This window comes from Streptomyces sp. NPDC058157 (genome assembly GCF_042884105.1).
Classification (GTDB): Bacteria; Actinomycetota; Actinomycetes; order Streptomycetales; family Streptomycetaceae; genus Streptomyces.
Genome location: NZ_JBHVUQ010000001.1, coordinates 57672 through 114888 on the forward strand (window position 1 = coordinate 57672; position 57217 = coordinate 114888).

46 protein-coding genes and 5 pseudogenes (2 of these 51 only partly in view) are annotated in these 57217 nt (G+C 73.8%); 17 read left to right on the forward strand and 34 right to left on the reverse strand.

The genetic code is table 11. The features are described 5' to 3' along the window. The 10 genes from ACFVXK_RS00245 to ACFVXK_RS00290 form a co-directional block, all read right to left on the reverse strand. Positions 1-1766 carry the 5' portion of an amino acid adenylation domain-containing protein gene (locus ACFVXK_RS00245; RefSeq protein WP_389608856.1) on the reverse strand. Its footprint begins 1489 nt before the window's first position, so only the first 1766 of its 3255 coding nucleotides appear in the window; its start codon is at positions 1764-1766; its stop codon lies off the left edge, out of view. Between the two features lie 19 nt (positions 1767-1785). Then, positions 1786-5001, reverse strand: a complete 3216-nt coding sequence (locus ACFVXK_RS00250; RefSeq protein WP_389608858.1) for an amino acid adenylation domain-containing protein — start codon at positions 4999-5001, stop codon at positions 1786-1788. Next, positions 4998-6809, reverse strand: coding sequence for a condensation domain-containing protein (locus ACFVXK_RS00255; protein WP_389608859.1), 1812 nt, complete (start codon positions 6807-6809; stop codon positions 4998-5000). Before ACFVXK_RS00255 ends, ACFVXK_RS00250 begins: the two co-directional genes overlap by 4 nt. Then, positions 6802-7026, reverse strand: a complete 225-nt coding sequence (locus ACFVXK_RS00260) for an MbtH family protein (RefSeq protein ID WP_389608861.1) — start codon at positions 7024-7026, stop codon at positions 6802-6804. Before ACFVXK_RS00260 ends, ACFVXK_RS00255 begins: the two co-directional genes overlap by 8 nt. A 74-nt stretch (positions 7027-7100) precedes the next feature. Continuing rightward, the gene (locus ACFVXK_RS00265; protein WP_389608863.1) at positions 7101-9368 is read right to left on the reverse strand and encodes a pyridoxal-phosphate dependent enzyme; all 2268 of its coding nucleotides are present in this window, start codon (positions 9366-9368) and stop codon (positions 7101-7103) included. A gap of 2 nt (positions 9369-9370) precedes the next feature. Beyond that, the gene (locus ACFVXK_RS00270) at positions 9371-10360 is read right to left on the reverse strand and encodes a kinase (RefSeq protein ID WP_389608865.1); all 990 of its coding nucleotides are present in this window, start codon (positions 10358-10360) and stop codon (positions 9371-9373) included. After that, complete coding sequence (locus ACFVXK_RS00275) at positions 10326-11894, reverse strand: argininosuccinate lyase (RefSeq protein WP_389608866.1); 1569 nt, start codon at positions 11892-11894, stop codon at positions 10326-10328. The genes ACFVXK_RS00270 and ACFVXK_RS00275 overlap by 35 nt, the downstream gene beginning before the upstream one ends. A 113-nt stretch (positions 11895-12007) precedes the next feature. Then, positions 12008-19312: an amino acid adenylation domain-containing protein gene (locus ACFVXK_RS00280; protein WP_389608868.1), complete on the reverse strand. Its 7305-nt coding sequence runs from the start codon at positions 19310-19312 to the stop codon at positions 12008-12010. 246 nt (positions 19313-19558) lie between these two features. Continuing rightward, the gene (locus ACFVXK_RS00285) at positions 19559-20323 is read right to left on the reverse strand and encodes a maleylpyruvate isomerase family mycothiol-dependent enzyme (RefSeq protein ID WP_389608870.1); all 765 of its coding nucleotides are present in this window, start codon (positions 20321-20323) and stop codon (positions 19559-19561) included. Between the two features lie 310 nt (positions 20324-20633). After that, a complete protein-coding gene (locus tag ACFVXK_RS00290; RefSeq protein WP_389608872.1) occupies positions 20634-21200 on the reverse strand; it encodes a hypothetical protein in 567 nt (188 codons plus the stop codon). 426 nt (positions 21201-21626) lie between these two features. Between ACFVXK_RS00290 and ACFVXK_RS00295 the strand changes: the two genes are divergently transcribed. From ACFVXK_RS00295 to ACFVXK_RS00305, 3 genes are read left to right on the forward strand one after another with little or no spacing between them, the layout of a single operon-like run. Beyond that, positions 21627-22370 carry a methyltransferase gene (locus ACFVXK_RS00295; RefSeq protein WP_389608874.1) on the forward strand — a complete coding sequence of 248 codons (744 nt, stop codon included), beginning with the start codon at positions 21627-21629 and terminating at the stop codon, positions 22368-22370. After that, complete coding sequence (locus ACFVXK_RS00300) at positions 22367-23341, forward strand: prenyltransferase (protein ID WP_389608876.1); 975 nt, start codon at positions 22367-22369, stop codon at positions 23339-23341. The genes ACFVXK_RS00295 and ACFVXK_RS00300 overlap by 4 nt, the downstream gene beginning before the upstream one ends. Next, positions 23338-24684 (forward strand): FAD-dependent oxidoreductase, encoded by a 1347-nt coding sequence (locus tag ACFVXK_RS00305; protein ID WP_389608878.1) that lies wholly within the window; start codon positions 23338-23340, stop codon positions 24682-24684. The genes ACFVXK_RS00300 and ACFVXK_RS00305 overlap by 4 nt, the downstream gene beginning before the upstream one ends. A gap of 37 nt (positions 24685-24721) precedes the next feature. Here the strand turns inward: ACFVXK_RS00305 and ACFVXK_RS00310 are convergent, their stop codons facing one another. Further along, the gene (locus ACFVXK_RS00310) at positions 24722-25717 is read right to left on the reverse strand and encodes an alpha/beta hydrolase family protein (RefSeq protein ID WP_389608880.1); all 996 of its coding nucleotides are present in this window, start codon (positions 25715-25717) and stop codon (positions 24722-24724) included. Positions 25718-25882: 165 nt separating this feature from the next. On the opposite strand from ACFVXK_RS00310, the gene ACFVXK_RS00315 reads away from it, so the two are divergent. Together ACFVXK_RS00315 and ACFVXK_RS00320 are read left to right on the forward strand one after the other, a co-directional pair. After that, positions 25883-26470: a TetR/AcrR family transcriptional regulator gene (locus ACFVXK_RS00315; RefSeq protein WP_389608882.1), complete on the forward strand. Its 588-nt coding sequence runs from the start codon at positions 25883-25885 to the stop codon at positions 26468-26470. A 46-nt stretch (positions 26471-26516) separates the two neighbouring features. Continuing rightward, the gene (locus tag ACFVXK_RS00320) at positions 26517-27590 is read left to right on the forward strand and encodes a hypothetical protein (RefSeq protein ID WP_389608884.1); all 1074 of its coding nucleotides are present in this window, start codon (positions 26517-26519) and stop codon (positions 27588-27590) included. An 80-nt stretch (positions 27591-27670) separates the two neighbouring features. Here ACFVXK_RS00320 and ACFVXK_RS00325 read toward each other — a convergent pair whose 3' ends face one another. Continuing rightward, the gene (locus ACFVXK_RS00325; RefSeq protein WP_389608886.1) at positions 27671-28168 is read right to left on the reverse strand and encodes a hypothetical protein; all 498 of its coding nucleotides are present in this window, start codon (positions 28166-28168) and stop codon (positions 27671-27673) included. Here ACFVXK_RS00325 and ACFVXK_RS00330 point away from each other — a divergent pair. Both ACFVXK_RS00330 and ACFVXK_RS00335 read left to right on the forward strand, forming a co-directional pair. Beyond that, positions 28167-28511 carry a hypothetical protein gene (locus tag ACFVXK_RS00330; protein ID WP_389608888.1) on the forward strand — a complete coding sequence of 115 codons (345 nt, stop codon included), beginning with the start codon at positions 28167-28169 and terminating at the stop codon, positions 28509-28511. The genes ACFVXK_RS00325 and ACFVXK_RS00330 overlap by 2 nt on opposite strands. Positions 28512-28710: 199 nt before the next feature. Next, positions 28711-29568, forward strand: coding sequence for a HEAT repeat domain-containing protein (locus ACFVXK_RS00335; protein ID WP_389608890.1), 858 nt, complete (start codon positions 28711-28713; stop codon positions 29566-29568). A 48-nt stretch (positions 29569-29616) separates the two neighbouring features. Here the strand turns inward: ACFVXK_RS00335 and ACFVXK_RS00340 are convergent. The 4 genes and pseudogenes from ACFVXK_RS00340 to ACFVXK_RS00355 all read right to left on the reverse strand — a co-directional run bounded on the left by ACFVXK_RS00340 (position 29617) and on the right by ACFVXK_RS00355 (position 33272). Then, a pseudogene (locus tag ACFVXK_RS00340) lies at positions 29617-30206 on the reverse strand (hypothetical protein). Next, positions 30203-31072 carry a hypothetical protein gene (locus tag ACFVXK_RS00345; protein WP_389608892.1) on the reverse strand — a complete coding sequence of 290 codons (870 nt, stop codon included), beginning with the start codon at positions 31070-31072 and terminating at the stop codon, positions 30203-30205. The pseudogene ACFVXK_RS00340 and the gene ACFVXK_RS00345 overlap by 4 nt, the downstream one beginning before the upstream one ends. Next, positions 31069-32889: a GMC family oxidoreductase gene (locus ACFVXK_RS00350; RefSeq protein ID WP_389608894.1), complete on the reverse strand. Its 1821-nt coding sequence runs from the start codon at positions 32887-32889 to the stop codon at positions 31069-31071. The genes ACFVXK_RS00345 and ACFVXK_RS00350 overlap by 4 nt, the downstream gene beginning before the upstream one ends. Further along, positions 32886-33272, reverse strand: a complete 387-nt coding sequence (locus ACFVXK_RS00355) for a hypothetical protein (RefSeq protein WP_389608896.1) — start codon at positions 33270-33272, stop codon at positions 32886-32888. The genes ACFVXK_RS00350 and ACFVXK_RS00355 overlap by 4 nt, the downstream gene beginning before the upstream one ends. A 99-nt stretch (positions 33273-33371) precedes the next feature. Between ACFVXK_RS00355 and ACFVXK_RS00360 the strand changes: the two genes are divergently transcribed. Together ACFVXK_RS00360 and ACFVXK_RS00365 are read left to right on the forward strand one after the other, a co-directional pair. Then, positions 33372-33545 carry an alcohol dehydrogenase catalytic domain-containing protein gene (locus ACFVXK_RS00360; protein WP_389608898.1) on the forward strand — a complete coding sequence of 58 codons (174 nt, stop codon included), beginning with the start codon at positions 33372-33374 and terminating at the stop codon, positions 33543-33545. A gap of 11 nt (positions 33546-33556) precedes the next feature. Further along, positions 33557-33907, forward strand: coding sequence for a zinc-binding dehydrogenase (locus ACFVXK_RS00365; RefSeq protein ID WP_389608900.1), 351 nt, complete (start codon positions 33557-33559; stop codon positions 33905-33907). A gap of 99 nt (positions 33908-34006) precedes the next feature. Here ACFVXK_RS00365 and ACFVXK_RS00370 read toward each other — a convergent pair. After that, positions 34007-34240 (reverse strand): annotated as a pseudogene (locus tag ACFVXK_RS00370) (transposase family protein); the annotation flags it as partial. An 81-nt stretch (positions 34241-34321) separates the two neighbouring features. Between ACFVXK_RS00370 and ACFVXK_RS00375 the strand changes: the two are divergent. Continuing rightward, positions 34322-34702 carry a DUF6221 family protein gene (locus ACFVXK_RS00375; protein WP_389608902.1) on the forward strand — a complete coding sequence of 127 codons (381 nt, stop codon included), beginning with the start codon at positions 34322-34324 and terminating at the stop codon, positions 34700-34702. Between the two features lie 273 nt (positions 34703-34975). Here ACFVXK_RS00375 and ACFVXK_RS00380 read toward each other — a convergent pair whose 3' ends face one another. The 5 genes and pseudogenes from ACFVXK_RS00380 to ACFVXK_RS00400 form a co-directional block, all read right to left on the reverse strand. Further along, positions 34976-35488, reverse strand: a complete 513-nt coding sequence (locus tag ACFVXK_RS00380) for an NUDIX hydrolase (protein WP_389608904.1) — start codon at positions 35486-35488, stop codon at positions 34976-34978. 116 nt (positions 35489-35604) lie between these two features. Beyond that, positions 35605-36054, reverse strand: a complete 450-nt coding sequence (locus ACFVXK_RS00385) for a spore-associated protein (protein WP_389608906.1) — start codon at positions 36052-36054, stop codon at positions 35605-35607. Beyond that, complete coding sequence (locus tag ACFVXK_RS00390; protein ID WP_389608908.1) at positions 36051-37688, reverse strand: GMC family oxidoreductase; 1638 nt, start codon at positions 37686-37688, stop codon at positions 36051-36053. The genes ACFVXK_RS00385 and ACFVXK_RS00390 overlap by 4 nt, the downstream gene beginning before the upstream one ends. Continuing rightward, positions 37664-38119, reverse strand: a complete 456-nt coding sequence (locus ACFVXK_RS00395) for a DUF5959 family protein (protein ID WP_389608910.1) — start codon at positions 38117-38119, stop codon at positions 37664-37666. The genes ACFVXK_RS00390 and ACFVXK_RS00395 overlap by 25 nt, the downstream gene beginning before the upstream one ends. A gap of 44 nt (positions 38120-38163) precedes the next feature. Continuing rightward, positions 38164-38779: pseudogene (locus ACFVXK_RS00400) on the reverse strand (C39 family peptidase). Between the two features lie 196 nt (positions 38780-38975). Between ACFVXK_RS00400 and ACFVXK_RS00405 the strand changes: the two are divergent. Then, the gene (locus ACFVXK_RS00405) at positions 38976-39797 is read left to right on the forward strand and encodes a MerR family transcriptional regulator (protein ID WP_389608912.1); all 822 of its coding nucleotides are present in this window, start codon (positions 38976-38978) and stop codon (positions 39795-39797) included. 91 nt (positions 39798-39888) lie between these two features. Here the strand turns inward: ACFVXK_RS00405 and ACFVXK_RS00410 are convergent, their stop codons facing one another. Then, on the reverse strand, positions 39889-41730 hold the full coding sequence (locus ACFVXK_RS00410) for a nucleobase:cation symporter-2 family protein (protein ID WP_389608914.1): 1842 nt from the start codon (positions 41728-41730) through the stop codon (positions 39889-39891). A gap of 467 nt (positions 41731-42197) precedes the next feature. Here ACFVXK_RS00410 and ACFVXK_RS00415 point away from each other — a divergent pair, with 467 nt between their 5' ends. The 3 genes from ACFVXK_RS00415 to ACFVXK_RS00425 all read left to right on the forward strand — a co-directional run bounded on the left by ACFVXK_RS00415 (position 42198) and on the right by ACFVXK_RS00425 (position 46606). Further along, positions 42198-42920 (forward strand): helix-turn-helix domain-containing protein, encoded by a 723-nt coding sequence (locus tag ACFVXK_RS00415; RefSeq protein WP_389608916.1) that lies wholly within the window; start codon positions 42198-42200, stop codon positions 42918-42920. Positions 42921-43285: 365 nt separating this feature from the next. After that, the gene (locus ACFVXK_RS00420) at positions 43286-44740 is read left to right on the forward strand and encodes a nucleobase:cation symporter-2 family protein (RefSeq protein WP_389608918.1); all 1455 of its coding nucleotides are present in this window, start codon (positions 43286-43288) and stop codon (positions 44738-44740) included. Between the two features lie 210 nt (positions 44741-44950). Then, positions 44951-46606: an allantoin permease gene (locus ACFVXK_RS00425; RefSeq protein WP_389608920.1), complete on the forward strand. Its 1656-nt coding sequence runs from the start codon at positions 44951-44953 to the stop codon at positions 46604-46606. 13 nt (positions 46607-46619) lie between these two features. Here the strand turns inward: ACFVXK_RS00425 and ACFVXK_RS00430 are convergent, their stop codons facing one another. The 6 genes from ACFVXK_RS00430 to ACFVXK_RS00455 form a co-directional block, all read right to left on the reverse strand. Continuing rightward, complete coding sequence (locus tag ACFVXK_RS00430) at positions 46620-46982, reverse strand: hypothetical protein (protein WP_389608922.1); 363 nt, start codon at positions 46980-46982, stop codon at positions 46620-46622. A 79-nt stretch (positions 46983-47061) separates the two neighbouring features. Further along, positions 47062-49056, reverse strand: a complete 1995-nt coding sequence (locus ACFVXK_RS00435; RefSeq protein WP_389608924.1) for an ATP-binding protein — start codon at positions 49054-49056, stop codon at positions 47062-47064. Positions 49057-49144: 88 nt separating this feature from the next. Beyond that, positions 49145-49408, reverse strand: a complete 264-nt coding sequence (locus tag ACFVXK_RS00440) for a hypothetical protein (protein ID WP_389608926.1) — start codon at positions 49406-49408, stop codon at positions 49145-49147. 84 nt (positions 49409-49492) lie between these two features. Continuing rightward, on the reverse strand, positions 49493-49984 hold the full coding sequence (locus ACFVXK_RS00445) for a hypothetical protein (protein WP_389608928.1): 492 nt from the start codon (positions 49982-49984) through the stop codon (positions 49493-49495). 182 nt (positions 49985-50166) lie between these two features. Beyond that, entirely contained in the window at positions 50167-50460 is a 294-nt protein-coding gene (locus tag ACFVXK_RS00450) for a DUF1330 domain-containing protein (RefSeq protein WP_389608930.1), read from the reverse strand. 38 nt (positions 50461-50498) lie between these two features. Further along, positions 50499-51062, reverse strand: a complete 564-nt coding sequence (locus ACFVXK_RS00455; RefSeq protein WP_389608931.1) for a carboxymuconolactone decarboxylase family protein — start codon at positions 51060-51062, stop codon at positions 50499-50501. Between the two features lie 39 nt (positions 51063-51101). On the opposite strand from ACFVXK_RS00455, the gene ACFVXK_RS00460 reads away from it, so the two are divergent. Continuing rightward, the gene (locus ACFVXK_RS00460) at positions 51102-51440 is read left to right on the forward strand and encodes a winged helix-turn-helix transcriptional regulator (RefSeq protein ID WP_389608932.1); all 339 of its coding nucleotides are present in this window, start codon (positions 51102-51104) and stop codon (positions 51438-51440) included. A gap of 179 nt (positions 51441-51619) precedes the next feature. On the opposite strand, the pseudogene ACFVXK_RS00465 reads toward ACFVXK_RS00460, so the two are convergent. The 4 genes and pseudogenes from ACFVXK_RS00465 to ACFVXK_RS00480 form a co-directional block, all read right to left on the reverse strand. Further along, a pseudogene (locus tag ACFVXK_RS00465) lies at positions 51620-52000 on the reverse strand (BTAD domain-containing putative transcriptional regulator); the annotation flags it as partial. Positions 52001-52267: 267 nt separating this feature from the next. Beyond that, the gene (locus tag ACFVXK_RS00470; RefSeq protein WP_389608933.1) at positions 52268-52840 is read right to left on the reverse strand and encodes a hypothetical protein; all 573 of its coding nucleotides are present in this window, start codon (positions 52838-52840) and stop codon (positions 52268-52270) included. Positions 52841-53259: 419 nt separating this feature from the next. Then, positions 53260-54507, reverse strand: a complete 1248-nt coding sequence (locus ACFVXK_RS00475; protein ID WP_389608934.1) for a sensor histidine kinase — start codon at positions 54505-54507, stop codon at positions 53260-53262. Next, positions 54504-55178 (reverse strand): barstar family protein, encoded by a 675-nt coding sequence (locus tag ACFVXK_RS00480; protein WP_389608935.1) that lies wholly within the window; start codon positions 55176-55178, stop codon positions 54504-54506. The genes ACFVXK_RS00475 and ACFVXK_RS00480 overlap by 4 nt, the downstream gene beginning before the upstream one ends. 493 nt (positions 55179-55671) lie before the next feature. Between ACFVXK_RS00480 and ACFVXK_RS00485 the strand changes: the two genes are divergently transcribed. Together ACFVXK_RS00485 and ACFVXK_RS00490 are read left to right on the forward strand one after the other, a co-directional pair. After that, on the forward strand, positions 55672-56088 hold the full coding sequence (locus tag ACFVXK_RS00485; protein ID WP_389608936.1) for a hypothetical protein: 417 nt from the start codon (positions 55672-55674) through the stop codon (positions 56086-56088). 92 nt (positions 56089-56180) lie between these two features. Next, positions 56181-56912, forward strand: a pseudogene (locus ACFVXK_RS00490) (alpha/beta fold hydrolase); the annotation flags it as partial. A gap of 126 nt (positions 56913-57038) precedes the next feature. On the opposite strand, the gene ACFVXK_RS00495 reads toward ACFVXK_RS00490, so the two are convergent. Further along, on the reverse strand, positions 57039-57217 hold the 3' portion of the coding sequence (locus ACFVXK_RS00495) for an SDR family oxidoreductase (protein WP_389608937.1). 559 nt of this gene lie beyond the right edge of the window; the window shows 179 of its 738 coding nt (coding positions 560-738); its start codon lies off the right edge, out of view; the stop codon is at positions 57039-57041.

Sequence of the window (57217 nt, forward strand, 5' to 3'; positions counted from 1 at the left end):
GCGCGCGCCCGCTGTTCGGGGGCGGCCAGCAGGCGGGCGATCCCGCCGCTCGCCAGCAGGTCGGCGGTACGGGTGACGGGGCCCTCGGGGTCGAGGGGGACGTAGGCCGCACCGGAGCCGAGGATGCCGAGCATGGCGACGGGGACGCGGGCGGTGGGCTCGCTGAGTACGGCGACCAGGTCGCCGGGGCGCACCCCGTCGGCGAGCAGGGCCAGGGCGAGGGCGTCGGCGCGGGCGACGAGGTCCGCGTAGCTCAGTTCGCGGCCGGTGTCGTCGGTGGTGGCGGTGGCGCCGGGGCGGCGTCCGGCCTGCTGCCGGACGCGCTCGACGACCTCCGCGTACTCCTCGTCGCGGGCCGTGTCGTTCCATTCGACCAGGACGCGGTGGCGTTCGGCGGGCGAGAGCAGGTCCACGGTCCCCACCGCGCAGGAGGGGTCCTCGGCGACGGCTTCCAGGAGCCGGGCGAGGCGTTCGATCAGGGCCTGGGCGGTGTCGCGGTCGAAGACGTCCGGCCGGTAGTCGATCTGCAGCCGCAGCCGGTCGCCGGGGATGGCGGTCAGCTGGAGCGGGTAGTGGGCGGCGTCGTACGGGTCCACTGCGGTGACCTGGAGCCCGCCCGCGCCGAGTGCGGCGAGGCCGGCCGTGTCGACCGGGTAGTTCTGGAAGGCGACGCAGGAGTCGAAGAGTTCCCCGGCTCCGGCGAGGCGCTGGATCTCGACCAGGCCCAGGTGGTGGTGGTCGATCAGGCGCGCCTGCTCGTCCTGGAGCCGCTCGAACAGCGCGACGAGGGATTCGGCCGGGTCGATGCGGACGCGGACCGGCACGGTGTTGATGCACAGGCCCACGATGTCGGCGACGCCGGGCAGTTCGGGGTCGCGGCCGCTGACGATGGCGCCGAAGACCACGTCCTCGGAGCGGATCTGCCGGCCGAGCAGGAGGGCCCACGCTCCCTGGAGCAGGGTTCCGGAGGTGATCCGGTGGCCGCGGGCGAGGGCGCCGAGCCGGTCGGTGAGGGACTCGGGGAGGTACGTCTCCACGCGGTCGGGCAGTACCGAGCCGGGCGGCGGGGACACGGGCGCGCTGCGGGTTCCGCCGGGCAGGCCGTCGAGGGCGCGGGTCCAGGCGTCCTGGGCGGCGGTCGTGTCTCGGCCGTGGAGCCGGTTCAGGAAGGCGGAGTAGGGGGTGACGGGTCCCAGCGGGGCGTCGTCGGCGTGGTGCAGGGCGAGGAGTTCGCGGACGAGGACCGGCCAGGACCAGCCGTCCATCACGATGTGGTGGTAGGTCAGCAGCAGACGGTGGGACAGCGGGCCGGTGCGCACGAGGGTGAAGCGCAGCAGCGGCGGCCGGGCGAGGTCGAAGCGGGTGGCCCGGTCCTCGGCGAGGAGGGCGTCGACGGCGGCGGCGCGTTCGCTCTCGCCGAGCCCGGACAGGTCCCTCTCCTGCCAGGGTGCCCGGACGCCGCGCTGGACGACCTGGGCGGGTTCGCCGGTGGCGCGGCGCAGGAAGCCGGCGCGGAGGTTGGCGTGCCGTTCCAGGACGGTGTCGGCGGCGGCGCGCAGCCGGGCCGCGTCGAGGGGGCCGTCGAGGTCGAGGAGCAGCTGGGCGACGTAGACGTCGCGTTCCTCCTCGTCGAAGAGGGCGTGGAAGAGGATGCCGTCCTGGAGCGGGGACAGGGGCAGGACGTCCTCGACCAGGGAGCGGGCGGCCTGGGCGGTGGCCGGGGCGGCGGGTGCGGCGGCGGCAGGGTCGGTCGGCGGGTGGTTCACGGTGGTGTTCCTTCGGTGGTCAGGCGGTCTGGGTGCGGCGGGCCCGGCGGACGACCGGCGGGTCCCCGGCTCCGGCGCCGGCGGCCTCGGCCGCGGCGGCGGGCAGGGCGGCGGCCAGTTCGGCGACGGTGGGGCCGGTGAAGAACCGGCGGATCGCGACGGCGCCGCCGAACCGGTCGCGGACCTCGGCGAGCAGCCGGGTGGCGAGCAGGGAGTGTCCGCCGAGGTCGAAGAAGTTGTCGTGGACGCCGATGTGCGGTACGCCGAGGAGCTGTTCCCAGAGGGCGCACAGGGCGCGCTCGTCGTCGGTGCGCGGCTCCTGGCGGGCGCCCGCGGTGCCGGCCGTCGCCGGGTCCGGCTCGGGCAGGGCGGCCAGGTCGGTCTTGCCGTTGGCGGTGACGGGGAAGGCGTCGAGCAGGGTGAGGGTGGCGGGCACCATGTAGTCGGGCAGCCGGGCGCGCAGGTGCTCGCGCAGTTCCCGCGGGTCGGGGGCCGGGGTGCCCTCGGCGGGGACGGCGTAGCCCGCGAGCGCGGGACCGGCGGCCGTGTCCACGACGGTGACGGCGGCCTGGCCCACCGCCGGGTGGCCGGCCAGGGCGTGCTCGATCTCGGCGGGTTCGATGCGCAGTCCGCGGATCTTGACCTGCCGGTCGGCGCGGCCGAGGTACTCGACCTGGCCGTCGGTGGACCAGCGGGCCAGGTCGCCGGTGCGGTACATCCGGCTGCCCGGGGGGCCGTACGGGCAGGCGACGAAGCGTTCGGCGGTCAGCCCGGGCCGGCCGAGGTAGCCCTGCGCGAGTCCGGCGCCCGCGATGTAGAGCTCGCCGATGACGCCGGGCGCCACGAGGCCGAGCCGCTCGTCCAGGACGTGCAGCTGCGTGCCGTCGAGCGGGCGGCCGATCGGGACCTGTCCGGTAGGGGCCTCCCGGCCCGGGCCGACGGCGAAGGTCGCCGCGAAGGTGGTGGTCTCGGTGGGTCCGTAGGCGTTGGTGACGGTGGTGCGGGGGCAGGCCTCGCGGACCCGGCGGACCATGGACGGCGAGGCGGCCTCGCCTCCGGTCATCACCTCGTGCAACGCGGCGAGCGCGGGCAGGCAGCGGTCGGCGAGGACGTTGAAGAGGGTGGCGGTGAGGAAGGTCCCGGTGACCTCCTCCTCGGCCATCAGCCGGGCCAGCGCGTCGACGTCGAGTTCGCCGGGCGGCGCGACGACGACCAGGCCGCCGTTCAGGAGCGGCACCCACAGTTCGTAGGTGGAGGCGTCGAAGGCGTGCGGGGAGCGCAGCAGCACCCGCTCGTGCGCGCCGCCGCGCCAGCGCCGGTCGGTGGCGAGGGCGACGACCTCGCGGTGGGAGACGGCCACGCCCTTGGGGGTGCCGGTGGAGCCGGAGGTGTACATCAGGTAGGCGAGCGCGTCGGCGTGCCCGCCCGGTCCCGCGGCCGCGGCCGTACCGGCCTGCGCGGCGGGCCGTCCGTCCGGACGCAGCACATGGCGCACACCCGCCGGTACGGGTTCCCCGTCCGGGACGTCGGTGACGAGGACGGCGGCCCCGGCCGCGGTGAGCACGGCCTCGGTACGGGCGCGCGGGGCCCGTGCGTCCAGCGGCAGGTAGGCGGCGCCGGCCTTGAGGATGCCCAGGCAGGCGGCGACGAGGTCGGCGGAGCGGTCCATCAGTACGGCGACGGACTCGCCCGGCCGGACGCCGAGGGCGCGCAGCCGTCCGGCGATCCGGTCGGCCCGGGCGTCGAGTTCGCCGTACGTGGTATCCCGGCCGGCGCAGCGCACGGCGGGGCGGTCCGGGTGGGCCGCGGCCCGCTCCTCGAAGGCGCCGTGGACGGTTCGGGCGTCGGGGGCGACGGGCGCGCCCTGCCAGTGCTCCAGCAGGTCGGCGCGCTCCCCCGGCAGCAGGACGTCGAGCGCGGAGAGCGGGGCGCCGGGCTCGCGGACGACGGCGCCGATGAGGTGGACGAGACGGTCCAGCAGGCGGCGGGCCGTGGCCTCGTCGAACAGGTCGCTCGCGTACTCCAGTCCGAGGAGCAGGCCTCGGGGTTGCCCGGTGGCCGGGTCGTGGAGCTCCTCCACCTCCAGGGTGAGGTCGAACTTGGCGGTGTCGGTGCGCACCGCCTCCACCTCGGCCCGCAGGCCGGCGAAGGCGGGGGCCTGCGGCTCGCCGCGCTGGGCGGAGACGGCGACCTGGAAGAGCGGGTGGCGGGCGGGCGAGCGGGCCGGGTTGAGGCGTTCGACCAGCGATTCGAAGGGCAGTTCCTGGTGGGCGTACGTCTCCAGGGCGGCGGTGCGCACCCGGCCCAGCAGTTCCGTGAAGGTGGGGTCGCCCGAGGTGTCGGCGCGCACGATCAGCGTGTTGACGAAGAGGCCCACGAGGTCGGTGAGGGCTTCGTCGTCCCGGCCGTCGAGGGGGCAGCCCAGCGGCAGGTCGGTGCCGGCGCCGAGGCGGGTGAGCAGGGCCGCGAAGGCGGCCTGGACGGCCATGAACGGGGTGGCGCGGGCGCCTTGGGCCAGCGCGGCCAGTCCGGCGTGGGCGGTGGCTCCGGTCCGTGCCTCCACCAGTGCGCCCCGGTGGCCGGCCACGGCCGGGCGCGGCCGGTCTGCGGGCAGGGCCAGTTCCTCGGGCAGGCCGTCGAGGACGGCCGCCCAGTGGGTGAGCAGCCGGCCGTGCAGGGAGGCGGGGTCCTGGGCCGGGCCGAGGAGTTCGCGCTGCCACAGCGCGTAGTCCGGGTACTGGACGGGCAGTTCGGGCCACTCGGGCGACCGGTCGGCGCACCGGGCGCCGTAGGCGGTGGCGAGATCGCGGAGGAGGATGTTCACGGAGTGGCCGTCGCCCGCGATGTGGTGCAGGACCAGGAGCAGGTAGTGGTCCTCGGCTCCGTCGGTGAACAGGTGGGCGCGCAGCGGTGGTTCGGCGCGGAGGTCGAAGGGCCGGGACGAGGCTTCCCCGGCCCGCCGGGCGCGTTCGCCGGGCGGGCAGTCGGTGACGGTGAGCACGGGGGCGGCGTCCGCGGGGTCCAGGACCCGCTGGTGGGGGCGGCCCGCCTCGTCGGGGAACACGGTGCGCAGCGCCTCGTGCCGGGCGCTCACGTCCGCGAGGGCGGCGCGCAGGGCCGGGAGGTCGAGGTCGCCGTGCAGCCGCAGTCCGACGGGGATGTGGTAGAGCGCGCCGGCGGCGCCGTCCCGGGCGTGGAACCACAGCCGCTGCTGGGCGTGGGACAGAGGGATCACAGCAGGGCTCCGAGCTGGGATTCGAAGGTGTCGAGGTCGGCCTGGCTGACCTGGGCGAGGGAGACGTCGGAGGGGGTCAGCCGACCGGCGTCGGGGCGGGCGGCGTGGGTGACGACGGCGCGCAGCATGGTGAACCACTCCTGCGCCAGGTCGTGGACCCACGGCCCGGAGAGGGCGTTGCCCGCCCAGGTCCAGGTGGCGCTGAGGGTGAGGCCGTCCGGGCCCTCGTGGGCGGCCGCGTTGACCTCCACCGCGTGGGCCATCGGGAGGCCTTCGTCGGCGTCGTCGAGGGCGAAGTCGTGGCCGGGCGCGGCGTCCCAGGGGGCGTCGCCGCCCATGGGGAACCGGCCGAGGTAGTTGAAGCCGATCTGGGGGATGCCGCGGGCGGCGAGAGCGGGCCCGGTACGGGAGTTGAGGTGGCGCAGCAGCCCGAAGCCGATTCCCTTGTCGGGTACGGCGCGCAGTTCCTCCTTGACCAGGCGCAGGGCGGCGCCGACCGCGGGTCCGCCCGCGCGGGCCTCGTCGAGGTCCGGGCGGCCGAGGGCGAGGCGGACGGGGAACACGGTGGTGAACCAGCCGACGGTGCGGGAGAGGTCGGTGCCGTCGGCGACGTCCTCCCGGCCGTGGCCCTCGACGTCGATGAGGACGGCGCCCTCCTCGTCCGGCCCGTCCGCCCCGTCCGCCCCATCCACCCCGTCGGCGCCGCGCCGGCCGAGTACGGCGAGGGCCAGGGCGGTCAGCAGCACGTCGTTGACGGTGCCGTTGACGAGGCCGGGAGCGGTGGTGAGCAGAGGGCCCGTCACGTCCGGCCCGAGGGTCAGGGTGAGGGTGTTCTCCGGGCTTTCCGGGTCGAGGCCGCCGGCCGGGCGGACCCCGGCCAGGGGCTGGGGGGCCTCGCGCAGGGCGGCGGCCCAGCGGCCGGCCTCGGCGGTCCGGCGGCCGGAGGTGGCCTCCGCGCGCAGCAGGTCGGCCCAGTGCGCGAAGGGGGTCGCCGCCGGCTCCAGGACGGGTTCGCGGCCCTCGTCGAGCGCCGTCCAGCAGGTGCGCAGGTCGTCCTGGAGGATCCGCCAGGAGACTCCGTCGACCACGAGGTGGTGGATGACGAGCGCGAGCCGTCCCTGCCGTCCGGGCCCCCGGTCCAGGAGTACGGCGCGCAGCATGTGGCCGTCGCGCGGCGAGAGCAGGCGCCGCGCGGCCCGCATCCGCTCCCGGGTCAGGGCGGGGAGTTCCGCCTCGCCGGTCCCGCGGGCGTCCACGTGCTCCAGCAGGTCCGCCGCGGCGACGGTGCCCGCGGGTGGGACGACGGGTTCGGCGCCGGTGGCCCCGATCCCGTCGGGCAGCCGCAGGCGGAGCATCTCGTGGGTGTCCAGGAGGGCCTGGACGGTGCTTGCGGCGGCGGTCGGCCCGAAGCCCGGCGGGGTGCGCAGGACGAGCGACTGGTTGTAGGTGTCGACGGGACCGCCGAGTTCGGCGAGCCAGCCCATGATGGGGGTGGGTGCCAGCGGGCCCAGACGGCGCGGGGGCGCGGCCGGTCCGGCGTCCTCGCTCCCCCGGCCCTGGGCGCGGGCGGTGGCGGCGAGCGCGCTCACGCTCTCCGCGCGCAGCACGTCGCGGGTACGGACGAGCAGGCCGGCCGCGCGGGCACGGCTGACGACCTGGATCGCCTGGATGCTGTCGCCGCCCAGCCCGGTGAAGCTGTGGCCCGCGTCGACCTCGGCGCGGCCGAGGACCTCGGCGAAGAGGGTGCGCAGGGTCTGTACGGGATCGGGTCCGGCCGGGTGCGCGGTGCGGTGGACGGGCTCAGCCACGGGGCGCGTTCCCGGCGAGGGCGGCCACCAGGGAGGCGGGGCGCATGTCGGTCCAGACCCGCTCGACGTGGTCCAGGCAGGCCTGGCGGCCGTCGGGGCCGTGTACGACGGTCCAGCCGGCGGGGACGGGGTGGCCGGCGGGCCACAGGGAGTGCTGGAGCTCGTCGTTGCGGACCACGACGTAGGAGGCGTTGTCGTTCTCGAAGGGGTTGCTCATGGCGGTTCGCCTTTCGGGTCGGGTGCGGCCGTACGGGTCGTACGGCGCGTCGTCGGGACGGGTACGCAGGAGGGTCAGGAGCGGGTCGCAGCCTCGATGTCGAGGCGGACCAGGGCGCGCGCCGCGTCGAGGGCGGCGTGCACGCCGGCGGGCTCCGGGTGGCGGGCGATCACGTGCCCGAGCCGGTCGGAGGCGCTGCGGGGCGTGCGTACGGGAGTGCCGGGGGCGGCGCTGACCAGCACCGACTCGACTCCCTCGACGGCCGCCGCGGCCTCGGCGCCGTGGACGGCCGTGAGGGTGCCGTCGGTGTCGGCGAGGAGGAACTGGATCCCGGCGTGGCCGGCGTCCTCGGCCTTCAGGTGCGGGGGCAGGCCGAGGGCGGCGCGCAGCTGCGCGTCGAGGAGGTCGACGCCGGTGGCGAGCCGGATCAGTTCGGGGATCATGCCGCCGGCCGGGCGGGGGTTGATCTCGACGAGGGCGGGCCCCTCGGCCGTCATCTTGACCTCGGTGTGGGTGGCTCCCAGCCGGATCCCGGCCGCGTCCAGGGCCGCCGTCACCGTGTCGGTGATCGACTGCGCGGTCGCGGCGGGCAGCGGGGCGGGGAAGAGGTGGCGGTGCTCGACGAAGTGCGGGCCGGTGGTCACGGACTTGGCGGTGATGCCGACGCACACGCTCTGCCCGTCCCCGCCGAACATCTCGACGCTGTACTCCGGCCCGTCGAGGTACTCCTCGACGAGGACGGTGCGGGCGGTGGGCATGCCCCGCACGTTGGTGTCGATCGCGAGGATCCGCTCGATCTGGGCGCGGACCTCGGCCTCGTCGGCGCAGAGCAGGACGTTGGTGGAGCCCGAGTCGTCGGCCGGCTTGACCACGCAGGGCAGTCCGGTGCGGGCGACGGCGGCCGCGGCTGCGGCCGGCTCGCGGACGAGGGAGTAGCGGGGCTGGCGGACGCCCGCGGCCCGCAGCCGCTCGCGCAGGGCGGACTTGTCGCGGCAGACGGCCACCGCCTCGGGCGCGTTGCCGGGCAGGCCGAGCCACCGGGCGATCCGGGCGGCGGCCGGTACGTAGAAGTCGCTGGTGGTGGTGACCCCGGCGATCTCCTCGCGGCGGAACCGCTCCTGTACGGCGGTGCGCAGGGCGGCGTCGGAGTTGGTGTCGCAGCGCACCACCTCGGCGCCGGTCTCCGCGAGGCCCCGGTAGCGGTCGGGGTCGCCGGTCAGCAGGACGGGTACGGTGCCCAGTTCGCGCGCCCGCTCCAGCGCGAGCATGCCGGTGCCGGTGGTGTTGGACTCCACGAACAGCAGGTGCCGGCGGATCCCGGCGGGCGGGCTGTAGGCGACGGTGGACCAGGTGCGGGCGGTCCCGTCGGGGCCGAGGGCGGCCGGCGCGGTGGCGGTGGGCACCTCGCGCAGCCGGTTGGCCTCCCAGTGCCCGTCGTCGTAGACGGTGTCGGCGTAGCGGTCGCCGCGGTCGGGCAGGATGCCGACGATCCGCGTCCCGGGTTCGGCGCGGTCGGCGAGGCCGGTGAGGACCCGGTAGACGGAGCCCGAGGTGTTGCCTCCGAAGATCTGCTGCTCGCGGGCGAGGTCCCAGGTCGCGGCGAAGGCCTCGTGGTCGTTGAGCCAGTGCACCTCGTCGACGAGGGTGCGGTCGAGGTTCTTGGGCAGCAGGCTGTTGCCCAGCCCGCTCTGCAGCCGCTGCGGTACGTCGGGCTGGCCGAAGAGGGCGCTGCCCACGCAGTCGACGCCGACCACGTGCAGGGCGGGCAGCCGCTCGCGCAGCGCCCGGGCGGTGCCGCACAGGGAGCCGCCGCTGCCGACGGCGCCGACGAGGGTGTCGAACCGGCCGAGGTCCGCGAGGAGTTCACCGGCGAGGGTGCGGTAGGCGCCGGGGTTGTCGGGGTTGGTGTACTGCTGCGGCCAGAAGGCGCCGGGCAGTTCGGCCTGCAGCTCCGCGAGCCGCTCCAGGCGGGCGCTCTGCCAGCCGTGGCTGGTCATCGCCTGGACGACGTGCACCTGGCAGCCCAGGGCGCGGAGTTTGGCGAGGGTGACGGGGTCGATGCGCGGGTCGGTGACGATGTGCACCTCGTGGCCGAGGGAGCGGCCGACGAGGGCGACGCCGAGGGCCATGGTCCCCGAGGAGCTCTCGATGACGGGGTCGCCCGGCTTCAGGGTGCCCAGCCGCCGGGCCTCCAGGAGGATGTTGCGGGCGACGCGGTCCTTCATCGCGAAGAGGTTCTGCAGTTCCAGCTTGGCGTAGACCTCCACGCCCCGGGCCTCGCCCAGCCGCAGCCGGACCAGCGGGGTCCCGCCGATCGCGTCCGTGACGGTGTCGAACAGCATGCTCAGATCTCCAGCTCGGTGAGGTGGGCGGACGGGGCCTGCGGGCTCCAGCGGTCGTCGGCGCCGAGGGAGCGGTGTACGGACACCTCGCCGCCGAGAGCGGCGCAGCCGGCCCGGATGTGCTCGGTCTTGCCGGCGAGGGCGGGGTCGTCCGCCTCCAGGAGGACGCCGAGCATGGTGCCGCTGTGCGCGAGGACCAGGCCCAGCCCGTCGACCTCGCGGCACAGGGCGTGCAGTTCCGCGAATCCGGCGCGCCGGCGGCGGTGGGCGTTCATCTCGGCGCTGCGGGTGGCGACGGCGCCGACCTCGGCGAGGTCGCGGTGGGCCACGGCGTCGGTGAGCCGGTCCAGCAGGTGTGCGTACTCCTCCCGGTCGGCGGCGCCGATGGCCCGGGCGCGCCGGTTGTGCGCGACGGTGTCGACCTGGCCGCCCTCGTCGTGGGCGACGACGGTGAGGGGCGGCAGCACCCCGAGGCGGCGGCCGAGGCGCACCTCCCGGTGGTGGAAGGCGACGATCTCGTCGTACATGACCCCGTCGGCAGGTTCGATGCCGCGCAGGAAGTCCTCCGTCTCGGCCGGGGTGAAGGCGCGCCCGTGGGCGGCCCCGACGGCCCGTACGGTGGCGACCAGGTCGGCGGAGGAGCTGGCGAGGCCCTTGCCCTCGGGGAGGTCCCCGGAGACCTCCAGCAGGCCGCCGTCCGCCGTGCCGAGGGCGGCCAGGACGGCCTCGGCGACACGGCGGGACTTGGCCTTGTGCGCCGGGCGGACCCGGACCCCGCGGCGGCCGGGCTCGGGGTGGAACACGGCGGTGGCCCAGCGGGCGAGGGGGAAGGTGACCAGGAAGTCCCCCTGCGGGTGGGGCAGGGCGCCCTGGAGCAGTTCGCCGAAGGTGCCGAAGGCGCTGCCGAAGCCGGGACCGACGGGGACGGCGGGGGCGGCGGTCGCCCCGGCGGCGATGTCAGTGGGCGTGCTGTACGCGGGTGCGGGTGCCATCGCCGTCCTCCTCGTGGATGGTGTCGTCGGGCGCTCCGTACAGGGCGCGGTCGCCCTCCTCTGCGCCCGCGCGGAGCGCGGCGGCGCGTGCCCGCCAGCCGGTGCGCAGCTGGTCGTACGTCTCCTCCTGGCCGCGCAGGACCGCGCGGACGGCTTCGGGGCGGGCCGACCCGGCGGACACCATGCGCTCCAGGCCCCGGTCGACGTCGAAGGCCTCGGCGAGGAGCCGGGCGGGGTCGGCGAGGGTGATGCCGTGTCCGGCGGCCGCCTCGGCCAGCAGGGCGGGTTCGCCCGGGGCGGGGGCGGCGCCCGCCGTCGCGGCGAGCACGACGTACTTCCCGGCGACGACCTGGGCGGTGCGCCAGGGCACCCCTTCGGTGAGGCAGAGGGCGTTGGCGAGGCTGAAGCCGCCGAGGAACTCGCGCTCGCACACCTGGCGCATGCGGTCGGCGCGGAAGGTCAGCCTGCGCAGTACCTCGGTGAGGAGGCGGACGGTGCCGTGGGCCGAGTCGAAGGCGTTCAGCAGGTGGGTGCCGGCCTCCTTGGACACCTCGACGAGGTTGCAGAAGGGGGTGTTGCGCTGGCCCAGGAGCACGTCGAAGTGGAAGGCCGTCAGGTGGGCGGTGCGCCCCCGGATGCGCTCCAGGACCGGGTAGTTCTTCTTCTGCGGCATGGCGGAGGAGATGCCGGAGAGCTCGTCGGGCAGTTCGATGAACCCGTACTCGCTGCCGCCCCAGGTGAGCAGGTCGGTGGTGAAGCGGCTCAGCGCGGTGCCCAGCAGGCTGAGTTCCGCCGTCAGTTCGGCGCTCCAGCGGCGCGAGGCCACGGCGGTCAGGGCATGGGGCTGGGGCCGGGAGAAGCCGAGCAGCCGGGCCATCCGGTCGCGGTCCCAGGGCAGTTCCTGGCCGGCCATGGCGCCGGCGCCCAGCGGGCAGGCGTCGATGCCGTCGTACGCGTTCAGCAGCCGGGCGTGGGTGTGCAGCAGGTGTTCGGAGAGTGCGGCGAGGTGGAAGCCGGGGGTGATGATCTGGGCGGCCTGGAAGTGGGTGTACCCCGGCATGGGCAGGTCGCAGGTCTTCTCGGCCAGCTCGTGTACGACCGCGCCGAGTTCGAGGAGCGCGCTCGCGAAGCGGGCGAGCTGGTCGCGGCCGTACATCACCTGGGCGCAGGCCTGGAGGTCGTTGCGGCTGCGGTCGGCGTGCCAGTGCGTGACCGGGGCGGGCAGGCCCGCCTCGACGTGCCGTTCGAGGGCGAAAGCGATGTCCGACATGTTGGCGCCGGGCTGCGCGCTGAGGGTGTCGGGCCCGACGGCGTCCAGCAGGGCGGCGATCCGGTGGGCCTCCTCGGCGGTGATCAGGTCCATGCGGACGTACTCGGCGGCCAGGGTCTTCTCGATGGCGACGTAGTGGCGCAGCAGGTGGCGGGACTCGAACCCGAACTGCGGGGCGAGCACTTCGTCGTGGAGGAGTTCGGCGGGGCCGCCGCGGATCCGGCCGCTCAGCTCGGGGGCGGGCCCCGGGGTGTCACTCGTCACGTGGTGTGTTCCGTTTCCTGTTCGGGTGCGGGGGCGCGTCGGCGCATGCCTGATCGACGCGCGGCGCGTGAAGGAAGGTGGGGCGGGTGCCCCGGGCGGGCCGGGGTACCCGTTCAGCGGTGGTCGGCCGCGGCGAGGGCGGCGCGCAGCAGGGCGGCGGCCCGGGTGCTGTGCGGCGGCCGCATCAGCCCGTAGTGGTCGGTGGCGGCGTCGTGGCGGGTGAAGCCCGCCCCGGCCCTCCGGGCCCACCGGTCGGCGGCCTGCTGTCGGGCCCCGGTCGTGCTCTGGAGGAAGAGGACCGGGCAGGGGGCGGCCGGGGGTTCGTACGCGGCGGCGGCGCGGATCCCGGTGCGGAACACCGCGTGGTGCCGGGCGAGGTCCCGCGGGTCCAGGCCGGGGGCGAAGCCCTCGCGTTCCACCTGCTCGGCGAGGACGGCGAGCCGGGCGGGGGCGTCGGCGGCGCTCCGCAGGGCGCTCCGCAGCACGGACAGGTCCTCGTCGGTGGGGTCGAAGCCGGCGGAGCGGGCCAGGTCCTCGTGGAACCACTCCAGCAGCTCGCACTCGTCGTCGGGGACGGAGCCGGGCTCCGGGTAGCCGGTGTCCAGCAGTGCGAGGGTCGCCACCTCCTGTCCGGCGGCCCGCAGTTGGACCGCCATCTCGTGGGCGAGGAGCCCGCCGAAGGACCAGCCGGCCAGGTGGTAGGGGCCGGTGGGGCGGATCCGGCGCAGGGCCTCCAGGTGGGCGGCGGCCAGCTCCTCGACGGTGGCCTCGGGGGCCGCCGCGGGGTCGGTCAGCCCGGGCGCCGTCAGGCCGAACACCGGCCGTTCGGTGCCCAGTTCGGTGGCCAGGGTGCGGTAGCAGAAGACGTTCCCGCCGATCGGGTGGACGAGGAAGATCGGGTCGAGGGTGCCCTCGGACCGGAGGCGGACCACCGGGTCCGGGGCCACCGGGTCCGGGCCCACGGCGACGTGGCGGCCCCGCAGCAGCTCGGCCTGGCGGGCGACGGTCGGGTGCTCCAGGACGGCCGAGACGCCGAGGCGTTCGCCGAAGGCCCGGTTGATCCGGCCGATCAGGCGCAGGGCGTCGATGGAGTGCCCGCCGGACTCGAAGAAGTCGTCGTGGACGCCGACCGGCCCGGCGGCCAGGAGGTGCTCCCAGATCCCGGCGAGGCGGGATTCGAGGGCGTCGCGGGGCGGGACCGGCTCGACGCCGCCGCGCAGGTCGGCGGGGTCCGGGTCGGGCAGGGCGGCGCGGTCGAGCTTGCCGTTGGCGGTCAGCGGGAGGGCCGTCAGGCACACCCAGGCGGAGGGGACCATGTACTCGGGGAGCCGCTCCCGGGCGTGGGCTGCGAGGACGCCCGGGTCCAGGGCGGGTGCGGCGTCCGGGCCGGCGGCCTCGGGCACGAAGTAGCCGACGAGGCGTTCGCCGCGGGGCAGGACCGCGCAGTCGCGCACGCCGGGGTGCTCGGCGAGGACGGCTTCGATCTCCCCGGGCTCGACGCGGAATCCGCGGATCTTGAGCTGGTGGTCGGTGCGGCCCGCGTACTCCAGGGCTCCGTCGGGGCGGTGGCGGGCCAGGTCGCCGGTCCGGTAGAGGCGCCGGGTGGTGCCGTCCGGGCCGGTGTGCTCGATGAACCGCTCGGCCGTCAGCTCGGGTCGTCCGTGGTAGCCGTCGGCGAGGCCGACGCCTTCGAGGAACAGCTCACCGGTGACACCGAGGGGGACCTCGGCCAGGCGGCGGTCCAGGACGTGGGTGCGCATGTTGGCGATGGGCCGGCCGATGGGCACGGTGTCGCCGCCGTCCGGCCGGCACTGCCAGGAGGTGACGTCGACGGCCGCCTCGGTGGGCCCGTAGAGGTTGTGCAGCTCGACGCCGGGCAGCCGCTCGAAGAACCTGCGCTGGACCTCGTACGGCAGGGCCTCGCCGCTGCAGACCACCCGGGTCAGGCCGGCCGCGCCGGCCACGGCCGCGGGGTCGTCGAGGAAGACGCTGAGCATCGACGGGACGAAGTGCACCGTGCTGACTCTGTCGGCCTCGATCAGTGCGGCGAGGTAGCCGGGGTCGCGCTGGCCGCCGGGGCGGGCGAGGACCAGGGTGGCGCCGGTCAGCAGCGGCCAGAACAGCTCCCACACGGAGACGTCGAAGGTGTACGGCGTCTTGTGCAGCACCCGCTCCCCCGGGGTCAGCCCGTACGCGTCCTGCATCCACAGCAGCCTGTTGGCGATGGCGCGGTGCGAGACCACGACCCCCTTGGGCTTGCCGGTGGATCCCGAGGTGAAGATCATGTACGCCGGGTCGGCCGGCTCGGGCGCCCGGGCCGGACCCGCCGTGCCCGTCGCGACCTCGTCCGGTCGCAGGACGGTGACCCCGGAGCCCTCCAGCCGCTCGGCCCACGCGCCCTCGGTGACCACCAGGCCGATGCCGGACTCGGCGAGCAGCGACCGTACGCGCGGCGCGGGGTGCTCCGGGTCCAGCGGGACGTAGGCGGCGCCGGACTTGAGGACGGCGAGGAGTACGACGGGCAGGGCCAGGGAGCGTTCCAGCAGCAGGCCCACGAACGTGCCGGGGCCGGCGCCCCGTTCACGCAGGGCCGCGCACAGCCGCTCGGCCTCGGCGTCGAGGGTGCGGTAGGTCAGCTCGGCGCCCTCGAAGCGGACGGCGGGGGCGTCGGGCGTCAGGTCCCGCTGCTCGTCGATCAGCCGGGTCAGGACGTGCGGCCGCGGGTAGGCGACGGCGGTGCGGTTCCACTCGGCGTAGCGGTGGTGCTCGGCCTGCGGCAGCAGGTCGGCGGCCGTGCAGTCGCGGTCCGGGAACTCCGCGAGGTCGCGCAGGGCGGCCGTGTAGGAGAGGTGCGCGCTCGCCATCTGGTCCTCGGAGAACTGGGCCGCGTCGAAGCGCAGGCCGAGTTCCAGCAGGGCGCCGTCGGGGCTGCGGGAGAACTCGGCGCCGAAGGCGAAGTCGGTGCCGGCCTCTCCGGTCTCCTCCAGCACGGTGAACGCGCCGTCGGCCGGCCCGTCCCGCTCCACGTGGAAGTGGGTGTAGTTGAAGAAGGTCTCGAAGAGGGGGCCTCCCCCGGCCAGCCGCTGGATCTCGGCGAGCGGGAAGCGGCGGTGCGCGTGCAGTTCCGCCTCCGCGGCGGCGACGTGGCCGACGAGGCCGCGCCAGCTGAGCCCGGTGACCGCCACGCTCAGCGGCAGGGTGTTCAGGAAGACGCCGACGACCTTGTCGCCGTCGGTCTCCTCGGCGCGGCCGTTGTGGACCACGCCGGTGGTGACCGCGTCGCCGCCGCCCAGCAGGGCCATGGTCCTCAGGTGGGCCGCGAGCAGGACGGTGCGCAGCGGTACGCCGCATGCGGCGGCCAGGGTGGTGAGCCGGGCGTGCAGGTCCTCGGGCAGGGGCGCGAGGTACCAGGACATCCGGGCGGGTCCGCCGGTCGCCGCCGGGCGGGCCAGCCGGGTCGCGGGGGCGTCGGCGGCCTTGCCGGTCCAGAAGGCGCGCTGCCCCGGGTCGGCCAGCGCGGCCCGTTCGAGTGCGACGAAGGAGGCGAACCGGGAGCGGGGGCCGGCCTGCGGGGAGGGGCCGTCCGCGGGGGCCTGGGCGGCGAGCGCCTCGGTGTAGCAGGTGGCGAGTTCGGTGAGCAGCGAGCGTTCGCTCCAGCCGTCGAGGACGGCGTGGTGCTCGGCGACGAGGAGCTGGAGCCGGGTGTCGGAGAGCCGCTGGACGTGGAACCGGATGAGCGGGGGCCGGTCCCAGTCGAAGGGCCGGTCGCGTTCGGCGGCGTAGCGGGCGGCGACGGCGGTGCGCTGCGCCTCGTCGTCGAGGCCGTGCAGGTCCTCGAAGGTGAGCTCCGGGCGGGCGCCTCGGTGGACGAGCTGGAGGGGCTCGGTGAATCCGTGCGGGTCGAAGGAGGTGCGCAGCATCTCGTGCCGGGCCGCGAGGACCTCGACGGTGGTCCGCCAGGCGTCCTCGGAGAAGGGCGCTTCGACCAGGTACGAGGCCACGTTGTGGTAGACGCGGCCGCCGGCCGACGGCAGGTCGCTGTGGTAGAGCATGCCGGCCTGGAGCCGGGTCATCGGGTAGGCGTCCTCCAGTCCCTCGGGCAGGGCGGCGCGGTCGGCGGGGGTCAGGAGGGCGAACGGCTCGTACGGGGCGACGGCTGCGGCCGCGGCCAGGTCGCGCTGGGTGACGTACGGGGCGAGGGCTCGGGCCGTCCCACGGCTCATGAGGTCGGCGACGGTGAGGTCGAGGCCCCGTTCGCGGATGCGGGCGAGTACCTGGAGGGAGCGGATGGAGTCCCCGCCGAGGGCGAACCAGTTGTCCAGGGCGCCGACCCGTTCGTGCCCGAGGACCTGGGCGAAGACCTCGGTGAGCGCGGTCTCGACCGGCCCCAGGGGCGCCTCGTAGGCGGCGGTGGGGGTGCGGCCGGCCGAGCCGGGGGCGGGCAGCCGGCGCCGGTCGGTCTTTCCGTTGGCGGTCAGCGGGAAGGCGGGCAGGGTGACGAACGCGCCGGGGATCATGTAGCCGGGCAGCCGCCGCGCGAGGTGCTCGCGCATCTCCTCGACGGTGGGACCCGCTCCGTCGTCGGCCCCGGTCACGGCCAGGTAGCCGACCAGGACGTCGCTGCCCGCGGGATCCGGTGCGACGAGGGCGACCGCGGCGTCGACGAGGGGGTGGGCGGCCAGGGCGGCCTCGACCTCGCCGAGTTCGATCCGGAAGCCGCGCAGTTTGACCTGGTGGTCGATGCGGCCGAGGTACTCCAGGTCCCCGTCGGGCAGGGCCCGCGCCAGGTCTCCGGTGCGGTAGAGCCGCTCACCGGCCGAGGGCCCGGCGGGTGCGTCGGCGACACCTTCGGCGCGTGCGGTGGGGAAGCGCTCGGCGGTGAGTTCGGGCCGCCGCAGGTAGCCGCGGGCCAGACCCGCTCCGGCGACGTACAGCTCCCCGACGGCGCCGCGCGGGACGGTCCGGCCGCGCGGGTCGAGCAGGTGCAGGCGCAGGTCGGGTATGGGCACGCCGATGACGCTGCCGCGGCCCTCCTCGGCGTCGCGGGCGGTCAGCGGCCGGTAGGTGACGTGCACGGTCGTCTCGGTGATGCCGTACATGTTGACCAGGCGGGGTGCGGTGTCGCCGTGCCGGGCGAACCATCCGGCGAGGGCGGCGACGTCGAGGGCTTCCCCGCCGAAGACGACGTGGCGCAGGGCGAGCCCGAAGCCCGCCGGTCCGGCCGTGCGGTGGTGTTCCTCGTCGGCCCGGGCCAGTTGGTAGAAGGCGGAGGGGGTCTGGTTGAGGACGGTGACCCGTTCGGCGCGCAGCAGCCGGTGGAACTCCTCGGGCGAGCGGCTGGTCCCGTACGGGACCACGACGAGGCGGCCGCCGTGGGCGAGGGCTCCCCACAGCTCCCAGACGGAGAAGTCGAAGGCGATGGAGTGGAAGAGGGTCCACACGTCGTCGGGGCCGAAGCCGAACCAGTGGTCGGTGGCGGAGAACAGCCGGGTGACGTTGGCGTGGGGCACCAGGGTGCCCTTGGGCAGGCCGGTGGACCCGGAGGTGTAGATGACGTAGGCCAGGTGGTCCGGGGTCACGCCGGTGTCGGGCGCGGTGTCCGGTTCGGCGGCCAGGAGCGGGGCGTCGGCGAGCAGGTCGACGGTGTGCAGGCCGGGGGCGTCCCACAGGGCGCGGGTGCCGGTGGTGCCGACGACGTGCTCCAGGCGGGCGTCCTGGACGATGTGGCGCAGGCGCTCGGGCGGGTTGTCGGGGTCGAGGGGCAGGTAGGCGCCGCCGGCCTTGAGGATGCCGAGCAGGCCGACGACGAGGTCGGCGGAGCGGGGCAGGCACAGTCCGACGAGGGTGTCGGGGCCCACGCCGAGGGCGCGCAGCCGGTGCGCGAGCCGGTTGGCGCGGGTGTCGAGCTCGCGGTAGGTGAGGGAGGTGCCCTCGTGGACGAGGGCGACCGCGTCGGGGGTGCGGGCGGCGTGTCCGGCGAAGATCTCGTGGACGCAAGTGCGCTCGCCCGGGGTGTGCGGGAGGGCGGCGCGGTCCGGGAGCGGCGAGCCGATGCCGGTCCGCTCGTCGGCCGACAGCATCGGCAGGGCGCCGATCGGCAGTTCGGGGTTCTCGGTGGCGGCGTCCAGGAGGCGGGCGAAGTGCCGGCCGAACTGCCGGACCGTGGCGGAGTCGAACAGGTCCGCACGGTACTCCAGCCGGCAGCTCAGCGCGCCGCCGGTGCGGACCACGTCGAAGGTCAGGTCGAACTTGGCGGTTCCGGCGGGTCCTTCGAGGAGCGTGGCCTTCGGGCCGGGCAGGCCGCCGGTCATGCCGTCCTCGTCGTGCAGGCCGAACATGACCTGGAAGGGGGCGGCCTCCGCACCGGTGCGTCCGGCGGCGATCCGGTCGACGACGCGCTCGAAGGGCAGCTCCTGGTGGTCCTGGGCGTCCAGCACGGTGTCCCGTACGCGCTCCAGGTGGACCCGGAAGGCGGGATCGTCGGACAGGTCGGCGCGGATCACCAGCGTGTTGACGAACAGGCCGACGGTGTCCTGGAACTCCTTGCGGCCCCGGCCCGCCACCGGCGTCCCGACGAGTACGTCGTCGGTGCCGGTGTAGCGGCCCAGCACGATCTGGAAGGCCGCCAGCATCAGCGTGTACGGGGTGCTGTGGGTGTCCCGGCACAGGCGCTCCATCCGGGCGAGCACCGGGGCCGGCACCTCGAAGGAGTGCAGCGCCGCCGCGCCGCGGGCCGCTCCCGCGGCGGGCCGGCCGTCGCGGGGCAGGGGCGCGTCGGGCAGTTCGCCGTCGAGCTGCTTCTCCCAGTAGGCGAGCTGGCGCTGGGCGGCGGCGCCGCGGAGCCATTCCTCCTGCCAGTCGGAGAAATCGGCGTACTGGTACTCGGGGGCCTGGGGGGCGGTGCCGCCGGGCGCGTCGCCGTGGTGGGCGTACGCGGTGAGGAGCTCGCGGGCGAGGATCTGGACGGACCAGCCGTCGGCGACGATGTGGTGCATGGCGAGCGCGAGGACCGCGCCCTCGGCGGTGTGCAGCAGGGCCGCCCGGAAGAGGGGTCCGGACTCCAGGTCGAAGGGCCGGTGGTGTTCGGCGGCCATCCACTCCTCGACGTCCCCGGCTCCGCCCGCGGTGGCGCAGGACCAGACGAGGGCGGCCTCGGTGTCGATGTGCTGCCACAGCTCGCCGTCGCGCAGGACGAACCGGGTGCGCAGCGCCTCGTGCCGGTCGACCAGCCCCTGGGCACAGGCGCGGAGCGCGGCCTCGTCCACCGGGCCTTCGAGGCCGTAGAAGACGGGCATGTGGTAGGTCGGCCTGCCCTCCTCCAGCTGCTGGAGGAAGTACATCCGCTGCTGCGCTCCGGAGGCGCGGAACGCGCTGAACGACGGCTGCGCAGGGCGTTCGATCGGATCGTGACTGGCCAAGACAACTCCCTCGGCGCCGCACCGGTGACCGGCCCGCGACGCATGCTCCGCTTGCTTGCCAGGCCAGCCTAGGAACAGCATCGATTCGGGTGAAGTCGCCTGTTTCCGGTCCCCGGTTCACGTGACATGGGCCGTGGCCGACCTGCGTGAGTACCTCACCCGGCCTCACGCGCCCCGCGCGGTGAGCGTGGTCGCGTCCACGAGCCGCTGCGCGTCATGCGGAACCGATCCGTCTGCCGGCCGGGCTCAGCCCCAGTCCTGCAGCTGCCGGAGCAGGTCGGCGTCGCCCTCGACGCGCACCGAGCCGGCCGGGATGCGCATGTACATGAGCAGGGCCATCTCGCTCGCCGTGCCGTGGATGGCTGCGGTGGGCTTGCTCTCGGCGGCCTCCGCCGCGGTGAGGCGGGAGAAGCGGGAGCCGGCGGCGTCCACCGTCTGGCGCCAGGAGCCGGCCTCGGCCGTGTGGTAGTCCATGGTGGCGGGCTCGCCCGGCCACGGGACCGTGACGGTGCAGACGGTGGCGAGGAACTCCTCGATGGCGTCGACCGCCTCGGTCGTCGGCAGCTCCTGCGGGGTACCGGAGGCCAGCTGGGCGTCGTAGGTGTGGATCAGCGATTCCGGGACGCGGCGGCGGGCCACGGCGGCGACCGTGTGCGGCGAGGCCAGCGGCTCCCACCAGGCCCAGCAGCCCCGGTCCGGGCCGGCCGCGCGCAGAGCGGTGAGCAGTTGCTCCGTCGCGTCGGCCAGCCAGGTGATGAGGGCCTCGCGCTCCCTGGGCGCCGCCAGCCCGTCCTTGGCCGGCCGTTCGTCGCCCGGCGCGGTGTTCAGCACGATGTGGGCCCAGAAGCGGTCCCCCTCACTGAGGTGGTTCGCCAGGTCGTACAGCGTCCAGCCGGGGCAGGACGGGACGTCGGCGTCGAGGCTGGGGGCTGCGGCGACGGCGGCGCGGAACGCGGCGGAACGCTCGTCGATCATCCGCAGCAGGGTGGGGAAGGAGAGATGATCAGTCACGCGGACCTTGTACCACCCGGACCGGAACTCCCGCACTCGATTAAGACCGGCAGGCAGACCCCTCACTTGAGCCGCCGGGTGGCGGGGCGGCCGTCCCAGCGGCGGCGTGCGTCGCCTGCCGTGAGCGGTGCGGTCTTCGCTCCGGTGACCGCGTTCCACGGCCGTAAGCCGACCGGCGCGCCGCCGGCTCGCCGGCGTGTGGGCACCCGGCGAAAGCGGAACGGCGGCGCGACGTGGGGAGGGCGCGGGGCCCTCATCCAGCAATCCGGGAAGGACCACTTGCGGCCCGGGCGTTCTCGCCGGGCACGTGTCAGCCCAGACTGCCCCGGAGTTCGGCCGTGCACTTCATGAACGTCGCGTCCTTCGCGAGGGTGGTACCGAAGGCGTCGTTGATGCGCGTCGCACCGGCTTCCTTCAGCGCGAAGTCCGTGGCGCCCACCGTGACCTCGAAGGTGGTCAGGCCCGTGGGACGGCCACCGACGGTACCGGGCGCCAAGGGATAGGCGACCTCGGCTCGCGGTCCCTTCTGTGCGGCCTGCCCCGCCCGTGCCGTTTCCGGTGTCGCGCTCATGGCGCCCAGCGGGGTCTCGCCGGACAGTTCCAGTACGTTGAGTCGAGTCCCGTCCTTGCCGGCCAGGGAAATACCCCCCTTCATGTCCAGCTTGCCCTGGAAGGTCGAGCTCATCGAACCGGACAGCTCATCGAATCGGACGCCGCCGCCGGAAAGGGCGTCGGCCGGCGCCACGGCCTCGAGGTTGATGCCCCGTTCTTTGAGTACAGCCGTCATGGCCTCGGTGGGGAAGCAGTCGACGTGCCCGCCGGTGACGCCCCCGATCCGCACGTCGGCGGCGACGGCGTAAGAAGCCGCACTTGCCATGAGTAGGGCGCAGGCCAAGGAAATTGCATAACGGCGACGCAAGGGAACTCCGATCGTCGAATGGGGGGTTGGTGATCACCATAGAAGACCGAAGCCTCGCGCTGGAGCGAGCAAACGAGTGAATCCCCTTCGAAGGGACGGGTATTCGGCGTTCGGGGTACGGGGCATCCGCCGTCGAGCCGGTCCGCTCGAACCCGCTCGGGGGTCACTCGTTGGAGTGTGACGCGGCCGGTCGGCGGCGTGTCCCGTTCCGGTCGGGCAGAGGGTGCGGCAAGGGTCGGGGACCACCCGGTCGGCGGACGTTGCCGGCGTGGCGCACGGGGGGTCTGCGCGACGGTGCTGCGGACCACCCTCCCGCTGGGCGCGTAAGGTCACGACCCGTCATCGCGGCAGACCTCGTGAGCGATCACATGAGAAGGATATTCCGTGGCACATTCTCTTATCGATTCCGCTGCCCTGCCGACGACCGGCGGCGATTCATTCGGGATCGGCCTGCAACTGGTGGAGCGGCACGGTGAGGAATCGCGGCCCCGGCAGTTCGAGATGGCCGGGCTCAAGTGGCGACTTCTCCCCCAGGTATTCGCTCCGACCCGCACCGCGTCCACTGCTCTCTTCACCGAGTGGCTGCCGTTTCCCGAGGGTGGAACTTTCCTGGAGGTTGGCTGTGGTGCCGGGGTGACGGCCGTGATGGCCGCCCTGCGAGGGTGCTCACGGGTCACAGCCGTTGACATCAATCCCACAGCGGTACGCAACACCGCGCTCAACGCCGCCCGCCACGGGGTGGCCGATCGCATCCGGGCCCTGCGCAGCGATCTTTACAGCAACGTGGCGGCCGGCGAGAAGTTCGACGTGGTGTTCTGGAACTCCAACGTCGTCCTCGCTCCGGATGACTTCGTCTACACCCGCCGGCTCCAGCACGCGATCTTCGACCGCGGCTACGCCACTCATGACCGGTTTCTCCGGGAGGGGCTGGGGCGACTCACGTCCGCGGGCCGGATGTTCCTGGGTTTCAACAGCCTCGGCGACACCGGCCGGTTGAACGACCTGGTCGCGGCATCCGGTGCACGGCTCACCGAACGGCGGCGGGCGACCCGCCACGCGGGAGGTGTACCCGTCACGTTCCGGCTGCTGGAGGTGACCGGCGGCGCCGGCGGCGTGAAGGCCGCGTGATCTCCGTGTACGCACCACCGCCGGTCACCACGTCGGTGAACTCCCGGCCGAGGATCATCAGCTACCTCAGGCTCGGCAAGGCCCGGATGTACCACTACGTCTACGGCTGGGCCCTGGGGCTGCTGCTCCTGAGATCGGAGGGCTTCCTCGACGACGTAGGCCGACAGGACGCGTTCGCCCTGGTCTGTGTGCTGGTCGCCACCCTGGCCGTGCAGTGGAGTGCGGCCGCCGCCGACGACGTCACCGGGTATCTGAACGGCAGTGACGAGCACAACTACCGGGGCAGGCCTGCGGTGACGAGGATCAGGAAGCCCCTGATCACCGGCGAGCTGTCCCTGCCCCAGGCCGTCGGATTCGCCCTCGTCACCGGGATCGTCGGCGTCGTCGCGATTCCGGTGGGGGCCGGCGTCCTCGGCTCGCGGGTACCCGCGCTGACGCTCGTCGTCGTGCTCGCCGTCCAGGCCCTGGGCGTCCAGTACTCGTGCGGCATCAGGCTCAGCTACCGCCCGTTGGGGCTCGAATCCGCGATCCTGGTCACCGGTGCCTGCACCGTGATCACGCCCTACTGGATCGTCGCCGGAACCATCAGCCGCGAGGCACTGCTGGTGGGCTCGGTGTTCGGACTGTGGCTGCTCCTGGTCGTGTCCTACGGCAACGCCTCCGACCGGTCCGGCGACGCGGCCGTGGGCCGCAGGACCCTCGCCGTCATGCTGCCCCCGCCGTGGTTCGCCGTCGGGCTCCACGCGCTGGTGGCGGTGCACGCGGTACTGCTGGCAGTGCTGTTCGGCACGACGTCGCTGAGGCCCGGCGCGCTCGTGTTCGCCGCTCCGGTCCTCGTCCTGAACCTGGTCCAGCTCTGGTACGGGGTGTACAAACGGAGATTGCGCACGGCCCGGTTCCTGGTGCTGCTCTCCATCGACCTCGGCTCCGCAGGCCTCGCCGCCGCGCTGATCGTGGGACACCCCTCATGACCACCGGTACCGTCGGCGACCGGGCCGTCGTGGTCGGGGGCAGCATCAGCGGCACGCTCGCGGCCAGAGTGCTGTCCGACTTCTACCGCGAGGTCGTCGTCGTCGAACGCGACGAGGTCGTCGGCGTACGGGACCTGCGGCGCGGAACCCCTCACGCGGGCCACGCCCATGGTCTGCACGCCCGCGGCTGCGTGATCCTCGAGGAACTGTTCCCCGGCATCCTCGACGAGCTCCGGCGCGCGCGGTTCCCGATGGGAGACCTGGGCGAGCAGCACTGGTACTTCAACGGCAAACGGTTCCGGCCCGCGCAGACCGGCCTGCCGACCGTGACCACGCGGCGCCCCGTGCTGGAGGACTACATCCGCAGCAAGGTGGCCGCGCTCCCGGGGGTCGCCTTCCTCGAGCGGACCGAGCTGGCCGGGCTGGAGGCCACGGCGTGCGGCGGCCGGGTGACGGGTATCCGGCTGCGGCCGACCGCCGCGGACGCCTCCGCCGAGATCAGCCTGGGCGCCGACCTGGTCGTCGACGCCTGCGGCCGCGGGTCGCGCACGCCGGTATGGCTTGAGCAGCTGGGCTACGAACGGCCGCCCGAAGACCGCATGGCCATCGGCCTCGCCTACGTCACACGCCTGTACCGGAGCCGGCGGTCCCTCGACGGCGCACAGTTCCTGACCTGCCTCGCCTCACCCGCCCACCCGCGAGGGGCGGTCTTGGGCCGCGCCGACGACGACACCTGCTACCTGTCCCTCACCGGCATTCTCGGTGACCATCCGCCCACCGACCCGGACGGATACCTCCGGTTCTGCCGGTCCCTTCCCGCCCCGGACGTCTACGAGCGGATCCGCGACGCCACACCCCTGACGGATCCGACCGCCTTCCACGTTCCGGCGAGCGTCCGCAGACGCTACGAGCGGCTGCCCCGCCTTCCCGAGCGGCTGCTCGTACTCGGGGACGCAGTGTGCAGCCTCAACCCCAGCTACAGCCAGGGCATGACCGTGGCCGCCATGCAGGTCAGGGCCCTGCGCACCCATCTCGAACACGGCACCGACCCGAGCTCGCGGGCCTTCATGCGCGATGTCGGCAGGATCGTCGACCGCCCGTGGTTCCTGTCGACCACGAGGGACCTCCAGTACACGGCGGGCAGGGGGGCTCGCGCGCTCACCGCCCGCCTGGGCAACGCCTACGTGACCCGGCTGCACAGTGCGGCGCCGCACGACCCCGCGGCCACGGACGCCCTGATCCGGGTGGCGGGCCTCAGCGCCCCGCCCACCACACTCCTTCGTCCCCGCGTCATCCGTGCCGCGCTGAAACGGCAGGGCCTTCGGGATCCGGGCCGCCCCTAGGAGCGGCCGATGGCCGTCGGACGCATGGACGTCGGCTTCAGCCCGTGGACGGCGTGCCCGGGGCCTCCTTGGACTCGACCCGTCCGACCGGGGCGGGACCGGCCGTCAGGGCGTCGCGGGCCGACTGCCAGGCGTCGTCCCCGGGGTAGAGCTCGCTGCGCAGGTAGGCCCAGGCGAGGGTGGCGAGGGCGGCGACCCGCTCGGGGTTCTCGTCCGTGGTTTCGGCGACGTCGTATCCGGAGACCCCTCCGAGCCCGTGCTCCGCGTCGAACAGGGTGAGCAGGGTCTTGGGGCCCGGGGCGAGGACGTAGGGGTCGGTGTGCCAGTCCGGGCCGCTGACCGTGAGGAAGGCGGAGTCGTCCTTGTCTCCGGCGACCACGAGGGCGGGCGTCGTCATCGTGGAGAAGTCGGTGGTGCGGAAGAAGGGGTAGTTCTCCGCGGTGAACGCGGTGAGGGCGTCGCCGCCCCGGCCGGGCGCGGCGAGCAGGACGCCCGCCTTGATCCGGGGATCGGCCAGGTCCACCGTGGCCCCGTCGTGGGGGTCGGTGAGCCGGGCACCGAGCAGCAGGCTCGCCGTGTGCCCGCCCATGGAGTGCCCGGCGACGGCTACGCGGCTGCGGTCGAGGCGGCCGGCGAGCTGCGGGACGGCCTCCTCGATCGCGTCGAGCCGGTCGAGGACGCGTGTCATGTCTTCGGCGCGGGTGCGCCAGTGCGCGACGGACCCGGGCGTGTCGGGCTGCGGCCTGAGTGTCCTTGAGTCCAGGTGGGTGGGCTGGATCACGACGAAGCCGCGTGCGGCCCAGAAGTCCGCGAGCGGGGCGTAACCGTGCAGCGAGGAGAGGTGGTTGGAGAAGCCGAGGCCGTGCGAGAGGAGGATGACGGGCAGCTGGTTCAGCTCGTTCCCGGTCATCGGCGCGGAGACGCGCAGCTCGAGGTCCACGGCACGGCCGGGGGCCGGCAGCACCACCGGGCCGACCGAGAGGACGGGGGTGGGTGCGTGGAGGGTGTCGGTCGTGCGGGCGGGTTCACTCATGGTCGTGTGCCCTTCGAGGACGCCCGGCGCGCCCCGTTCGACGGCGCGTCGGGGCGGCGGGTACGGCGGAGTCCCGCAGTCAGGTAACCTGAAAGCGGATCGTTGTTCCATTTACAATACGGAACGCTGATCCGTTTCGTCAACGGCCGCCGGAAGGAGAGCGCGGTGCCCACAGCAGGACCGGCCGGAGGAGCGTCCGCCCGCAGCAAGCGGGCAGACGCGGTACGCAACCAGCAGACGCTGCTCGATGCCGCCGCGGAGGTGTTCCTGACCTCGGGGGTCGACGCACCGATCCGCCAGATCGCCACCCGGGCGGGGGTCGGGCTGGGGACGCTCTACCGCCACTTCCCCACCCGGGCGGACCTGGTCACGGCCGTCTACCGCCATCAGATCGAGACCTGCGCCGAAGCCGGCCCGAAGCTGCTGGCCGGTGCCGACTCCCCCTTCGACGCACTGCGCCAGTGGGTCGACCTCTTCACGGAGTTCCTGGTCACCAAGCACGGGCTGGCCGACGCCCTCCAGTCCGACAGCGACCGCTTCGCCACGCTGCACGCCCACTTCCTCGACCGGCTGATGCCCGTGTGCGCCCAACTGCTCGACGCCGCCGTCGCCGCGGGCGAGATCAGGTCCGGCACACAGCCGTACGAGCTGCTGCGCGGCATCGGCAACCTCTGCATCGGACGCGACAGCGACCCCCGCTACGAACCCCGACGGCTGATCGAGCTGCTCCTCCAGGGACTGCGGCTCCCCTGAACGAGGCAGGGGGAGGCTGTCGGTGGCTGGTGGCAGGATCCTCCGTATGAGCTTCGTACGCACCACTCCGCCGCGGCCGATCGAGGTGACAGCCGTCTTCCCCGAGCTGGCCGCCTTGGCGCGCCCTGCGATACGGCTGCATCCGCGCCCGGGGTCGCCTTCGGTCCGGGACAGCTCGGTCGGCGGGCCGCTGCTGTGGCCCGCCGGGGAACCGTGGCCGCACTGCCATGACGCGCACCTGCACGTGGACAGCGGATTCCGCAAGTCGCCGACCGAAGTGCGCCTCGACAGACGCTTGTCCTCCCGGTGGCGCCCTGAGGGTCCGGCGCCCACGCTGCTGCCCGAGGAGGCGGCCCTCCGGGAGCGCAATGCGGCCTGGCTCGCCGAGCGGTCCGAAGCCGGCCCTCCCGGGCCCGCCGACTGCCCGGTCCCGATGCTGCCCGTGGCTCAGCTGTTCCTGCGTGATGTGCCCCTGTTGCGGCCGCCGGGGCAGGCCGATCTGCTGCAAGTCCTCTGGTGCCCGTACGAGCACGAACCGGAACACAAGCCGTCGACCGCACTCTTCTGGCGGTCGGCCGCGGAGGTCGGCGACGTCCTCACCGCACCACCGGAGCCGTACGAGGCGGACCATCCCGGTTACGTGCCGGAGCCGTGCGTACTGGCGCCCGAAGCGATCACCGAGTACCCCAACAGCCTGGAACTGAGCCCGGAGCTGCAGCTGCTACTGGACGACTGGAGCAGGTGGCAGGCCGCCGGCGCCGACGTCGACAGCTCCTGGGCCGGATATCCGGGCGAGTTCTATGCCGTTCATCTCGGCAACGCGCCCGGCTGGAAGGTCGGCGGCTGGTCCCCGTGGGGCCGCACCGATCCGGCCCCCCTGTACTGCGCCGTGTGCGAGGCACGGATGGCCCCGCTGCTGACGATCGCCTCCTCGGAGTGGGACGGCGACGAGAGCCGCACCTGGGTGCCGCAGGAAGACCAGGCCCACGCCTCCCGTTCCCACTACGCCGGCCAGGACCCCTCCCAGCCGACGGGGGTGGAAGTGGGCAGCACGGACAACATGCAGATCTACGTCTGCACCGCCTCCCCCGAGCACCCCCACACCGACCTGATCCAATGAGCTGCCCACAGCCGGCACACCGGCTGCGGGGCGGTCGCCGTGTGCCCGTGCCGCCGCCGGGGTGCGGAGGCCGGGAGCCGTCAGACGAGGTGGATCGTGAAGCGCCTCACGACCTTGGGGCTCGTGGCGATCGTGTCGGAGTGGACCGAGCCGCGAGCCTTCTTGTAGTCGCCGGTGCCGCCGGTGATCGCGTTGTCGAAGGGACCCTGGTCGAGGTAGTTGAAGTACATCCCCTGCACCGTGAGCTGGCCGCCCGGGAGGACGTAGGTCACGACGCACTGCTCCGCCTCATCGGCGCCGCCCCGGGTGGTGGTGCAGGTGCCGTGGCTCTCGCCGACCTTCTTGTGCGCCTCGTCGAAGAGGTCCGAGCGGACGACGACCTGATCGCCCTGCGAGACGCTGCCGGGGGTGACGGGGAAGCGGGTCAACTGCTGCACCTCGGCCAGGACTGTGATGGTCCGGGCCTTGTCCATGGCCTGGGCGGAACCGGTGTCCGCCGCGGCGGCCGCGACGGGCGTGCAGGCGAGGAGGGTGACCAGCGTGGCCGTGCCGAGGCAGGCCGCTCCGATGGGGCGCATGATGCGACTCCTGAGGTTGATGTTCGGAAATGGGCGGATGGCGAAGGTCCATCCGATTCCGTCCGATTCCCTTGATAGCCCCGCCTGCGCCGCCGCACGGGGCACCCCGGCACGAACCACCGTCACATCCAGCCGGTCGGACCAAAGTCAGGCGGGGGAAGCGCATGCCGGCCTGCGGCTCTCCGCCCGCGGATACGGCTGGACGGCACTCGGCCTGGCCCTGCCGCTCCTGCTGGTACTCCGGATCTTGGGGATCGCCCTGCTGGTGGCAGCCATCCCGGCCTTCATCTGGCCGAACGAGCAGGAAGCCCGCGCTTGGTTCACCGAGGATCCCACCTCCTGAACCGCGCGTGTGATGCCCTGCATCGCTGCCCTGGCAGGGCGCCGCGTACCGGCACGTACGTGGCGCGCCGTCAGCGCGGCGAGATGCGGTGCCAGTGCCGTCCCGTATCCCCACGTCAGCGCACGCGAGCGGGGACAGTGACTGCGGGCTGGTCCGGAGGGGTGCCGGGGACGACACCACGGCCCATAGGGTGAGCGGTATGGCAGGGACGGATCGGGACGAAGGCAGCGCAGAGCGTGCCGCGCTGCGCCGCGCGTTGGACGACTTGGACGCGCGGCTGGCCTCAAGTGCCGATCGTGGGCCCGGGGCTTACCTCCGGTTCGAGCCCTTGGTGGAGAAGCTGCGGACACCGGCAGCCGCGTTCCTGCAAGCGGAACTGGAGGGGCGACTCGCCTGTCACGTCGCCGCGGACGATTCTTTCGCGCGGGACCGAATCAGCCACGCCCTGGCGGGTGCCTGCGGCCAGAAGGCCCTGCCGGCCTTGCTGCGTGCGATGGTCACCGATCGCAACGAGGACGGGGACATGCTGCATGTCGACATCCTCGAACTCTTCGAGGCATGGCCCGAGACCGCGTTCGAGCTGTCCATGGACTACACCGCGTCCGACGATCCGGGTCTGCGGAGGGTCGGCCTCTGGGGCGTCTGCCACTTCGACTCGCTCGGGACCAGGTACTTCGCGCTGGTCGCCGACGCGGCCCGCGACCCGGACCCCGGAGTACGCGCCCACGTGATGACCACCCTCGGCACCGTCTTCGGCCTGGGCGATCCCCCGCGGGCCCTGGACGTCCTGATCGCCGGCACATCCGACGCTGCACCGGAAGTCCGCCGGGCAGCTGTGAGCGCACTCTACGGATCACGCGAAGCCGCGGTCACCGATGCCCTGATCACCTGTGCCGACGACGCCGATCACGAAGTCCGGTCCTGGGCGGCGTGGGCGCTGTCCGGAAGGCCGGCCCCCGAGGTCCGAGCCGCACTCGAACGACTCACGACGGATGAGGAGGCGAACGTACGCGATGCTGCGCGCCAAGCCCTCGCACCGCCGACCGAGTGGCCTTGAACAGCTCCTCGTGCCATGGCCCCGGCAGCCGATCGGGCGGTGTGTACTTCAGCGGCGCCGGAGCGCCGCGGCCACGGCGATCTGGGAGGGGGCGAGGGTGGTCCGCCCGTCCTCCACGTCCCCCAGGGTGTTCTGCAGCAGCCGGCCCAGCGTCCAGCCGGCCGCGCGCTCGCGGTCCGGCCAGCACGTTCTCGTAGTGCAGGTCCCAGTGCAGGAGCCGGCCGCCGGGCTCGTCCACCAGCTCGGCGACGGCCGATGCCCAGGCCTGCAGCCGCCTCCGGTCGTCCGGGTCCGGCAGCGAGACGACGGCCTGCGGCACTGCCGCCGGCATGTCGCGCGCGATGCCGTCGAGACGGCGCAGGCCCGCAGTCCGATCAGCGCGGCAGTCGTCTCCTCGTCTCCTCGCGGGGCATCTGGAGCTTCAGCGCGGCCCTGCCGCCGTCCTCGCGCCGCACCGGCACCACCAGCGAGGCCTCGCCGGAGCCGGCGGCGCCGTCCCGTTCCAGTCGCCACCGGTCGAGGAGCTCCGCGACCAGTGCGGGCGGGGCGGCGATCCAGGCCCGTTCCGCCTCACCGCCGTTCTCCGTGTACGACGTGATCAGGGCGTCGGGGACGTCGATGTCCTGCGGCGGTGTCATGCGGGGGCGGCGCCGGGGCGGGGCGGCAGGTAGTAGGGGCGGTGGTGGGCGGCGACCGGGGGCGACTGGTAGGTCCAGGCGCCGGCGGGCGGGGTGTCGCCGAGCAGGAGCCGGGCATCGCGTCCCAGGTCGTCCTCCTCGGCGTGGACGGTCAGGCCGGCCCGCCCGGAGTGGCCCGGTGCGGTGAGGTCGTACCAGCCGTAGGGCTGGTAGACGTTCATGGGGCCGGCCAGCAGACGGCCCCCCGGGTCGGTTCCGTACCCCGTGACGGGGGCGAGGGCGGCGGGGACGGAGGTGAGGCCGTCCAGTTCCGCCCTCAGGTCGAGCAGCGCTTCCCCGCCCCTGACCAGGGTGCCGTCCGGGCCGGTCGTCGCCGCGTTGCACCGTACGGTCCAGGTCTCGCCCGCCGGGCCGTTGAGGGACGGCAGGCCGGCCTCGAACCAGCCCGGGTACTTGGGCTCCGCGTACAGCTCACGCCCGGCCCGGATGGCGAACGGGTTGTCGCAGACGACGTGGATCCGGGCGATGCCGAGCAGCTTCGTCTGGTCCCAGCCCTGCGCGTACTGGGCGTAGCCGAGGGCGGGCAGCCGGTCGCGGTCCGCCGTCGGGTGGGCGATGACGTTGAACTCGATCTCCTGCGTGACGCCGCCGCCGAACGGGTACTGCGCGAAGTACAGCTGGTAGTTGACCGAGACCAGGGCGCGGCCCTCGAACTCGGCGGCCGAGAGGTCCGGGTGGTGCTTGGCCAGCAGGTCGCGGACCGGGCCCGGATCGACCAGCCAGTCGATGCCGAGCTGGTGCAGCGCCCCGTAGTGGAAGGGCAGCCGGAAGGGTTCGGAGACGGGCGGCAGGGGCAGCGGGCTCATACGGGGACTCCCGGTGTGGCAGGGGGGCCGGCGGGAACGGGCCGGTCGCGGGCGGAGAGTTCGGACTCGACGGCTTCGGCGCTGCGCAGGGCGAGGGCCGCCATCGTGAGGGTCGGGTTGGAGGTGGCGACCGAGGGCATGCTGCCGCAGCCGACGGCGTAGAGGCCGGGGTGGTCCCAGCAGCGCTGGTCGGCGTCGACGACCGAGGTGGCCGGGGAATCGCCCATGACGTGCGTTCCGGCGGCGTGGCCCGCGCCCCGGTAGCCGTAGGTGCGGCCGCCGTACTCGAAGCGGCCGGGCCAGGCCGCGGTGGGGGCGTAGTCGGTGTGGTCCTCGGCTCCGAGCAGCGCGAAGATCTGCTCGGAGACCGCCCGGGCGGCGGCCATGCCGGCCTTGACGTGGTCGTCGAGGTCGTAGGTGACCAGGGGCCTGGGCAGGCCGAGGGCGTCGCGTTCGGTCGGGTGGAGGGTGACCCGGTTGGCGGGGTCTGCCGCCTGCTCCATCTCGAACTGCAGGGCGAACTGGCGGCGGATCCGGTCTCCGGCCGCCCGTCGCAGCTCGGGCCCGAACAGGCCCCGGCCGTGGACGAGTTCGGCGATGTCGGTGTCGACGGGACCCTTGGCCCACACCCAGCCCCAGTTGCCGATCTCGATGCGGAACGGGGCCCGCCGGGCCCGCCCCGGACCGGACCGGAAGCCTTCGAGCCCGGAGGTGGAGCCGGGTCCCCGGTAGGGGCCGGTGGGCTCGGGCAGCAGGCCCCAGGTGAGCAGGACGGGATGGTCCATCAGGTTGCGGCCGACCTGGCCGCTGCGCCCGGCCAGGCCGGACAGGAGCAGCAGCCGGGCGTTCTCCACGGCGTGCGCGGCGAGCACGACGACGTCGGCGCGGGCGACGGACGCCGTCCCGTCGTAGGACCGGTACTCCACTCCGGTGGCGCGGCCGGAGCCGTCGACGAGGACCCGGGTGGCGACGGACCGGTCCCGGAGGGTGACGGACCCGCTCCACCGCCCCTGGGTCTTGAGCGGGGTGTACTTCGCGAACGAGGGGCAGTGCGGGATGCAACTGGCGTTGCCCACGCAGCGGTTGCCGGGGTCGGGGCGCCCGCGCTCCCCCAGCGGGACGTAGCCGCGGCCGTCGTCGTGGTCCGGGTCCGGGACGCCGTTGCGGGCGTGCGGGGTGCCGGTCACGCGCAGCTCGACCTCCCGCAGGGCGACCGGGTCCTTCACCCGGCGCCCGTCGAGGGCCGCGGCGAGGATCCGGTCCAGGTGGCTGGCCGGGATGGGGCGCATGGGGAAGGCGTAGCCGTCGGGGAGCGGCAGGCCGACGTGTCGCCGCTGCTCGGCGGCGTCGGCGGCCACCCCCAGTTCCCGTTCGGCCTCCCGGTAGTGCGGCTCCAGGTCCTCGTACGTGAGCGGCCAGCGCCGCCCGTAGCCGAGGGACTCGGTGTCGAAGTCCTCGGGCAGCATGCGCGGGGCGAGGCCGGTCCAGACGTTGCCGGTACCGCCGTTGACGCGGACGTAGCCGCTGGAGTACGGCAGCGGGCCGTTCTGCGGCAGGTGGCCGCTCGCGCGGAAGCCGGGGGTCCCGTCCGTGCCGGTGAGGTCGGTGACCTCGGGCCAGGGGGCCGCGGGGTGCTCCCGGTAGGCGGAGCCGGGGACCTTGGCCGGCGCGGTGAGGTAGGTGGCGAGGGGGTCGTGTCCGGCCTGCCCCGGTCCCGCTTCGAGGACCAGGACCCGGCGGGCGCGGCGGCCGAGCCGGTGCGCGACGAGCGAACCCGCCACCCCCGCGCCGACCACGATCACGTCGTAGTGGTTCACCGGGCGTCCGTCCTGGTCGGCGGGTGTGCCCAACTGCCGTATCCGGCGGGTTCGGTGGCGGGCGGCGTGAGCCCGGCGGCCTTCCACGCGAGGCCCTGCGCGTAGGCGTGCGGGGAGACCACGAAGGGTGGCGGCCCCGGCCAGCTGCCGGTGTACCACAGGAGGGTGAGGGCGCGGGCCGCGTCCAGGAGGTCCTCCTCGCCGGGCCCGTCCGGGAGTCCCGTCCCGGCCAGCAGCCGCGCGAGGCGGCCGGTTCCGAGCTGTTCCTCGGCCACGCGCCGGTAGGTGTCGCAGAGTGCGGTGGCCTCCAGGTCCTCCGGCGCGAAGCCGGTCAGCCGTGCCGACAGTGCCGAGAAGTCACTCGTGTCATCCCTTGTGCCCACGGAGGCAACGGTGCCCCGCGGCCGACGGCGCCATGCGCCGTTCGTGATGTTGGCCGGTTCCGGTCGGCCGGGGGCGTGATCCGGTCAGGTGTCGGCGCCGTGGGCGGACCGCCCTGCGTCCGGCCTGTCCGGAAGGTCCGCATCGGCAAGGTGGACTTCTTCGGACCGCCGCCGTTCGTCCTCGGGCACGAGTACAGCGGCATGGTGGAAGCCGTCGGCGAGGGCGTCACCCGCTTCGCGACTACCTGCGCGGGCTCGGCGCCGACGAGCTGATCGACTACACCGTGGAGGACTTCTCCGCCCTGCGCGGCATCGACGCGGTGCTGGACACCATCAGCAACGACTACGGCCCGCGTTCCCTGCCCACCCTCAAGCCGGGCGGCATCCTGGTCGACGTCGTCGGCGTCGGAGTGGACCGCACCGAGGTGACGGCCCGCGCCGCCGAACTCGGCGTTCGCTTCGTGGAGTTCTTCCTGGAGCCCACCCCCGCCGTACTGGCCTCCTTCGCCGAACTCCTCGACGCCCACGGCATACGCCCCACGATCTCCCGGACCCTCCCGCTCACCGAGGCCGCGAAGGCCCACGAACTCAGCGAAACCGGCCGGGTACAGGGCAAGATCGTCCTCGTGCCCTGAGGGTTGTCCCGTAAATGATCTCCAAGTTGCCTCGGCCATGCTCGGTGGCCGCGGTCCGCCGGCCTACTCGGCGGGAGCGAGGTTGTACATCCGGGCGATGCGCTCCCGGCGCTGTGGAATGACGAGTCCGGTGCCCGGGTAGCTGCCATCCGCGATCGTGAGGGTCGCCCGACGGCCGCCCTTGGCGCCGGATTCCTCCCACGCCTTGCAGTCGTTGCGGTTCGGCCCGAGGTGGTCGATGATCCGATCTGCTGCCGCCGACTTCGAGACCTCAAACAGCGGGGCGAACTGCCGCATGGTCAGGTTCCTGCGCCAGTACACCGCGACCAGCAGGAACATGCCGCTGTCGGCCTGGTCCTGCCCACACGATAGAAATCAGGCGACCGGGCCTGGCGCGTCATCCAGGATGACCCCATGAGCCAAGACCTTGTGACGTTCCTCCACGCACGGCTGAACGAGGAAGCCGCTCTGGCCCGACGCTGCGACGGCGAGGGCTGCGGGGAGTGGACCGCTGACGGGCACACGGTCGACTTCCGTCAAGGAGCACTCCCCGGCTTCCATCCCACGATCGCCCTGCACGTCGCGCTGCACGACCCGGCTCGCGTCCTGCGGGAGGTCGAGGCCAAGCGACGCGTGCTCTCCCGCCACGTGCTCAGTCCCGCCATGGGCGACCCCGAACTACCGTGGGACAACCGCGATGACTGCCAGTACGACGGCGAGACCTGGCCATGCGATGACCTGCTCGACCTCGCGTCACCCTACGCCGATCACCCTGACCACCCCCAACGCCTTTGAGACGGAGATCGTATAGAGGACAGCCCTTAGCCTGACGTCGCGCCTCGCCCACCACCGGCTCTGCGGCTTTGAACCCGCGGCGTCGGGCGCTCCCGACCTGCCAGGTCGTTCAGGAGGAGCCTGCCCGCCGCCATCCACGGCATCGTTCCTCCGACCGGCCCGTACACCGCTGTCGGGCGTCCGGGATGCCGCGCGGGGGCCGGGCCGGCGCGCTCGCCCTGGCCGGGTGCCGTCCGCCGGGACGCGGTGGCCGCGAGGGGGGTGAGGGGCCGTTCAGGACCGCGCGGTCCTGAACGCGAGGTACCGGCCGAAGGCTTCGTGGCTGTCGGGGGTGAAACGCCACTGCCGCAGGGCCGACCGCAGCTCCGGCTCGGTCAGCCAGCCGTGCCAGGCGACCTCGTCCGGATCCGGGACCACGGCGTCCGGCACCACGGCTTCGTGCACTCCGAGCCAGTGCGGGCTCAGGCCGCCGAGGTTGACGAACGTGAACAGCAGGCGCGGCAGTGCACGGATGCCCAGCTCCTCGGCCAGCTCCCGCGCGGCGGCCTGTTCGTAGGACTCGCCGACATTCGCGGCACCGCCGACCTCGATCTCATAGAGCCCGGGGAAGCGCGACACCCGCTCCGACCGCCGGTGGACGAGGATCCGTCCGCGCTCATCACGACACACCGTCACGGCGACCCGGTGCAGCCAACCCTCCTGGATGGCCTGCCGGCGGCTGACCACCATCCCCAGCACACGATCCCGTTCGTCGACACGCTCCACCAGTTCATCCACGAGGGACACCTTGGCAGAGCCCACCGACAACAGGGGTTCCGCGCGGTCGTCGAATCGTAGGTAGCGGCCCGACGACCGCGGGACCTCAGGACCGCACAGGACGTCGCGGTCAGGAGGAACTCGGGTCAGCGGACCTCGGTGACCCGGTGCTCCTTGCGCGCGCCGCAGTTGGAGTTGTACACCTGCACGTGCACGTTGCCGATGCCCCCGCCCCAGTCGACGCAGTGGCCCTTGCCGTACACGTAGGCCGGGCCCGCGTACGAGGTGTACCGGCCGTAGTCCTCGGCCCGCTCCCTGGTTCCGGGGACCTCGATCCAGAGGGCCATGTCCACGGCCGCACCCGGGTTGTTGCGGATGGTCGCGACGCAGTTCTTGCCGTTCGAGGCGTTGTACGTCAGGTAGACGGTGCCCAGTGAGCCGATGGCGGCCGAGTTCACGGTCTTGTAGGCGCTTCCGCAGACCTTCTGCGGCGTGGTGTTGGGCGCGGCGGAGGCGGGCGCCGCCAGCGCGGTCGTGGCCCCCAGGGCCAGGGCGGCGAATGCGGTGGTGGTGACGACGGAACGGGTGAACCTCATGTTGTCCCCTGATGGTCATCGGAGTCGGTCTCTCCCGCATGCTGGGACATACGGGACGGCCGAACGGTTGCACATCGTCCGCAAATGCCGGGACTTTTCCTCCGGGCGGGCGGCGGCGGTGTGCCCCGTAGCGAGGCCGCGATGTGTTCCGCGAGCATCAGTGTGGGGAGGTGGGTGTTCGCCGATGGCACGTCCGGCATGATCGACGCGTCGACCACCCACAGGTCCTCAACTCCGTGCACCCGGCCGGCCGCGTCGACGACCGCCCCGGCTGCCGGGGAGGGGCCCATGGCACAGGTGCCGACCGGGTGGTGGTAGGTCCACACGTGGGTGCGCGCGAAGCGTTCGACCGCCTCGTCGCCGTCGTCGTCCGGCGCGCTCACCACTCCGGCGGAGAGCGGGCCGAGCGGCTCCGCCCGCGCCGCCCGCCAGGCGTGGCGTACGCCCTCCACCAGCCGCGGCAGGTCGGCGGGGTGCGAGAAGTAGCCCAGGTCGACGCGGGGAGCTTCGAGCGGGTCCGGTGAGCCCAGCCGGACCCGGCCCCGCGAGCGCGGGGTGAGCAGGGCGCAGCCGACGAAGAACGTGGCGCCGGTCGGGGCGGCCGGGTTGTCGAACGGGCCGCCGACGATCAGCTGGAGGTCCGGCGGCCCGCGGTGTTCGCCGGTCCGTGCGCCGTGCAGGGTGCTGTGCAGGGTGGCGACGAGTTGGAAGGCGCGCCGAGGACGTCGTCCCGTCCCCGTGTGGGCGACGTCGATCGAGACCGCGGGGTGGTCGGCGAGGTTGCGGCCGACACCGGGCAGGTCCAGCACCGGCCCGATGCCCAGCGCGCGCAGCTCGTCGGCCGGGCCGAGCCCCGACCGCAGGAGGATCGCCGGGCTGGAGTAGGTGCCGGCCGATACGATCACGCGATCGCCGTGCACGTCCTCCCCGTCGGCCAGGCGCACTCCGGTCGCGCGCCCGCGGTCGAGGAGCACCGAGGCGGCGTGCGCCCCGCCGCGCACGGTGAGGTTGTGCCGCGCCCGGGCCGCCGCCAGGTAGGTCGATGCCGCGCCGAGGCGCTCCCCGCCGACCTCGTTGACCGGGAGCGGGCCCACCCCCACGGCACCCGGAGCGTTGTGGTCGGCGATCTCCGGCACCCCCGTGGACATGATCGCCGCCTGCCCGGCGGCGGCGATGTCGCTGCGGTCCCCGCCCGTGTAGCGGCGGACGGGGACCGGGCCGTGGCCGCCGTGGTACGGCTCGTGGCCGAAGTCCAGGTCGGTCTCCACCGCGACGAACCAGGGCAGCACGTCGTCCCAGCCCCAGCCGGGGTTGCCGTGCGCCGCCCAGGCGTCGAAGTCGTACGGCGAACCGCGCAGGGCGAAGGCCGCGTTGGTGGTCGAGGAACCGCCGATCACCTTCCCCCGTGGCAGGGCGAGGGCCCGGCCGGCCGGGCCGGGCTCGCTGGACAGACCCCAGTCGTGCGAGGCCGTGTGCGGGCCGGAGCCGTCGCGCAGCGCGGCGGGGAGCTCCGCGTAGTCCGGTCCGGCCTCCAGCAGGAGCACCCGCGTCGAGGGGTCCTCGCTCAGCCGCGCCGCCAGCACGCATCCGGCGGCCCCGCCGCCCACGATCACCACGTCGTAGCCGGCCGCCATGATCCGACCGTACGCCCGTGGAGCACGGGGTGCACAGGGAACACAGGGAGCACGGGGAGCACGGGGTGCAGGGGCGGGGAGGCGGCGTTCCGGTGTTCCGGACGCCCCGGCGTCGTGGCGCGGCCGCCGGCCGGGGTGCCCGGGTAGCGGCCGCTGGTGAGGGTGGTGCCCAGTCGAGCCAGGCGGGAGGCGGCGCGGGTGGCCCAGCCGTCGGGCAGGTTCAGCGGCACGGTCACCGTCACCCCGCTCTGCACCGGGTCGCGGACCTCCACCACGAACGGGTCGGCGGCGCGCAGCCGCAGGTAGGCGCTGCGGCCCGCCGCGGGCCAGTCGGTGACCGAGCCGTCCGGCGGCGCGCCGTCCTCCTCGGCGGCGGCGCGGGCTGCCATGAACGCGGTGAGGTCCGCGAGGTCGGCGTCGGTGAAGTGCACCGGCAGGCGCGCGCCGACGACGCCCCGTCCGCGCGAGCCCCCGTTCAGATCAGGGACACTCCGCGGCCGGCGAAGAACCCGGCGAAAGCGGCGACGGGCAGGCTCGCGGTGCGGGTCCGGTCGGTGTGGCCGGACGGGTTGCGGAAGTGGACGGTGTCACCCCGGCGGCCGGTGACGAGCACGAGGTGCCCGCCCTTGCCGGGGGGGCGGGTTCTCGGGCCGGCGGATCTCCCGGTGCACCGAGGCCATCACCAGCCGGCCGGCGTCGAGCAGGGCCAGGAGGTCCGGCACGGGCAGGGTGGGGTGGACCTGGACGTCCAGGCGGTGGACGTCCTGTACGTACCGGGCGAACGGGGCGTAGATCAGGCCCCGGATCGCTCCGGTGCCCGTGTCCTCGGTGTACGCCCCGTATGTCCGTGCGCCGTCGAGGAGTTCGAACAGGCTGGGCGCTTCGCCGCGGCGGGCCAGGAGGGCCATGCGCAGGCAGGCGATGCCGCACATGTGTCCGCACCAGGTGCGGTAGGTGTCAGCGTCGGGGGCCCCGCTCTCGGCCCAGCGGGGATCGGCTCCCTGGTCGTGGCCGTCGTAGACGATCGCGGCGATCAGGTCGGGACTGGCGTACTGGGTGACGGTGGGGAACGGGAGGGGGGAGTCGGGCACGGGACGGAGTCCTTCCGGTGGGCGGGCGGTGGACGGAGGGTCTGGTCCGCGCCACCACGGGAGTTCACCACACCTGATACACGACGCCGGATCGGGGACGCGCGGACCGGGCCCGCGGACGCGCGCTCGCCGTTCCCCGGCCTCCGGGTAGCTTCTTGACCCTCACACCGTGTCAGGCGGTCAACTCGGAGACATCATGTTCACCATCGGAGACTTCGCCCGGCACGGCCGCGTCTCGGTCCGGATGCTGCGTCACTACGACGCGACCGGCCTGCTGCGCCCGGCCCATGTCGACCCCCACAACGGCTACCGCCACTACACCGCCGCCCAGCTCGCCCGCCTCAACCGGATCATCGCGCTGAAAGACCTCGGCTTCACCCTCCAGCAGGTCCACGACATCGTGGACGAGAAGGTCGGGGCCGAGGAGTTGCGCGGCATGCTCCGGCTGCGGAGGGCCGAGCTGGAGACGGCCGTGGCCGCCGCGGGGGCGCGGCTCGTCCAGGTCGAGGCGAGGCTCCGGGCCATCGAGAGTGAGGGGCGCATGCCCGTCGACGACGTCGTCATCAAGAGCCTTCCCGCCGTCCGGGTCGCGGAGTTGACCGCGACCGCCGGGAGTTTCGAGCCCGAGGACATCGGACCGGTGATCGGGCCGCTCTACGAGGAGCTGTTCCGGCTCCTGGGAGCGGCCGGCGTCGCCCCCGCCGGTCCCGGCGTCGCGTACTACGAGGACGCGCCGGAGGGCGGTGGCAGGATCAGCGTCCACGCGGGTGTCCAGGTCTCCGCCCCGCTCCAGGACGGCCCGTTCCGCGTCCTCGACCTGCCGCCCGTCGAGCAGGCGGCGACCATCGTGCACCGCGGCTCGATGGACACCGTGCTGCCCAGCGCCCAGACCCTGGCCCGCTGGATCGACGCCCACGGCTACCGGTCGGCCGGCTACCCCCGCGAGATCAACCTGGAGTGCCCCGAGAACCGCGACGAGTGGGTGACGGAGCTCCAGGCACCGGTCGCCCGGCCCTGAACCACCCGGCCCGGCGGCACGGCGCCTCCCGGTTCGCCGCCGGGAGGCGCCCGCCGCCGGACCGGCCTGGCGGAGCCGGTGGCCGTGCGGGTTACCAGGGTTGGCCGGAGGCGGGGGCGGCCGGGGCCGGCGGTTGCGGGGAGGGGGCCGGGGCGGGGTTCCGGTCCCGCCTCGGGTGCGGGCGGCGGGACCGGTCGTGGAGGGGGTGCAGGGGGCCGGGGAAGGTGACGCCCGTGGAGGCGGCCGCCTCGGCGGGAGCCGGAGCCACGGAGGTCCGGACGGCCGCGTCGTAGGTGCCGGGAGCAGGCGGGGCCGCGTCATACGTGCCGGGGGCGGGCGGGGCCGTGTCCGGAGACCCCGTGGCGGCGGCGTACGGGTGCCGGTCCGGGGCCGGGGCGGCGGGCGGGCCCGTGGGTGTGCGGTGGGGCAGGGGCGGCGGGAAGCCGGCGGCGGTGTGGGGGAAGGGCACACCGGCCGTGCCGGGGTGGGGAGTTCCCCGGGTGCCGCCGACGCCGTCGAGTCCCCTGATCTGTTCGGCGGTGACCGTGTCCGTGACCGTGTCCGTGACCGTGTCCGGGTCGGCTTCGGTGCCGCGGCCGAGGTGGTTGAGGAGGTAGTTCAGCAGGACGGCGACCAGGCAGCCCGCCGTGACCCCGGATTCCAGGATGGTCGCGGCCGGGTCCGGCAGGCGGTCGTAGAAGCCGGGGCTCACGAGGGGGAAGAGGCCGAACGCGAGGGTGACCGACACGGTGACGGCGTTGTGGCCGGTGCCGAGGGAGGCCTTGGCCAGGGTGCGGATGCCCGCGACGGCGACGGAGCCGAAGAAGACCACGCCCGCGCCGCCGAGCACCGGCATCGGGACGAGCGCGACCAGGGAGCCCAGCACGGGGACGAGGCCCATCAGGACCAGGACGGCCCCGCAGAGTACGACCACGTAGCGGCTGCGGATCCGGCTGAGGGCCACCAGGCCGACGTTCTGCGCGTACGCGGTGCTGGTGAACGCGCCGAGGACGCCGCCGAGCGCGGTCGCCAGACCCTGGGCCCGCAGGCTTCCCGTGATCGTGCGGTCCTGGGCGGGACGTCCGGTGACCGCGCCCAGCGCGAGGAGGGAGGCGGTGGACTCCGTCATCGAGACCAGCATCACCACCACGGCGGTGGCGATGGCGGTCGGGACGAAGCTGGGCGCTCCGAACGCGAACGGTTCGGGCAGCGCGAACAGCGGCGCCTGGGTGAGCGGGTCGAGGTCGACCTTGCCGAGGGGGACGGCGAGCAGCGTGCCGGCGAGCATGCCCAGCAGGACGGCGATCCGGCCGAGGAACCGGCCGGAGAGCATCCGGTGGATGGCCAGGGTGATGGCGAGGGTGGCCGCGGCCAGGGCCAGGTTGGAGGGCGAGGCGTAGTCGGCGGCCCGGGCATCGCCGCCGCGGGCCCAGACACTGGCCACGGGCAGGAGCGAGATCCCGACCAGGGTGATGACGCAGCCGCTGACGACCGGCGGGAAGAACCTGACCAGGCGGCAGAAGGCCGGAGCCAGCAGGAGGCAGAGCACTCCGGCGACGAGGGTGGCTCCGAAGACCGCCGGCAGGGCGCCGTCCGGGCCGTCGGCGGCGACGGTGGCCAGGACCGGCGAGACGACGGCGAACGAGACGCCGTTGGTCAGGGGGAGCCGGGCTCCGACGCCGAACACGCCGAGGGCCTGGGCGGCGGTGCCGATTCCGGCGACGAGGAAGGCGGCGGCGATCAGGGTGGAAAGCTGGCCGGGGGTCAGTCCGAGGGCACCGCCGATGATCAGCGGCGGTGCCGTCAGGCCGGCGTACATGCCGGCCACGTGCTGGAGTGCGGCCGGCACCAGGCGGCGGGCCGGGAGGATCTCGTCGACCGGGTGCGGGGGCGCACCGGTGGTCGTGGTTCGGGCAGAGGCGCGGGGCGACACGGCACGTCCTAGGGAGACCGCCCGCCGGCAAGGGGCCACCGGGGGCGTACGGATGGAGGGGAACCGGCGCCGGGGGACGGCCCGGGCCGGTGCGTGACGGCCGGTGCTGGTGCTGCGGGGGTGGGCAGGATCCAGCCATCGGCGATTTCATATCTCGGAAATGTTTTTCCGCTTTGGACGGGACGGGACTCTAGGTAGCGACCCGTCATTCGTCAACTCCCCCAAGAGGCGCTGCCACTTCGGCACACACTTTGTAGGAATCGCCAGTACCGATGGGTTCCAGCCGAGGGAACGAGGCCCCGCCGATGCGGCGAAGCTCATGGTCAGGGCCTATCGCGGCAGGCGATTGCCCACGGAGTCGCCGTCGCGTCACAGGCGGCGTCCGACCGCCCGGAGCGGGCCGCGGCGCCCCTCACCACCCGCCCGGCCCTTGGCCAAATCCCGTTGGGTCCCTACGGTGTGCCGCTATGCCTTCCCCTGGAGATCCATCCGGCCTGCCTCCCTTCGCCCCCGCCCGAGCCGCCGGCGTCCGGGCCGCGCTCGGGCTGACGCTCGATCAGGTCGCCGCCGCGGTGACCGCGTACCGCGGTGAACCCACGCACCCCTCGGTGGTGCACGCCTGGGAGGCCGGCCTCAGCGCACCCGACGACACGCAGGTCAGGGCACTGGCCGCCGCCCTGTGGTGCTCCCCGGTCGACCTCGTCGCGGAAGCCACGACCCTCGGCCAGTGCCGTACCGTCGCCGGACTCTCCCCGGGCGAGACCGCGACCGCGGTGGGTCTGACCCAGGCCCGCTGGGAGTCGGCCGAGCGCCGCAACCGCTGGCAGGGCAGCCCCGCACAGACCTCCGCCCTCCTGCGGACCCTGCGCCCGCCGCCCGCCTGCTTCGTCGCCGCCTGCGGCACGACCGGCCGGCTGCGGATCCTGCTCCGCGAGGCCGTCACCGGCTGGTGGCCCAACTACACCTCCCCCATCAGCCGCATCGTGCCCCTCGCACCCGCCGTGGTGGGCCCCGTCCTCGAACGGCTCCACCTCGCCTACCAGCAACTGGAGGGCGCCGCCGGCGCGTCCTCGCCCCGGGCCGCCGCCGCGGCCGAGGCCCGGGCGGCGGACTTCCTCGAACGCATCGACCTGCACCTGTGGGAGGCGGTCCGCGCCGCGACCGCGCACCCGTACGACGGCTCCCCCTGACCCCGGCTCCCCTTGACACCGGAGCCCCACCATGAGCAACTGGTCCGACTTCGCCGGACGGAGCGGCCCAGCACACATCGTGGACGGATGTGCCGCGGGCCCGTGAACGGCCCGTACGAGTTCCCGGCAGGCCCGGGGCGCCGGGGACACGATCCCCCTTCCGCCCCTGCCACTCGCCCGCTCCCCGCTCCGACCGCTCTCCGGCACCGCAGCCGCCGCCCGCACGGCCACCGGCCGTCCGTACCGCCGCTGCCACCCCGAACCGTCCCGGGCACCTGCGCACCGCGCAGCCGCCGACCGGGCACCAGCCTCCACCGACCGCCGCGCGCACGCTCCACCAGCCGCCGGCAGAAGGAGACCTCCCCATGTCACCCGTTCCCCCTGCCCAGGAACCGGACACGGCACAGGCCGCAGCCGACTCCGGTCCCGCCACCGACACCGACACCGCCCCCGGAGCCGGGGCCGGAGCCGGGGCTGGAGCCGGAGCCCCCTCGCGGCACCCGGTCGACCAGACGCTGCCCCCGCTGAAACTCCTCAGTGCCGGCCTGCAGCACGTGGCCGCCATGTACGCCGGTGTCGTCGCGCCCCCTCTCGTCGTGGGCATCGGCGTCGGACTCTCCACCACCGACATCGCGTTCCTCATGAGCGCCAGCCTGTTCACCTCCGGCATCGCCACCCTCCTGCAGACCCTCGGCTTCTGGAAGGTCGGCGCACGGCTCCCCTTCGTCAACGGCGTGTCCTTCGCAGGCGTCGCCCCCATGCTCGCGATCGCGAAGGCCGAAGGCCCTGCGGACGCCCTGCCCGTCATCTACGGCGCCGTGATCGTGGCGGGGGTCTTCGGATTCCTCCTCGCACCGTGGTTCTGCAAGCTCATCCGCTTCTTCCCCCCGGTCGTCACCGGAACGGTCATCACCCTCATCGGCGTCTCCCTGCTCCCCGTCGCCTTCAACTGGGCCCAGGGCGGCAACCGGCAGGCAGCCGACTACGGGAGCCTGAAGTACATCGGCCTGGCCACGGCCACCCTGCTCGTCACCGTGGCCCTGCGCCGACTGCTGCGGGGATTCCTCAAGCAGATAGCCGTCCTGCTCGGGCTCGTCGCCGGCACCCTCATCGCACTGGCCCTGGGCGTGGCGGACTTCAGCGCCGTCGGCGACGCGGACCTCGTCGGGTTCCCCACCCCGTTCCACTTCGGCGCACCGCAGTTCGCGGCCGCCGCGATCGTTTCCATGTGCATCGTGATGCTCGTCTCGATGACCGAGTCCACCGCCGACGTCCTCGCCCTCGGTGAGATCGTCGACCGGCCCGCCGACGAGAAGACCCTCGCCGCGGCCCTGCGCGCGGACGGCCTCGGCACCGCCGTCAGCCCACTGTTCAACGGCTTCGCCGCCAGCGCGTTCGCCCAGAACGTCGGCCTGGTCGCCATCACCAAGGTCCGCAGCCGCTTCGTCGTCGCCTCCGCCGGCGGCATCCTCATCCTGCTCGGCCTGTGCCCCGCCCTCGCGTCCGTGGTCGCCCTGATACCCCAGCCCGTACTCGGCGGCGTCGGCATCGCCCTGTTCGGCACGGTCGCCGCCAGCGGCATCCAGACCCTCACCGGAGCCGCCCTGGACCGCGGCGACAACATCCTGATCGTCGCCATCTCCCTGGGCGCCGGCATCATCCCCATCGCCGCCCCCGGCTTCTACCACTCCTTCCCGGAAAGCGCCCGCATCGTCCTCGACTCCGGCATCAGCACCGGATGCGTCGTGGCCGTCCTCCTCAACCTCGCCTTCAACCACCTCGGCACCAGCCCCTCCCCCACCCCGCCCACCCGCCCCTGACCCCCACCCGGCCGGGACCCCACCACCCCGGCCGGGCCCGTACGGGTGCTGCCCAAGGGCGCCGGCCGACCTCCGTGTCCGTCCCGCGCGGCCGTGCGCGGCCGCGGCAACATGGTGTTCACCGCAGCGCGCGCCCGGGGTAACAACCGCTTCCTAGCGTGACCGACCGACGGGAGCGCGGCTACGAACGGGTCAGCTGGAGGAGTCGACATGAGCACCACCGAGAGACGGGAGACCGTGCCCGACGCGGCGGCGCCCGCTGCCGGCAGCCAGGCGGTCAGGGAGACGCTGGAGGACTACACCCTCCGTTTCGCACCCCGCAGTTACCGCCGCTGGACCCCGATGGTCGTGGCCACCACGGCCCTCGGCGGCATCGCCTACATGGCGGACTTCTCCATCGGCGCCGGCATCGGCCTGGCCCACGGCACCGGCAACGCCCTCCTGGCCATCGCCGTCGCCGCGGTCGTCATCTTCGTCACGGGCTTCCCCCTGGCCTACTACGGCGCCCGCTACAACATCGACCTCGACCTCATCACCCGGGGCTCCGGCTTCGGCTACTACGGCTCGGTCCTCACCAGCGTCATCTTCGCCAGCTTCACCTTCATCTTCTTCGCCCTCGAAGGCTCGATCATGGCCCAGGGCCTCAACCTCGGCCTCGGGCTGCCGCTGTGGCTGGGATACGCCGTCTCCACGCTGATGGTGATCCCGCTGGTCGTCTACGGCATGAAGGCGCTCAGCCGGCTCCAGGTGTGGACCACCCCGGTCTGGCTGCTGCTGATGGTCGGTCCGCTGGTCTACCTGGTCGCCCAGGACCCCGGCACCGTGGACCGTTTCCTCGCCTACGCCGGCACGGACGGCGACGGCGCCGTCGACACCGCCTCCGTGATGCTCGGGGCGGGTGTGTGCCTGTCCCTGATCGCGCAGATCGGCGAGCAGATCGACTACCTGCGCTTCATGCCGCCCAAGACCGCGGCGAACCGGCGCGCGTGGTGGACCGCCGTGGTCATGGCCGGCCCCGGGTGGGTGGTCCTCGGCGCGCTCAAGCAGGCCATCGGCGTGTTCCTCGCCGTCTACGTCCTCGCCGAGGCCGGACCGGCCGCCGCGCCCGAGCCCATCCGGCAGTTCCGGGGCGCGTTCGACGCGATGATGCCGTCCTGGGCGGTCATCCCGCTGGCCGTGGTCCTGGTGGTCATCAGCCAGATCAAGATCAACGTGACGAACGCCTACTCCGGCTCGCTGGCCTGGACGAACTCCTTCACCCGCGTCACCCGGCACTACCCCGGCCGCATGGTCTTCGTCCTGGTCAACCTCGGCTTCGCGCTCGTCCTGATGGAAGCCGACATGTTCAGCTTCCTGAGCGGCGTCCTCGGCTTCTACTCGAACTGCGCGATCGCCTGGGTGGTCACCGTCGCCACCGACATCGGCGTCAACAAGTACGTGCTGGGGCTGTCGCCGCTCCGGCCGGAGTTCCGCCGGGGCATGCTCCACGCGGTGAACCCGGTCGGCGTCGTGGCCTTCGTCGCCGCCTCCGGGCTGTCGATCGCCATGTACTTCCGCCTCCTCGGCGACGGCCTCCAGCCGTACTCGCCCGTGGCGGCGGCCCTCATCGCGTTCGTCCTCACCCCGCTGACGGCCGTGGTCACCCAGGGCCGCTACTACCTGCGCCGCACCGACGACGGCATCGGCGAGCCCCTGCTGGACGGCGACGGCAACCCGAGCGCGGCCACCTTCGACTGCCACGTCTGCCACCAGCCCTACGAGCGCCCCGACCTCACCGCCTGCCTCACCCACGACGCCGTCGTCTGCTCCCTGTGCCTGAGCACCGACAAGACCGGCGAGCACGTCCTGCCGGCGGCTGCCGGGTAGGGGGAGGCGCGGCTCAGGCCGGGCGGAAGCGCATCGCCGACCACACGTCGTCGACGGCGATCTGGCGCACCGGCCGGACGCCGTGGCCGGCCAGCGCTTCGCGCAGGACGTCACGGTTGAGGTCGGTGTCGAGCTTGCCGGCCTTGGGGTAGGCGATCCAGGCGGGCCTGTCGCTCCGGGCCGCGTCGATCGCCGTGACGGCGGCGGACGTGGCGAGGTCGGCCCTGGTCCGTACGAAGGCCACGATGACCTCCCCCGCCCCGGGTGCCGCGGCCGGCTCCTCTTCCCGCGCCGCGAGCACGGGGACGTCGTCGGCCGCGCCGAGCTGCACCAGTCGCTGTCCCGGCTTCATCTGCAACTTCGCGCTGAGTTCCACACGGTCAGTATGGACGGCCGGGCGGCCCGCACGGGCCCGGCCAGGAGCAGGAGGCGGGCGGGGGGCTCGGGTTCGGCCGTCAGGCCCAGCCGCCGCGCGCGCCCTCCTGGAAGGCGGCCTCGTAGGCGTCGTCGCCGAGCCGGGCCCGGGCGCGGCGCTCGCACTCGGCCCGCAGGGGCGCGAGTTCCGGCGTCCCGCGCTGGGGGTGCCCGACGGACTGCCAGAGCGTCTGGCACGCCCCCGAGGTGCGGGCCGCGCGGACGGGGTCGCCGTCGGCGGCGAGGGCGGCGGCGAGGAGGTCCAGGCCGAGGGCGGTGCCGAAGCTGTCGCCGAGGCGGTGCTTGGCGGCCAGCATGGACCGGGCGTGCTCGGCCGCCGGGGCGGGCCGGTCCTCGATGAGGGAGATGAGCGCGAGCTGGTAGTCGGCGTAGGAGCGGGTCCAGTACTCGCCGAGGGCCGCGCAGCCTTCCCGGAGCGCCCCGGCCGTGGCCCGGGCCTGGTGGTGGAGGCCCGTCGCGGTGAGGGCGAAGGTCCGGGCGAGGTGGCAGCGCAGGGTGGCGGCGGAGTCGAAGGGCGTGCCCGGCAGGCCGTCGAGGGCGTTCTCGGTGACGATGCGCGCGGCGAGCGGCCGGCCCGCCATCAGGTGGCTGAGTCCGAGCAGGTACGCGGCGTCCAGCCGTCGCTCGCGGTCGCCGGGGCCGTCCCCGGAGACCGCGGCGGCCGCCTGGCAGGCGAGGGCGAGCCGGTGGGCGTGCTCGTGTTCGCCGCGCAGGAGGAGGACCACGCCCAGGGCCCAGCGGGCCCGTGCGAGGTCGCGGTCCTGCGTCCCGGGGGCGTTCAGGGCGCGCTGGAGGTAGGTCTGCGCCTCGTTCAGGCGCCCGCAGCAGGCCCAGAAGAACGCCACCCGGGCCGCCGTGTCCAGGGCCCGGGCCGGATCGGTCCGGAGCATGAAGTCCAGGGCGGCGCAGAGGTCGCGGTGGCGCGCCCGGAGCCGCTGGTACCAGTCGTCCTGCCCGGACGAGAGCCAGCCCTCCTCGGCCAGGCGGGCCAGGCGGTGGAAGTGGGCGGCGTGGCGCCGGCGGACGGCCTCGCGCCGGCCGAGCCGGCCGAGCCAGGTGCCGCCGTACTCCCGGACGGTGTCGAGGACGAGGTGTTCGCGCCCGGCCCTCCGCACGACGGACTTGGCCACCAGCGCGTCCAGGACCGCCCGTACGCGGGCCGGGGGCAGGGCCTCGTCGGAGCAGACCGCCTGCGCGTCGTCCGCGTCGAAGGGGCCGGCGAAGACCGACAGCCGCGCCCACAGGAGCCGTTCGGCGGGCTCGCACAGCTCGTGGCTCCAGCCGATCGTGGTGCGCAGGCTCTGGTGCCGGCGGGGGTCGCGGGGGGTCTGGGAGGTGAGGGGGTCGATGTGGCGGCGCAGGCGGGCGGCCAGTTCCTCGGGTGTGTGGTGGTTCAGCTGGGCGGCGGCGAGTTCGAGGGTGAGGGGGACGCCCTGGAGGCGGCGGCAGATGTCCCGCGCCACCCGAAGGAGTGAAGGCGGCCAGGGGCGTGGGAGGTGCGGGGCGACCGTCGCGGCGCGTGCGAGGAACAGTTCCAGGGCTTCGTCGGGCCCGAGCGGCGCCAGTTCGACGACGTCCTCGCCGGGGAGGCCCAGCGGCTCACGGCTCGTGGCCAGTACGGACAGCCCTGGCGAGGCGGCCAGCAGGTCGGCGGCCAGGGCCCGGACCCCGGGGACCAGGTGCTCGCAGGAGTCCAGCACGAGCAGCGGGCCGCGGTCGGCCAGCCAGGCGCACAGGGCCTCGGCGGGCTCGCGTGCGGTGTGGTCGGCGAGCCCGAACGCGGCGGCGACGGCGTCGGCCAGCCGGGAGTCGTCCGGCAGCCGCGACAGCTCCGCCCACGCGACCTCCCGGCCGGAGCCGGCCCCTTCCAGCAGCTGGCGGGCCGTCCGGCTCTTGCCGACACCGCCGGGACCGACCACGGTGACCACACGGCTGCCGGCCAGCGCGGTCCGCAGCCCGGCCAGCTCACGGCCCCGCCCGACGAACACCCCGGCCCCACGTCGTTCTTCGCGCACCCGGGCAGTCTGGCCCATGGCACGCCCCCTCCGCGGCCGTGTCGCCGGCCAGGGGCGCGGGCCGGGGGCGCGGGCCGGAGGACCGGCGTCAGCCGCCCTGCGGGGCGCCGTGTCCGGAGTGGTCGATCACGTTCCCGTTGGAGCAGTTGTTGCGGTGGTTCCCGGTCCAGTCGCCGAGCGCGGGGACGACGGCCAGTTCCTGGATGCAGACGTCCGCGGCCGTGAAGTTCCAGTTGTTGGCGGCGTTGACCCCGCTGCCGAAGTTGGAGTCGGTGTCGGTGTCCGCGTGCGCGGGGACGGCGAGGCCGACGCCGGCGAGGGTGAGGGCGGTGAGGGCGATGATCTTCTTCATGCCCTGGGCAACGACGTGGCCGGTCCCGGGACACGGCCGCCTGACGGGTCGGACGCGGCTCCGACGCCCCGCCGGTGGTGTCCGTCAGGTGTGGTACTCGCCGTTCCACGGGGCCGAGAAGCCCAGCCGGTCCGGGTAGAGCTCGGCCCAGTCGTCCTCGCCGGCCTCGTCCTCGGCGTGGCACTCCGTGACGAGGCCGAAGCGGACACCGTCGAAGGTGAGCCGGAACGGCCGAATCGCGATGTCTCCGTACTCGCGCTCCGCGAGGCCGTCGAGGACGGCGGTCAGCCGGGCGTCCGCGCGGGCTGCCACGGAATGCTCGTCATACGGGCGCTTCAGCTGCTCGGCCCGCGTGCCGGCGCACCAGATGTCGGACTCCTGGTGGTGCCCGTCGTGGTCGAAGGTGTGCAGCGCGACAAAGAGCTTCTGGTGCTCCTCCCAGCCGTCCCCCCAAACGAACCCGCGCGGGAGCGCGTAGATGACCGAGGCCAGGAACTGGCCGTCGCGGAACCGGCCGATGGTGCTCGTGCGGTGGCCCGGTTCGTGGGTGATGGGAATGATCCCGGGGACGGCCATGCCCGCACTCTAAACTCCGGGCGCCAGCCGAGGCCGGCCAGGGCGGCCACGCTCGCGCCGAGGACCCTGTCGCGTACCTCGCCCGGGAGACGGGTTCAGGCGGTTGTCGCGGAGGGCGGTCTGGCGCAGGCGCGGCAGCCCGGCCTCCGCGGTCGCTCGGTGAAGATCCGGCCGGACGTCGGTCAGTCGGTGCCTTCGACGATGCGGAAGTCGCGCTCGACGCCGTCGGAGAGGGCGGCCAGCGCCTCCTGGTAGGCAGCGCTCTCGCGCGCCGCGACGGCCTGCTCGAAGCTGTCGAACTCGACCAGGACCGTGCGCTCGGCGATTCCGGCGTCATACGCCACGACCCGACCTCCACGGACGAAGGTGCGACCACCCCAGGGCTGGACGGCCGAACGGGCCAGCTCGTTGTAGGCGGCCAGCTTCTCAGGGTCGGAGATCGTGCGGTAGACGCTGACCCAGTAGCCCTTGGGCATGGAACCTCCAGTGTGGGGATGAGTGCGTGTGACGTGGATCAGTGGGCGGAGATCGGCTCGGTGCCGGGTTCGAGGGGCAGGCGGAGCGCCCTGACGGAGAAGGAGACGGCGTGGTACCAACCGCAGATCAAGACCAGATCGAGTGCGGCGTCTTCACCGGCGGCAGAGACCAGGGCCGCCCAGGTCTCGTCGGAGAGGTCGAAGGTCGCATGGAGCTCGTCGACCGCTTCGAGCACGGCGCGATCGGCGGTGTGCCAGCAGTCGTCCGTCGGCCTTCCCTTCGCGAGGGACGCGAGCTGCGCGGCGTCGAGTCCCACCTTCTCGGCGAAGCCGACGACGTGCACCGCCCACTCGTAGTCGGCGCCGCACAGCGCGGTGGTCCGGTCGATGACCAGCTCGCGCTGGCGCGGGGTGAGAGCGGAGCGGCGGGAGAAGTAGTAGCTTCCCCAGCCCGCGAGGGAGCGGGCGAGGTCGGGCCTGCGGGCCCACACCCGGAACAGCTGGATGGGGGAATGCCCGAGGAGCGCAAGGGCCTCGCCGGCTTCCTCGCCGTAGGGCGGCGAGAGCGGCTCGATGCGAGGCTGCTTCGATTTCAGAGGCATAGCGGTACGTTAACATGGGCGCTTCGGAAAGGGAAGCAGATGACACGACCGACACCACTCCCGGGCCGGCCGGTCCGCGGCTCGCAGACGGGGCGCCCGATCATGGCGCTCCTGGACCTCTTGGGCCGACGCTGGGCGCTGCGGATCCTGTGGGAGCTGCGGGACGGCTCGTCCCCGACCTTCCGCGAACTCCAGCAACGGTGCGGCGGCGTCTCGTCGAGCGTGCTGGCGGACAGGCTCCGCGAGCTCGGACAGGCCGACCTCGTCGAGAACTCCGGCGAGGGGTACCTGCTCACCGAACAGGGCAGGACCCTCCGGGAATCCCTCGCCCCGCTCGACGACTGGGCCTCCGGCTGGCGGCCCAAGGCCGCGGACTGACGCCGAGTGGGCGTCCCCGGGGCCCGGGGACGGCGACGGGGACGGGGACGGTCGGTCGCGCTCGCGGGCGCCTTGGAAGGCTCGCCGCCGGACGGTTTGCCGCTGGAGGGCTGCCCGGCGCCGCCCAGGACCTCCGCCAGGGCTTCCTGCACCGCGCGGCCGGGCTCCACGCGCCGGCGGAGCCGGTGGAAGACCTCCAGGGCCTCCGCTTGGCGGTCGGTGCGGTGGAGGGCGAGGATCAGGTGCCGGGAGAACCCCTCGCGCAGGGGGTGCTGTTCGGTCAGCGTGTCCAGCTCGGCCGCCAGACCGTCGTGCGGGCGGAGCCGCAGATCGGCCTCGCAGCCCCATTCCACCGCGCCGAGCCGCGCCTCTTCGAGGGCCTGGAACTCCGGCCCGTACCGCAGGCCCTGCGTGAGCTGGGGCAGGTCCGCGAGGGGCTTCCCCCGCCAGAGCCCCGGCGCCCGTCGCGCGCGTATGGCGCACGATCTCCCAGTGGCACTCGGCACAGGTCTACGGCACGGGACGAGGCCCCGGCGAGCCGCTGCGGCCCTCTTGGTCATCTCCCGGTCCCGCTCCCGGCCGAACCTGCGGCTACGCGGGCGGCCGTCCGTGGGCGGGGCTGCGGCGAGGTGTCCAGCGGGTTCCGGTGGTGCCTGTAGCGCCCTACACGCGGAGTTCCCTCAGATGTGATGCCGGGGGACGTCCGGCGTGAGCCTCTGGCGGACGCGGCAGCGCAGTCCGCTGTGGGAATCGACCGCCGCACCGGTCGGTACTCGGCGTGCAGGGCGAGGGCGCTCGGGGCATGGCCGGTCTGACCGCGTGCCCGTTCACCGAGCTGGGCGGCCGGCGGCCCGCAGGTTGAGCCGGCCGGCGGTGACGGCAAGTCCCGCGAAGATCACCGCTGCCGCGCCGATCATGGCGATCTCCTCGTGGAGGGCCACGCGGTCCACGTGCGGCGCTTGCGGCGGCACCCAGCCGGCCGGATCCACCAGGGCGTCCTGGGTCCGGCCGACGTCGGAGGGGCCGGAGCAGCCTTCGTATCCCTCGAGAGCGGCGTGCGGCAGGGGCAGGCCGTCCGCGCGGCGTAGGTCGCACTTCCAACTGACGCTTCCGGCCTTGTCCTTGGAACCGTGGGCGGCGGTCACCAGCACCGGGGTCCGCACTCCGCGCAGGACCATCACCTCGGCCCGGATCGCAGGCCTGGACGCGACCAGCAGGACGATCTCCAGCACGAGGGCCGGACCGATCAGCCACCAGGTGGGCCGCAGCCCGGCCACCACCCCGAGGCCGGCGACGAGCACCAGGAAACCCGTGATCCCGCCGAGCAGGCCGTAATCCGGGTTGCTCGCGAGAACCGCCAGGCCGACCAGGGCGCACGGGGTGGCGATCGCGGTCGTCACGCTCAGGCGCGTCACCAGCCGGGGTGACATCGCGGCGCTTCGCCGGTTGCCCCGCCCCTTCCCGGCGGGCTTCCGCCGACCCGACCTCGCGGGGATCCGTCCGCTACCACGTCCGTTGCTCATTCCCTGCCCCCCCCGCCGACGACCGGAACAGCCTGACGGATCCTCGGAGCGCGGGAAAGGCCGGGGTGGCAGATCTCGATGCCGGGGTCCGGCGTCAGGATCGGACTCAGCGCGAGCGGGTCGCTGTCGCGCGGCAGCAGCAACTGGCGACGACCCTCGGGTCAGGGCCGTGCCCCTTCGGCGGTGCAGCCGGGTGGCATCCGCACGTCGGTCAAGGCGAGTTCGGGCCGCTGCTGCGCCGCTGCCGCCAACAACCCGTCCGCGTAGTCGGCTTCCGCCGTGACCCGGCTCGGCGATCACGGCACGCACGGAAGCTCCGCCGTGATGGTGGTGGGCCCGCCAACGGGGCTGCTGACGTGGAAGGCCCCGTCGAGGGAGCCGACCCGCTTGGCCAGCCCGGACAGCCCCGTGCCGGCGGCGGCGTCGGCACCGCCCAGCCCGTCGTCGGTCACGCGCACGCGCAGCACCTCACCGACCCGACCGACGACGACCTCGGCACGCATCGCGTTGGCGTGCTTCGTCGCATTCGTCAGCGCCTCCGAGATCACGAAGTACGCGACCGACTCCACGCTGGGCGCCACCCGCTCCTCCAGATCGACCCGCAGCCGCACCGGCAGGGGCGTGCGCGCGGCCAGCCCGGACAACGCCGCGTCCAGACCCCGGTCTTCGAGCACGGCCGGGTGCAGCCCCCGCACCAGGTCACTGAGTTCGGCGATCGCCTCCTTCGCGTCCAGGTGCGCCCTGGCGATCACCTCGCGGACGTCATTCGGCAGGTCCGGGCGGGTGGCAATGGCCAGACCGAGGTTGACCGCGAGGGACACCAACCGCTGCTGGGTGCCGTCGTGCAGGTCGCGCTCGATCCGGCGGCGCTCCGCGTCGACGGCCTCGATCAAGTCGTTGCGGCTCACGGCCAGCTGATCGACCCGCTCCTGGAGCCGCTGCGCCCGGCTGGGCCCGAGCAGGCCCAACGCCAGCCGCGCCTCGGCCTGGGCCACTGCCCGCGCGGTCCAGGGCAGGGCACACAGGAGGAGGAGTCCAGCCGCCGTGTAAGCCGGCAGCTGGGTCAGGTAGCCGAACCAGTCCCGGCGGATTCCGCTCGGCAGCGCCCATGACCAGACGTACGCGATCACGCCAGCCAGGCACGCCGCTGCCACCACGAGCACCAGCAACTCCAGCAGCGCGAGCAGCGGGCCCAGCAGCAGGTGGTAGCCGATCTTGCGCCAGGGCCGCGTCGCCCCGAGCCACCGGGCGGTCGAGGCCCACGTCCATCGTTCCGGCGCGGTGGGGGTGAGCCGGGGGACCTCCACACCGATGAACGCCCGGTAGCGGGACCGCTGAACGGCCGTCAGCACTGGGCTGCCGAGCAGGACCAGGGCGGCCGACGTGGAAACCGTGAGGATCCAGCCCCCCGTCCTGGCGGTGGTCGTCGCCGCCCAGGCCCACACGGGCACCAGCGCCAGGTGCGGCAGCACACCGGCGGCGAGAAAGCCGGTGTCCCGCCACGCCCGGAGGCCCGTGCGTCTCAGTCCAGCTGGAATGTTCATGGCACGACGCTAGGGCACCGCAGGAGGACGTCGCCATGGAGCCCGTACCCGGTCTCATGGTGAACCTGGTACCAGCTGCGTCCGTCGAATCCGACGGGCGGCCAGACGGGGTCACCGCCCCACGTGTCCTCAGCGGTCAGGGTGAGGACCAGCCGGCCGTCGACCACGGCTGCGGCCACGCCCTCGTCGTTGACGGACGCCTCGGCGAAGTCAGCGGGTGGGACGTGGTCGAGGAGGAAGACGAAGTGGAGGGCGAAAGGTGAACCGTACGAGTCGGGCTCACCGTCGGCGTCGACCATGAAGTTGGCCCGCCAGGCACCCGCGCACAGCGTCCACACGAGATGACCCAGGAAGTCCGCGCCGAGCAGCGGGTCTGCGCCGTCGATCAGTACCGCGACGTCCTGCTTGCCGTGCCCGGGCCCGTGCCAGTCGCCGAGGCAGTCCACCATGGCGTCCCAGTTGTGTCCGAAGTAGCCGGGGAACCCCAGTACACGGGCGAACGCCCGGTACAGACAGCCTTCCTCGTGCAGCTCCTCGCCGTCCAGGCGCAAGACGATTCCGCCCCTGGCCCGCAGCTCGGCCCCGGCCGCGGTCACCCAAGGGTCGGCGGACGAGGTGAAGGTGACCCACGGCGATCGGCGTTCGGTGAGGGTGGGGAGGAAGCTGCTCATGCCGCATGCTCGCACCCCGCCCGCCCGGGGCGCGTCCGGGATTCGGCGCCGCTGTCAGCTGTACAGCAGCTGACCGAACCAGCTGCGGCGCAGCGCCGTCCCGCTACCGGTTCCGCCTTGGCGCGGCGCGGGCCGGCGGATCACGTCGATCACGGCGTCCAGACCCCGGCGGCGTCGGCGTCGGCGTCGGCGTCGGCGTCCGAGGAGACCCTCGACGACTGGCTGAAACGGGCCAGCGACGTTACCGGCGCACTCCCACCCAAGTGGACCCGAGTCCGCTGCGGGCGTCCAAGGCGCGGTCGCCCCGGACGGAGGGCCGCAGCATGGGCTGCCCCGGTGCCCCTGCGTTTGCCGGGCCGCGGCAGCTGCGGATTGCGGGGTGCGACGGGCTGTGTCAGCGTGGTGAGCCGGTAGCTGGGGGGTGTCAGGGGCGGGGACGACCCGAGGAATCCCGGACGAGGGGAAACCCATGAGGCACATTCCGAGTACTGCCGTGAGCGCGGCCGCAGCGCTGCTCCTGTCCGTCGGCGGAGCCTCCGCCGCCTTCGCGGCAGATCCGAGCCCCAACCAGAGTGCGGCGGCTGCGCAGTTGTGCACCGATCTGAACGAACTCCGGTCCGACGCGACGGCACTGTTCGGACTGAACCCGGCGTCCGCGACGAAGGACCAGGTCAAGGACGCGTACGACGACGTCAGGGACGGCTGGGACGATGTCTCGGAGTCCACGGCGGCATGGAACGCGGCGCAGAAGGACGCCGTGAAGTCCGCGGCGGATGGGCTGAAGAAGACCTGGGACGGCTTGCCGGGCGATGTCACCGGCGCCGAGGCCGCCACCAAGCTGAAGCCCCAGGCCCAGATGCTGGACAGCGCGGTGAAGTCCGCCCGGACCGGCCTGAAGTGCCCGGGCTGACGACCGCGCCCGGACCCACGACGGTGATCCCCTCGGCGTGTGACCACGCCGAGGGGACCACCGTGTCGCAGAAGCCGGTCCACGGCTAGGACGTCATGGCCGACCTGTCCGGCCGCCACCGCGTCATCGCGCCCGACCTGCGCGGGTTCGGCGCGAGCGGTCGGGCCGCCTCCGGATACGACGCGGAGACCCTGGCCACGGACGCCGAGGCGCTCCTCGCCACGCTCGGCGTGTCCTCGGCCGCCGTGGTGGGCATCGACGCGGGCACCGCGCCTGCCTTCCTCCTCGCCCTGCGCCGGCCCGACCTCGTCCGGCGCCTGGTCGTCATGGAGTCCCTTCTGGGCAGGCTGCCCGGCGCGGAGGACTTCCTCGCCGACGGGCAGCCGTGGTGGTTCGGTTTCCACTCCGCCGCGCCCGGCCTCGCCGAGACCGTGCTGGAGGGCCACGAGGCCGCCTACGTCGACTGGTTCCTGGGCTCCGACACCCACGGCGACGGGGTGCGCCCCGCCCTCCGGGACGCGTTCGTCCGCGCGTACACCGGCCGCCAGGCGCTGGGCTGAGCGTTCTCCTACTACCGGGCCCTGCCCGAGAGCGCCGTGCAGATCGAGCGGGCGGTCGCCACCGCCCGCCTGACGGTTCCCACGATGGCCCTGGGCGCCCGGCCCGTCGGTGCTGCGCCGGAGCGCCAACTCCGCCCGGTCGCCGACGACCTCACCGGGCACGTCCTCGAAGACTGCGGCCACATCATCCCGTTGCACCGGCCACACGCCCTGCTCAGGCTGCTGCGTCCGTTCCTGGCCGGTGAGGACGCGACAGCGGTGTGACCGCGGCGGGGCCGACATGCGCTGTACTCCCGGCACCGCCAACGGGCCCGTACCCGTGGCGGTCGGCCGCGGGGCCGGGCCCTCTGGACGCCCCCGCACGCCGGCACCCAGGCCACACCTGCGCCCTCAGGCTTGCGCGGTGGGGCGCACGACGATCTCGCCGACATCGACGCCGTCGGGTTGTTCGATGGCGTAGCCGATGGCGGAGGCGACGGCCGAGGGCGGCATGGCGATCTCGTCCCGCTGCCGGGTCATCGCCGCCGCGATCTCGGGGCCGGCTCCCTTGCCGATGCCTTCGGTATGGG

Bases quoted from the DNA above. Each gene is read 5' to 3' on its own strand.
- ACFVXK_RS00335 (WP_389608890.1), top strand. From the start codon at position 28,711: ATGGCAGGGACGGATCGGGACGAAGGCAGCGCAGAGCGTGCCGCGCTG.
- ACFVXK_RS00420 (WP_389608918.1), top strand. From the start codon at position 43,286: ATGTCACCCGTTCCCCCTGCCCAGGAACCGGACACGGCACAGGCCGCA.
- ACFVXK_RS00325 (WP_389608886.1), bottom strand. From the start codon at position 28,168: ATGCGCCCCATCGGAGCGGCCTGCCTCGGCACGGCCACGCTGGTCACC.
- ACFVXK_RS00290 (WP_389608872.1), bottom strand. From the start codon at position 21,200: ATGGCAAGTGCGGCTTCTTACGCCGTCGCCGCCGACGTGCGGATCGGG.
- ACFVXK_RS00440 (WP_389608926.1), bottom strand. From the start codon at position 49,408: ATGAAGAAGATCATCGCCCTCACCGCCCTCACCCTCGCCGGCGTCGGC.
- ACFVXK_RS00265 (WP_389608863.1), bottom strand. From the start codon at position 9,368: ATGCTGTTCGACACCGTCACGGACGCGATCGGCGGGACCCCGCTGGTC.
- ACFVXK_RS00270 (WP_389608865.1), bottom strand. From the start codon at position 10,360: ATGGCACCCGCACCCGCGTACAGCACGCCCACTGACATCGCCGCCGGG.
- ACFVXK_RS00405 (WP_389608912.1), top strand. From the start codon at position 38,976: ATGTTCACCATCGGAGACTTCGCCCGGCACGGCCGCGTCTCGGTCCGG.
- ACFVXK_RS00415 (WP_389608916.1), top strand. From the start codon at position 42,198: ATGCCTTCCCCTGGAGATCCATCCGGCCTGCCTCCCTTCGCCCCCGCC.
- ACFVXK_RS00320 (WP_389608884.1), top strand. From the start codon at position 26,517: ATGAGCTTCGTACGCACCACTCCGCCGCGGCCGATCGAGGTGACAGCC.
- ACFVXK_RS00445 (WP_389608928.1), bottom strand. From the start codon at position 49,984: ATGGCCGTCCCCGGGATCATTCCCATCACCCACGAACCGGGCCACCGC.
- ACFVXK_RS00375 (WP_389608902.1), top strand. From the start codon at position 34,322: ATGAGCCAAGACCTTGTGACGTTCCTCCACGCACGGCTGAACGAGGAA.
- ACFVXK_RS00390 (WP_389608908.1), bottom strand. From the start codon at position 37,688: ATGGCGGCCGGCTACGACGTGGTGATCGTGGGCGGCGGGGCCGCCGGA.
- ACFVXK_RS00475 (WP_389608934.1), bottom strand. From the start codon at position 54,507: ATGAACATTCCAGCTGGACTGAGACGCACGGGCCTCCGGGCGTGGCGG.
- ACFVXK_RS00260 (WP_389608861.1), bottom strand. From the start codon at position 7,026: ATGAGCAACCCCTTCGAGAACGACAACGCCTCCTACGTCGTGGTCCGC.
- ACFVXK_RS00330 (WP_389608888.1), top strand. From the start codon at position 28,167: ATGATGCGACTCCTGAGGTTGATGTTCGGAAATGGGCGGATGGCGAAG.
- ACFVXK_RS00345 (WP_389608892.1), bottom strand. From the start codon at position 31,072: ATGAGCCCGCTGCCCCTGCCGCCCGTCTCCGAACCCTTCCGGCTGCCC.
- ACFVXK_RS00425 (WP_389608920.1), top strand. From the start codon at position 44,951: ATGAGCACCACCGAGAGACGGGAGACCGTGCCCGACGCGGCGGCGCCC.
- ACFVXK_RS00460 (WP_389608932.1), top strand. From the start codon at position 51,102: ATGACACGACCGACACCACTCCCGGGCCGGCCGGTCCGCGGCTCGCAG.
- ACFVXK_RS00480 (WP_389608935.1), bottom strand. From the start codon at position 55,178: ATGAGCAGCTTCCTCCCCACCCTCACCGAACGCCGATCGCCGTGGGTC.
- ACFVXK_RS00450 (WP_389608930.1), bottom strand. From the start codon at position 50,460: ATGCCCAAGGGCTACTGGGTCAGCGTCTACCGCACGATCTCCGACCCT.
- ACFVXK_RS00385 (WP_389608906.1), bottom strand. From the start codon at position 36,054: ATGAGGTTCACCCGTTCCGTCGTCACCACCACCGCATTCGCCGCCCTG.
- ACFVXK_RS00305 (WP_389608878.1), top strand. From the start codon at position 23,338: ATGACCACCGGTACCGTCGGCGACCGGGCCGTCGTGGTCGGGGGCAGC.
- ACFVXK_RS00310 (WP_389608880.1), bottom strand. From the start codon at position 25,717: ATGAGTGAACCCGCCCGCACGACCGACACCCTCCACGCACCCACCCCC.
- ACFVXK_RS00455 (WP_389608931.1), bottom strand. From the start codon at position 51,062: ATGCCTCTGAAATCGAAGCAGCCTCGCATCGAGCCGCTCTCGCCGCCC.